General features: G+C 71.8%; 47 protein-coding genes (1 of these 47 running past the window's edge). 16 read left to right on the top strand and 31 right to left on the bottom strand.

The window, feature by feature from the left end:
* Nucleotides 1–745: the 5' portion of a stage II sporulation protein M gene (locus AMK22_RS34285; RefSeq protein ID WP_073791371.1), read on the bottom strand. 263 nt of this gene lie to the left of the window's left edge; 745 of the gene's 1008 nt are visible here — the first part of the coding sequence; its start codon is at nucleotides 743–745; its stop codon lies off the left edge, out of view.
* Between the two features lie 120 nt (nucleotides 746–865).
* Between AMK22_RS34285 and AMK22_RS34280 the strand changes: the two genes are divergently transcribed.
* On the top strand, nucleotides 866–1915 hold the full coding sequence (locus AMK22_RS34280) for an RDD family protein (protein ID WP_073791370.1): 1050 nt from the start codon (nucleotides 866–868) through the stop codon (nucleotides 1913–1915).
* 58 nt (nucleotides 1916–1973) lie between these two features.
* On the opposite strand, the gene AMK22_RS34275 is transcribed toward AMK22_RS34280, so the two are convergent.
* The 8 genes from AMK22_RS34275 to AMK22_RS34240 all read right to left on the bottom strand — a co-directional run bounded on the left by AMK22_RS34275 (nucleotide 1974) and on the right by AMK22_RS34240 (nucleotide 11150).
* Entirely contained in the window at nucleotides 1974–2585 is a 612-nt protein-coding gene (locus AMK22_RS34275) for a hypothetical protein (RefSeq protein WP_073791368.1), read from the bottom strand.
* A 240-nt stretch (nucleotides 2586–2825) separates the two neighbouring features.
* On the bottom strand, nucleotides 2826–4283 hold the full coding sequence (gene ahcY / locus AMK22_RS34270; RefSeq protein ID WP_073791367.1) for an adenosylhomocysteinase: 1458 nt from the start codon (nucleotides 4281–4283) through the stop codon (nucleotides 2826–2828).
* A 583-nt stretch (nucleotides 4284–4866) separates the two neighbouring features.
* Nucleotides 4867–5889, bottom strand: a complete 1023-nt coding sequence (locus AMK22_RS34265; RefSeq protein WP_073791365.1) for a cation diffusion facilitator family transporter — start codon at nucleotides 5887–5889, stop codon at nucleotides 4867–4869.
* 95 nt (nucleotides 5890–5984) lie between these two features.
* On the bottom strand, nucleotides 5985–7163 hold the full coding sequence (gene manA / locus AMK22_RS34260; RefSeq protein WP_073791364.1) for a mannose-6-phosphate isomerase, class I: 1179 nt from the start codon (nucleotides 7161–7163) through the stop codon (nucleotides 5985–5987).
* A 299-nt stretch (nucleotides 7164–7462) separates the two neighbouring features.
* Nucleotides 7463–8599: an SIS domain-containing protein gene (locus AMK22_RS34255; protein ID WP_073791362.1), complete on the bottom strand. Its 1137-nt coding sequence runs from the start codon at nucleotides 8597–8599 to the stop codon at nucleotides 7463–7465.
* A 201-nt stretch (nucleotides 8600–8800) separates the two neighbouring features.
* Nucleotides 8801–8983 (bottom strand): Trm112 family protein, encoded by a 183-nt coding sequence (locus AMK22_RS34250; RefSeq protein ID WP_073791360.1) that lies wholly within the window; start codon nucleotides 8981–8983, stop codon nucleotides 8801–8803.
* A 204-nt stretch (nucleotides 8984–9187) separates the two neighbouring features.
* On the bottom strand, nucleotides 9188–10573 hold the full coding sequence (locus AMK22_RS34245) for a phosphomannomutase/phosphoglucomutase (RefSeq protein ID WP_073791359.1): 1386 nt from the start codon (nucleotides 10571–10573) through the stop codon (nucleotides 9188–9190).
* Between the two features lie 199 nt (nucleotides 10574–10772).
* A complete protein-coding gene (locus tag AMK22_RS34240; protein WP_199883392.1) occupies nucleotides 10773–11150 on the bottom strand; it encodes a DUF3499 domain-containing protein in 378 nt (125 codons plus the stop codon).
* A gap of 321 nt (nucleotides 11151–11471) precedes the next feature.
* Between AMK22_RS34240 and AMK22_RS34235 the strand changes: the two genes are divergently transcribed.
* On the top strand, nucleotides 11472–11915 hold the full coding sequence (locus AMK22_RS34235; protein WP_073791377.1) for a metallopeptidase family protein: 444 nt from the start codon (nucleotides 11472–11474) through the stop codon (nucleotides 11913–11915).
* A 164-nt stretch (nucleotides 11916–12079) separates the two neighbouring features.
* Here the strand turns inward: AMK22_RS34235 and AMK22_RS34230 are convergent, their stop codons facing one another.
* From AMK22_RS34230 to AMK22_RS40400, 4 genes are all read right to left on the bottom strand, one after another.
* Entirely contained in the window at nucleotides 12080–13684 is a 1605-nt protein-coding gene (locus tag AMK22_RS34230) for a DUF5719 family protein (protein WP_073791357.1), read from the bottom strand.
* A complete protein-coding gene (locus AMK22_RS34225; RefSeq protein WP_073791356.1) occupies nucleotides 13681–17646 on the bottom strand; it encodes a glycosyltransferase in 3966 nt (1321 codons plus the stop codon). Before AMK22_RS34225 ends, AMK22_RS34230 begins: the two co-directional genes overlap by 4 nt.
* A 572-nt stretch (nucleotides 17647–18218) precedes the next feature.
* The gene (locus AMK22_RS34220; RefSeq protein ID WP_030927001.1) at nucleotides 18219–18482 is read right to left on the bottom strand and encodes a WhiB family transcriptional regulator; all 264 of its coding nucleotides are present in this window, start codon (nucleotides 18480–18482) and stop codon (nucleotides 18219–18221) included.
* 274 nt (nucleotides 18483–18756) lie between these two features.
* Nucleotides 18757–18963, bottom strand: coding sequence for a hypothetical protein (locus tag AMK22_RS40400; RefSeq protein WP_206780485.1), 207 nt, complete (start codon nucleotides 18961–18963; stop codon nucleotides 18757–18759).
* A 275-nt stretch (nucleotides 18964–19238) separates the two neighbouring features.
* On the opposite strand from AMK22_RS40400, the gene AMK22_RS34210 reads away from it, so the two are divergent.
* The 3 genes from AMK22_RS34210 to AMK22_RS34195 all read left to right on the top strand — a co-directional run bounded on the left by AMK22_RS34210 (nucleotide 19239) and on the right by AMK22_RS34195 (nucleotide 22360).
* Nucleotides 19239–19862, top strand: a complete 624-nt coding sequence (locus AMK22_RS34210) for a cysteine dioxygenase (RefSeq protein ID WP_079186563.1) — start codon at nucleotides 19239–19241, stop codon at nucleotides 19860–19862.
* A 123-nt stretch (nucleotides 19863–19985) separates the two neighbouring features.
* Nucleotides 19986–20942, top strand: coding sequence for a 2-phospho-L-lactate transferase (gene cofD / locus AMK22_RS34200; RefSeq protein ID WP_073791354.1), 957 nt, complete (start codon nucleotides 19986–19988; stop codon nucleotides 20940–20942).
* Nucleotides 20939–22360, top strand: coding sequence for a coenzyme F420-0:L-glutamate ligase (locus AMK22_RS34195; protein WP_079186562.1), 1422 nt, complete (start codon nucleotides 20939–20941; stop codon nucleotides 22358–22360). The genes cofD and AMK22_RS34195 overlap by 4 nt, the downstream gene beginning before the upstream one ends.
* A 172-nt stretch (nucleotides 22361–22532) precedes the next feature.
* On the opposite strand, the gene AMK22_RS34190 is transcribed toward AMK22_RS34195, so the two are convergent.
* The 3 genes from AMK22_RS34190 to AMK22_RS34180 form a co-directional block, all read right to left on the bottom strand.
* Nucleotides 22533–23531, bottom strand: a complete 999-nt coding sequence (locus tag AMK22_RS34190) for a DNA-3-methyladenine glycosylase family protein (RefSeq protein ID WP_073791352.1) — start codon at nucleotides 23529–23531, stop codon at nucleotides 22533–22535.
* A 298-nt stretch (nucleotides 23532–23829) separates the two neighbouring features.
* Complete coding sequence (locus tag AMK22_RS34185; protein WP_073791351.1) at nucleotides 23830–24921, bottom strand: nucleotidyltransferase family protein; 1092 nt, start codon at nucleotides 24919–24921, stop codon at nucleotides 23830–23832.
* Nucleotides 24922–25125: 204 nt separating this feature from the next.
* Entirely contained in the window at nucleotides 25126–26790 is a 1665-nt protein-coding gene (locus AMK22_RS34180) for a peptidoglycan recognition protein family protein (protein WP_073791349.1), read from the bottom strand.
* Between the two features lie 137 nt (nucleotides 26791–26927).
* Between AMK22_RS34180 and AMK22_RS34175 the strand changes: the two genes are divergently transcribed.
* From AMK22_RS34175 to AMK22_RS34160, 4 genes are all read left to right on the top strand, one after another.
* Nucleotides 26928–27680 carry a TIGR03089 family protein gene (locus AMK22_RS34175; RefSeq protein WP_073791348.1) on the top strand — a complete coding sequence of 251 codons (753 nt, stop codon included), beginning with the start codon at nucleotides 26928–26930 and terminating at the stop codon, nucleotides 27678–27680.
* A gap of 169 nt (nucleotides 27681–27849) precedes the next feature.
* On the top strand, nucleotides 27850–29154 hold the full coding sequence (locus AMK22_RS34170; protein ID WP_073791347.1) for an LCP family protein: 1305 nt from the start codon (nucleotides 27850–27852) through the stop codon (nucleotides 29152–29154).
* Nucleotides 29155–29377: 223 nt separating this feature from the next.
* Entirely contained in the window at nucleotides 29378–31222 is a 1845-nt protein-coding gene (locus AMK22_RS34165; RefSeq protein WP_073791346.1) for an LCP family protein, read from the top strand.
* A gap of 49 nt (nucleotides 31223–31271) precedes the next feature.
* Nucleotides 31272–32975: an LCP family protein gene (locus tag AMK22_RS34160; protein ID WP_073791345.1), complete on the top strand. Its 1704-nt coding sequence runs from the start codon at nucleotides 31272–31274 to the stop codon at nucleotides 32973–32975.
* Nucleotides 32976–33048: 73 nt separating this feature from the next.
* Here the strand turns inward: AMK22_RS34160 and AMK22_RS34155 are convergent, their stop codons facing one another.
* Nucleotides 33049–34062: a glycosyltransferase family 2 protein gene (locus AMK22_RS34155; RefSeq protein WP_073791344.1), complete on the bottom strand. Its 1014-nt coding sequence runs from the start codon at nucleotides 34060–34062 to the stop codon at nucleotides 33049–33051.
* Nucleotides 34063–34249: 187 nt separating this feature from the next.
* Here AMK22_RS34155 and AMK22_RS34150 point away from each other — a divergent pair, with 187 nt between their 5' ends.
* Nucleotides 34250–35719 (top strand): LCP family protein, encoded by a 1470-nt coding sequence (locus tag AMK22_RS34150; RefSeq protein ID WP_443333341.1) that lies wholly within the window; start codon nucleotides 34250–34252, stop codon nucleotides 35717–35719.
* A 192-nt stretch (nucleotides 35720–35911) separates the two neighbouring features.
* Here the strand turns inward: AMK22_RS34150 and AMK22_RS34145 are convergent, their stop codons facing one another.
* Nucleotides 35912–36460: an acyl-CoA thioesterase gene (locus AMK22_RS34145; RefSeq protein ID WP_073791342.1), complete on the bottom strand. Its 549-nt coding sequence runs from the start codon at nucleotides 36458–36460 to the stop codon at nucleotides 35912–35914.
* Between the two features lie 119 nt (nucleotides 36461–36579).
* Between AMK22_RS34145 and AMK22_RS34140 the strand changes: the two genes are divergently transcribed.
* Nucleotides 36580–37872, top strand: a complete 1293-nt coding sequence (locus AMK22_RS34140; protein ID WP_073791341.1) for an LCP family protein — start codon at nucleotides 36580–36582, stop codon at nucleotides 37870–37872.
* Nucleotides 37873–38035: 163 nt separating this feature from the next.
* On the opposite strand, the gene AMK22_RS34135 is transcribed toward AMK22_RS34140, so the two are convergent.
* On the bottom strand, nucleotides 38036–39046 hold the full coding sequence (locus AMK22_RS34135) for a DUF5954 family protein (protein WP_073791340.1): 1011 nt from the start codon (nucleotides 39044–39046) through the stop codon (nucleotides 38036–38038).
* A 245-nt stretch (nucleotides 39047–39291) separates the two neighbouring features.
* On the bottom strand, nucleotides 39292–40449 hold the full coding sequence (locus tag AMK22_RS34130) for an acyl-CoA dehydrogenase (RefSeq protein WP_073791339.1): 1158 nt from the start codon (nucleotides 40447–40449) through the stop codon (nucleotides 39292–39294).
* A gap of 224 nt (nucleotides 40450–40673) precedes the next feature.
* On the opposite strand from AMK22_RS34130, the gene AMK22_RS34125 reads away from it, so the two are divergent.
* Nucleotides 40674–42017 carry a UDP-glucose dehydrogenase family protein gene (locus tag AMK22_RS34125; protein ID WP_073791338.1) on the top strand — a complete coding sequence of 448 codons (1344 nt, stop codon included), beginning with the start codon at nucleotides 40674–40676 and terminating at the stop codon, nucleotides 42015–42017.
* A gap of 137 nt (nucleotides 42018–42154) precedes the next feature.
* On the opposite strand, the gene AMK22_RS34120 is transcribed toward AMK22_RS34125, so the two are convergent.
* Nucleotides 42155–42667, bottom strand: a complete 513-nt coding sequence (locus AMK22_RS34120; RefSeq protein WP_073791337.1) for a CGNR zinc finger domain-containing protein — start codon at nucleotides 42665–42667, stop codon at nucleotides 42155–42157.
* Between the two features lie 150 nt (nucleotides 42668–42817).
* Between AMK22_RS34120 and AMK22_RS34115 the strand changes: the two genes are divergently transcribed.
* Nucleotides 42818–43180, top strand: a complete 363-nt coding sequence (locus AMK22_RS34115; RefSeq protein ID WP_073791336.1) for a VOC family protein — start codon at nucleotides 42818–42820, stop codon at nucleotides 43178–43180.
* Nucleotides 43181–43310: 130 nt separating this feature from the next.
* On the opposite strand, the gene AMK22_RS34110 is transcribed toward AMK22_RS34115, so the two are convergent.
* The 3 genes from AMK22_RS34110 to AMK22_RS34100 all read right to left on the bottom strand — a co-directional run bounded on the left by AMK22_RS34110 (nucleotide 43311) and on the right by AMK22_RS34100 (nucleotide 46330).
* Nucleotides 43311–44501, bottom strand: a complete 1191-nt coding sequence (locus AMK22_RS34110) for a dipeptidase (protein ID WP_199883393.1) — start codon at nucleotides 44499–44501, stop codon at nucleotides 43311–43313.
* Nucleotides 44502–44654: 153 nt separating this feature from the next.
* Nucleotides 44655–45194, bottom strand: coding sequence for a 5-(carboxyamino)imidazole ribonucleotide mutase (gene purE / locus AMK22_RS34105; protein WP_073791334.1), 540 nt, complete (start codon nucleotides 45192–45194; stop codon nucleotides 44655–44657).
* Complete coding sequence (locus AMK22_RS34100) at nucleotides 45191–46330, bottom strand: 5-(carboxyamino)imidazole ribonucleotide synthase (RefSeq protein WP_073791333.1); 1140 nt, start codon at nucleotides 46328–46330, stop codon at nucleotides 45191–45193. The genes purE and AMK22_RS34100 overlap by 4 nt, the downstream gene beginning before the upstream one ends.
* 301 nt (nucleotides 46331–46631) lie before the next feature.
* Between AMK22_RS34100 and AMK22_RS34095 the strand changes: the two genes are divergently transcribed.
* Nucleotides 46632–47192, top strand: coding sequence for a GtrA family protein (locus AMK22_RS34095; protein WP_073791331.1), 561 nt, complete (start codon nucleotides 46632–46634; stop codon nucleotides 47190–47192).
* A gap of 174 nt (nucleotides 47193–47366) precedes the next feature.
* On the opposite strand, the gene AMK22_RS34090 is transcribed toward AMK22_RS34095, so the two are convergent.
* Both AMK22_RS34090 and AMK22_RS34085 read right to left on the bottom strand, forming a co-directional pair.
* Nucleotides 47367–48632: an ATP-binding protein gene (locus AMK22_RS34090; RefSeq protein ID WP_073791330.1), complete on the bottom strand. Its 1266-nt coding sequence runs from the start codon at nucleotides 48630–48632 to the stop codon at nucleotides 47367–47369.
* Nucleotides 48633–48708: 76 nt separating this feature from the next.
* A complete protein-coding gene (locus tag AMK22_RS34085) occupies nucleotides 48709–49386 on the bottom strand; it encodes a response regulator transcription factor (protein ID WP_073791328.1) in 678 nt (225 codons plus the stop codon).
* 489 nt (nucleotides 49387–49875) lie between these two features.
* Here AMK22_RS34085 and AMK22_RS34080 point away from each other — a divergent pair, with 489 nt between their 5' ends.
* Nucleotides 49876–51366, top strand: coding sequence for a peptide MFS transporter (locus tag AMK22_RS34080; protein WP_073791327.1), 1491 nt, complete (start codon nucleotides 49876–49878; stop codon nucleotides 51364–51366).
* Between the two features lie 231 nt (nucleotides 51367–51597).
* On the opposite strand, the gene AMK22_RS34075 is transcribed toward AMK22_RS34080, so the two are convergent.
* The 5 genes from AMK22_RS34075 to AMK22_RS34055 all read right to left on the bottom strand — a co-directional run bounded on the left by AMK22_RS34075 (nucleotide 51598) and on the right by AMK22_RS34055 (nucleotide 57162).
* Complete coding sequence (locus AMK22_RS34075) at nucleotides 51598–52959, bottom strand: hypothetical protein (protein ID WP_073791373.1); 1362 nt, start codon at nucleotides 52957–52959, stop codon at nucleotides 51598–51600.
* Between the two features lie 38 nt (nucleotides 52960–52997).
* Nucleotides 52998–54176: a hypothetical protein gene (locus AMK22_RS34070; protein ID WP_443333340.1), complete on the bottom strand. Its 1179-nt coding sequence runs from the start codon at nucleotides 54174–54176 to the stop codon at nucleotides 52998–53000.
* The gene (locus AMK22_RS34065; RefSeq protein WP_073791324.1) at nucleotides 54173–55291 is read right to left on the bottom strand and encodes a hypothetical protein; all 1119 of its coding nucleotides are present in this window, start codon (nucleotides 55289–55291) and stop codon (nucleotides 54173–54175) included. The genes AMK22_RS34070 and AMK22_RS34065 overlap by 4 nt, the downstream gene beginning before the upstream one ends.
* A 456-nt stretch (nucleotides 55292–55747) precedes the next feature.
* Nucleotides 55748–56434: a peptidase gene (locus tag AMK22_RS34060; protein ID WP_073791322.1), complete on the bottom strand. Its 687-nt coding sequence runs from the start codon at nucleotides 56432–56434 to the stop codon at nucleotides 55748–55750.
* Between the two features lie 212 nt (nucleotides 56435–56646).
* Entirely contained in the window at nucleotides 56647–57162 is a 516-nt protein-coding gene (locus tag AMK22_RS34055; RefSeq protein WP_073791321.1) for an ATP-binding protein, read from the bottom strand.
* Between the two features lie 262 nt (nucleotides 57163–57424).
* Between AMK22_RS34055 and AMK22_RS42530 the strand changes: the two genes are divergently transcribed.
* A partial coding sequence (locus AMK22_RS42530) for a DUF7455 domain-containing protein (RefSeq protein ID WP_443333339.1) occupies nucleotides 57425–57671 on the top strand: 247 nt, incomplete at its 3' end.

The following is a 57671-nucleotide window of genomic DNA, read 5'->3' as shown; positions in this document are numbered from 1 at the left end:
GGCTGCACGGGCCCGGGTCGATGACCGTCCAGCCGAGGCGGAGGCCGGTGCCCGCCGCGACGAAGACTGCGGTGAGTTCGAGGAGGCCGTGCGGGAGGATCAGCCCCAGGAAGACGTCCAGCCGGCCGGCCGACGACATCAGTCCGATGCCCACTCCGAGGTTGAGCACGTTGACGAAGAGGATCCAGATCACCGGGATACCCAGGAACGCGCCCAGGACCAGGCACATGGCGGCGGCTCTGGCGTTGTTCGTCCAGACCTGGGCCGCGAACGACGCCGCGGGGTGACTGGAGTAGTAGGTCTCGTACTCCCCGCCGGGGCTGGTCAGGCGGCGGAGCTCGTCCGGGGCCGCGATGGCCGCCTGGACCTCGGGGTGCGTACCGATCCACCATCCGATGATCACGGCCAGCAGCGTGGAGAGCACCGCCGTCGGTATCCACCAGTGCCGGGAGCGGTGGACCGCGGCTGGGAATCCGGCGGTCAGGAAGCGGGTGGCGTCGCGCCATGAGGCCCGGCGGGTGCCCGTCACCGTGGACCGGGCGCGGGCCACGAGCTGGGTGAGGCGCGCGACGAGCGCGGCGTCCGGGGCGCTGGACTGGACGAGGGAGAGGTGGGTTGCCGTGCGCTGGTACAGCTCGACGAGTTCGTCGGCCTCCTCGCCGGTGAGCCGGCGTCCGCGGCGCAGGAGGCGGTCCAGACGGTCCCACTCCGCACGATGGGCGTTCACGAAGACATCGAGGTCCATGGTCGGCTGCTGCTCCAGGCAAGGGTGCGTGCGGGTTCGTACCGCGGCGGCGCGTTGCGGGTCAGCTTGGCAGACTGAGAGCCCGAGGGGCAGGGAAGACCGGCGAGGGATGGGGCTGCGATGAGTCGACTGGTGACCGGGGACGCGGTCGTACTGGGGCTGCAGCCGGCGAGACTGCCGAGTCGGGCACTGGCTTTGGCCATCGATCTCGTCGTGTTGGGCGCGGCGTTCTTCTTGGTGTCGATCGGACTGGCCGTGGCAACGGCGACGCTGGACGAGGCGGCGTTCGCGGCGATATCCGTCGCCGCCTTCCTGCTGGTGCTGATCGGTGGGCCGATCGCGGTGGAGACGCTCAGCCGTGGTCGCTCGTTGGGGAAACTGGCGTGCGGGCTGCGGGTGGTCCGGGACGATGGGGGGCCGATTCGTTTTCGGCACGCGTTGATGCGTGGGGCCATGGGGTTCGTCGAGATCCTGCTGACATTCGGGGTCGTCGCCTGCATCGCCTCGTTGGTGTCGGAACGGGGGCGACGTCTGGGGGACGTGTTCGCGGGCACGCTCGTCGTGCGGGAGCGGGTACCGGCGGGGCGTGGGACTGCCGTGCCGCCTCCGCCGCCGTGGCTGGTCGGCCGATTCTCCGCGCTGGATCTGTCGGCCGTGCCGGACAGTCTGTGGCTGGCGATACGGCAGTACCTGACACGGATGCACCAGCTCGACGCACGGATCGGCCAGTCGATGGCGGAGCGGCTGGCCGGGGAGCTGTCGACGCGGACGGGCGTTCCCGTGCCCGCGGGGGTGCCCGCCGGGGCGTATCTGGCAGCGGTGGTGAACGAACGGCAGGCGCGGGACGCACGGCGGGTGATGACCGCCGCCGCACAGGGCGGGGCCGTACCCGGGACGGCCTGGGGTGGACCAGGCACATCGGACGGACCCGCTGCACCGGGTTCGACGAGCGCGGCGGTTGGTTCGGCCGGACATGCGGGGCGAGCGGCCGGGTATGCGGGGCAGGGGGGACATACGGGGAGCGCGGGATCGGTGAACGTGGCCGCACCGCAAGCGCGGACTGGGCCGATGTCGCCCGCGGGCGATGCGAAGGCGGGTGCTCCTGCGGTCCCGGTGGTGGAGAAGGGCGGGCCGGAATCCGCCCCGACAGGGTTCGCCCCACCCGCCTGACGTGGTGGGAGTGCCCCGATGTGCGGTGAACCCGTGCGAGGCGAGGTGTGCTCCGGCCCTACCGCGGTGAGGGCGGGGAGTCGAGGTCCTCGAGTTCGATGCCGGGGGCCGAGAGCACGACGTCACCCGCGATGTGAACGGTGTGCCGCTCGCCCGTGTCCAGGCCGCTGACCTGGTATTCGTCCACAACCAGGGGGCCATTGTCAGTGGCGTGCGCTTCACTGTTCACCAGGGCCCAGGACTGGTCGACGGTGCGGGGGGCGAGGACCGGATCCGTGAAGGCGACGAGGCGGACACGGGCCGCGGGGGAATCGAGGGTGAGGCGCAGCAGTCGCGATGTAGCGACGTAGAAAGCGGGGGACGTGCCGGTGAAGGAGTGGGCGCGCACATTGCCTTCCGTGGCATGAAGGCCGGTCGGGTCTGTACGGACCCAGGTGACGCCGTCCAGGGCGGCGCCGCGGACCTGCCAGCTCGCGGCATGGAGTTCGAGACGGATGGGGCGACCCAGCTCGTCGAGGGTCAGGTCGACAGAGCCGAGGTGGTCGCCGGAAGGGGCGGTGGTCCGGGAGACATAGCGCCAGCCGGAGGGGCCGGGGGCGCACTGGAAGTGTTCTTCGCCGAGGAGGGTGTGGTCGTGGAGATCGTGAAGCGAATATCGACCGCGGGGCATGGCGTCCTTCGGGGTTCCTCGGGCTGAGCCGCTGCGGTACGGGGCAGGCCCCCGACACGGGGGTGCGGGGGCCTGCGCTCGTAGCCGCTGCTGGGGCTGTTCCGTCTGTCGGCGGCCCGGGTCGTGGACGGCCGGGGCGCCGCGACGACCGCTCGGCCGGTCATCGGCGGCCGGTGGTATCGCGGCCGGCCGGTGACGGTGTGCGCGTACGCGGTCGCCGACCGGCCGGAGCGAGGCGGATCAGTAGCGGTAGTGGTCCGGCTTGTACGGGCCCTCGACCTGGACACCGATGTAGGCGGCCTGCTCGGGACGGAGCGTCGTCAGCTTGACGCCGAGCGCGTCGAGGTGAAGGCGGGCGACCTTCTCGTCGAGGTGCTTGGGCAGCACGTAGACGTCGGTCGGGTACTCCTCCGGCTTGGTGTACAGCTCGATCTGGGCCAGGGTCTGGTCCGCGAACGAGTTGGACATCACGAACGAGGGGTGGCCGGTGGCGTTGCCCAGGTTGAGCAGGCGGCCCTCGGACAGCACGATGAGGACCTTGCCGTCGGGGAACGTCCAGGTGTGGACCTGCGGCTTGACCTCGTCCTTGACGATGCCCGGGATCTTCGCGAGGCCGGCCATGTCGATCTCGTTGTCGAAGTGGCCGATGTTCCCGACGATGGCCTGGTGCTTCATCCTGGCCATGTCGGTGGCCATGATGATGTCCTTGTTGCCCGTGGTGGTGACGAAGATGTCGGCCTTGTCGACGACCTCGTCGAGGGTGGTCACCTGGTAGCCGTCCATCGCCGCCTGGAGGGCGCAGATCGGGTCGATCTCGGTGATGATCACGCGGGCGCCCTGGCCGCGCAGCGACTCCGCGCAGCCCTTGCCGACGTCGCCGTAGCCGCAGACGACCGCGGTCTTGCCGCCGATGAGGACGTCCGTGGCGCGGTTGATGCCGTCGATCAGGGAGTGGCGGCAGCCGTACTTGTTGTCGAACTTGGACTTGGTGACGGCGTCGTTGACGTTGATCGCCGGGAAGAGGAGGGTGCCGTCGCGGTGCATCTCGTAGAGCCGGTGCACACCGGTCGTGGTCTCCTCGGTGACGCCGCGGATCTCGGACGCCAGCTGGGTCCACTTCTGCGGGGACTCACCAAGGGTGCGGGTCAGCAGGGCGAGGATGTGGCCGTACTCCTCGCTGTCCGCCGTCGACGGGTCCGGGACCGCGCCGGCCTTCTCGAACTCGACGCCCTTGTGGACGAGGAGGGTGGCGTCACCACCGTCGTCGAGGATCATGTTCGGGCCGCCGGTGGGGGTGTTCGGCCAGGTCAGAGCCTGCTCCGTGCACCACCAGTACTCTTCGAGCGTCTCGCCCTTCCAGGCGAAGACCGGGACGCCCTGGGGGTCGTCCGGGGTGCCGTTCGGGCCGACGGCGATGGCTGCGGCGGCGTGGTCCTGGGTGGAGAAGATGTTGCAGGAGGCCCAGCGGACCTGGGCGCCGAGGGCGACCAGGGTCTCGATCAGCACGGCCGTCTGCACGGTCATGTGCAGCGAACCGGTGATGCGGGCGCCGGCCAGCGGCTGGGCGGCGGCGTACTCCTTGCGGATCGACATCAGGCCGGGCATCTCGTGCTCGGCGAGGGTGATCTCCTTGCGGCCGAACGCCGCGAGGGAGAGGTCGGCGACCTTGAAGTCCTGCTGGTTGGCGACCGTTGTCATAACGGGCTGCTCCTCGTGGTGTGGGTGTCGAGGTGGGCGGCTGGCTCTGCGGGCACGCGGGCACACGAATGCCCGGGCGTTCGCAGCGCAGTCCGTCGGAGGCCCTCTCTCCCTCGGCCGGCCCGTGTGCGCGGACCGATCGACCGCCATCAGCAGCGACGTCTGACACTGCCGTCGAATCTACACCGATCGCCCCGGGCGCTCCCAGCCCGCCCGAAACCGCGAGTGGCCGGAAGCGGGCCATGGACAAGGCCAGGCCGGAACCGGACAGGGAAGGGCCGAAAGAAACGGACGGGAAGGGACCGGGAACGACCGGGAAGGGCCGGACGGGGATCCGGGGGGGAGCGAGAAGAGGCCGGAGGCCGGAGAGGGGACGGAGCGGGGCAGAGCAGAGAGGGACGGGGACGGACCAGGGACGCGTACGGGGTGGATCGGAGGACGGGGCGGGCCCGCCTGCGCCTGCGGTAGGTACCGAGGCGAGGGCAGGCGGCTCGAAGACCGTGCGCCCCAAGACCGTGGATGCGGCCCGAGGACCCGTGGCGAGGGCCGGAGGGGCGGGACAGGGGATGGGCCGCTGGACGGGTCAGTGACCGGAATTCGCCGGGGCGTCCGGGGTCTTCCCGGAGGGCGTACCCGGGGTGGCCTCCGGTGCTCCGCCCGGGGTCTTGCCGGGGTTGGCGCCGGCCGCGGCGGCCGCCGCGCTGTAGATGTCCGGCTCCAGATAGATGACGCGGGCGATCGGGACGGCTTCGCGGATGCGCGCCTCGGCGGCGTTGATGGCGTTGGCGACCTCGGATGCGGTGTCGTCGTGCCGCACCGCGATCTTGGCGGCGACCAGCAGTTCCTCCGGGCCGAGGTGGAGCGTGCGCATGTGGATGACGCGGGTGACGGTGTCGCCGTCGACGACCGCCGCCTTGATCTTCTCGACCTGGTCGGCGCCGGCGGCCTCGCCGAGCAGCAGGGACTTGGTCTCGGCGGCGAGCACGATCGCGATGATGATCAACAGGGCGCCGATGCAGAGGGTGCCGATGCCGTCCCAGACGCCGTCGCCGGTCGCGAGCGCCATTCCGACACCGCCGAGGGCGAGCACCAGACCGATCAGCGCGCCGAAGTCCTCCAGGAGCACGACGGGGAGTTCGGGGGCCTTCGCCCGGCGGATGAACTCCCTCCACGACAGCGAGCCGCGGGTCTCGTTGGACTCCTTTATGGCGGTGCGGAAGGAGAAGCCCTCGGCGATGATCGCGAAGACGAGAACGCCCACCGGCCAGTACCAGGACTCGACCGCGTGCGGGTTCTTGATCTTCTCGTAGCCCTCGTACAGCGCGAACATGCCACCGACCGAGAACAGCACGATGGAGACGAGGAAGGCGTAGATGTAACGCTCGCGGCCGTAGCCGAAGGGGTGCTGGGGGGTCGCCTCGCGCCGGGCCTTCTTGCCGCCGAGCAGCAGCAGTCCCTGGTTCCCCGAGTCGGCGACCGAGTGGACGCTCTCCGCGAGCATCGACGACGAGCCGCTGAACAGGAACGCGACGAACTTGGCCACGGCGATCGCGAGGTTGGCGCCGAGTGCCGCCACGATCGCCTTGGTTCCGCCTGACGCACTCATGGGTGCCTGATGTCCCTTCGTCGGTTCTTCGGTGCCGCGGCCCTGGCGCCGCGGTACGGCCGGACATTGTTGCAGCCGCCGGTGCGGAAGGTTCGTCAGGCCACCACTGTGGCACGGAACAGAGTTCCCATACCGGATACTTCGGTCTTCTCCCCGGCGGGCACGAAGACCGAGGTGCCGGGGGTGAGGCCGATCGTGCCCGCCTTCGGGGCGCCCGCGGTGCACAGCAGGATCTGCGGGGTGCTCCGGGTCAGGTCGACGGGTTCGGCCCCGGGCGACAGGTCGAAGCGCGAGAGCCGGAATTCGTCCACGGGCGTCTCGTACAGTTCTTCGCCGGACGGGGACGCCTCGGGGCGCAGGATGCCCGGTTCGGTCGGCTCGAAGCGGACGACGCGCAGGAGTTCGGGCACGTCGATGTGCTTGGGCGTGAGTCCGCAGCGCAGCACGTTGTCCGAGTTCGCCATGATCTCGACGCCGAGGCCGTCGAGGTAGGCGTGCGGGACGCCGGCACCGAGGAACAGGGCCTCGCCGGGCTGGAGCTCCACGTAGTTCAGCAGCATCGCGGCGATGACGCCGGGGTCGCCGGGGAAGTGGTGGGCGATCCGGGCGTACGGGGCGAGGGCGCCGCCGAGGCGCTGCGCCGCAGCCGCTGCCTCGTTCACGGTCTCGGCCGTCTCCGCCGGGTCGGCGCCGAGGATCGCGGTGAGGACCTCGCGCAGGGCCGCTTCCTCGGGGTGGGCGCCGAGGAGGTCGGCGTACGGCTTGAGCGAGTCGACGCCGAGGGCCGCCATCGTCGCGGCGGCCTCGTCGGGCCTGCGGAAGCCGCACAGACCGGCGAAGGGGGTGAGCGCGCAGATCAGCTCGGGCTTGTGGCTGGCGTCCTTGTACGTGCGGTGGGGGGCGTCGATCGGGACGGAACGGCGTTCTTCGTCCGCGTAGCCGCGCCGGGCCTGGTCGAGGTCGGGATGGACCTGGAGGGAGAGCGGAGCACCCGCGGCGAGGAGCTTGAGGAGGAAGGGCAGGTGGGGGCCGAACTTGTCGACGGTGGCCCGGCCCAGTTCGCCCTCCGGGTCGGCGGCGATGACCTCGGCGAGGGACTGCTCGCGGCCCGCCGCGGCGCCGGTGGTGCGGGTGAGGCGGGAGGGGGCGCCGGGGTGGGTGCCCATCCACATCTCGGCCTGGGGTTCACCGGTGGGGGCGACGCCGAGCAGCTCCGGGATGGCGGTCGTGGAGCCCCAGGCGTACGGGCGGACGGTGTTGGAGAGCCGGTCCATGGTTCGTCCTCGTGCTCGTGGGATGCGTGGATCCCCGTGGGTGCGCGGATCAGCGGATCAGGGGTGTCTGGGGCAGTGTGATGTGCGGGGCGGCTCGGATGGTGTCGTGGTGGTGGCCGAGCGGTGTGCGGATGCTGTACGGGCGGGTGCGGTGATCGGGCAGGTGCGGTGGTCGGGCCCGGGGCCCACGCTCTCCGGGAAGCGCTTTCCAGGATGCCAGGGGTGCGGGTGGACCGTTCTCCGGGTCGGGGCGCGGAGGTCGTCCGGGGGAGGTGCCCGGGACGAGGGGCGCGGAGGGGTCAGGCGCGGGCGGACGACGCCAGCGCCAGGTAGACGGCGGCGAAGTCGGTGACCGCGAGGAGTTCGGCCAGGGCTTCGAGTGCGGTGCCGTCGTCCGGTTCGAGTTCGCTGATCGCCGTGTCGTGGCCGAGGGCCAGTTCGCGGGCGGCGGGGGCGGCGCTGAGACCGCCCGCCGGGCGGTCCCGGAGCAGGACGACGCGGGTGTGCAGGGGTTCCGGCTCCTCAACCCGGTCGCGGAAGAAGTCGTCGGGGTCGGCCCCGGCCGCGAAGGCGCCCGCCAGCAGCGCGCCGTGGGCGGGAAGGGCCTCGGGGAGTTCGGCGGCGAGGGCCGGACGGCCGGACAGTTCGGCGAGCACCGCGGCGAATCGGCGGCCCACCGGACCTGCCGTGTCCCCCTCGGTCCAGACGAGGGGGAGGCTGTCGGCGAGTTCGGCGGCGAGGGTCTTCGCCGGGTTGCTGTACGTGGCGATGGCCGGGCCGCAGCGTTCCGCGGTGCGGTCGAGGCGGTCGGCGACGCCCTGGAGCTCCTGGGCGGACGCGGTCACCAGGCCGACCCGGTCGAGCAGTGCGAGCAGCGGGGTGAACAGGGCCCAGAGCGTGCCCGGCCCGGCCGCCGACGTCTCCGCGTCGTACTCGCCGTAGGGGGCGGTGGCCATCGGTACGACGAGACCGCGCGCTCCGTCGATCGCCTCGCGCAGCGGTGACTGCCGTGGAGCGACCGCGACGACGCTGCAGCCGCGCCGGTACGCCTGTTCGGCGAGGAGGGAGAGGCCCGGCTCGGAACCGTCGGCCGTGACGATCAGCAGCAGGTCCACCGAGCCGGCCCAGCCGGGCAGCGCCCAGCGCAGGGCGCCCGCGGCGGGGGCGACCCCGGTGGGGTGGATGCGGGTGACGGGCGCGGAGGCGCCGGCGAGGGCGGTGATCAGGTCGGCGACGCCCGCCGCCGCGGTGCCGGAGCCCGCGAGGAGCACGGAACGGGGGCGGCCCTCCGGGTTCAGCCCGGCGATTCCGGCCTCGGCCGCGTGCCGGGCGGCGGTGCGGACCCGGGCTCCGGCCTCGGCGGCGCCGCGGAGCAGGCCCCGGCGGTCGGCCCGTGCCAGGGCGTCCGGGGCGTCGAGCAGCGACTCGTCGAGCATGGGGACGGTCCTCCGATCACCTGCTGATCACGATCACCTGCTGATCACCGTGCGGCCTCGGGCACGGATGCCACGAGGGCACGGATGCCGTGAAGGCACGGATGCCGTGAGGGCGCGGATGTCCTTCACTCGGCACGCGTACCGCTCACGCGGGCGCGTGCACCGCCGCAGGGCGGATGCCGCCGCCCGGGGCGGAACCCGTCACCGGGGGCGGCGGGCCTCGTCGACGAGGAGGACGGGGATGCCGTCCCGGACCGGGTAGGCCAGGCCGCAGTTCTCGCCGGTGCACACCAGCTCGGGGCTGTCGGCCGCCGACCGGTCGTCGAGCGGGGAGTGACAGGCCGGGCAGGCGAGGATCTCCAGAAGGCCGGCTTCGAGCGGCATGGGCGGGGTCCCTTCAGGCGTCTTCGGGCATTCGGTCAAGCGGTTCGCCCGCGCGCGCGGACCGGGCGACGTCAGCCTACCGCCGGGGTGCGGTGGGCGCGGCCCGGGTGGAGCGGCCCCGCGCGGTTCCGGCGGCCCCGCTCGCCGGGGCTCGACCGTCGGCGCCGCGCACGAGTGCGCGCGTCGGCGTCCCGGCCCCGGTCGTCAGTCGTCGGACGGGCCGGGGACGGCCCGGACGACGGCCAGCACCTCGTCCCGTACGGCGGTCATCGTCCGCCCGTCGCGGGCCTCGACGTTCAGGCGCAGCAGCGGTTCCGTGTTGGAGGCCCGCAGGTTGAACCACCAGTCCGGGCCCGTGACCGTCAGACCGTCCAGCTCGTCGGTCGTGACGCCGTCCCGGGGCGCGAAGGACGCGCGTACCGCCGCCGTACGGCCCGGCTGGTCGGCGACCGTGGAGTTGATCTCGCCGGAGCCGGTGTAGCGGTCGTACTGCGCGACCAGTTCGGACAGCGGCCCGGGTCGGCTCCCGAGCGCGGCCAGGACGTGCAGCGCGGCGAGCATGCCCGTGTCGGCGTTCCAGAAGTCGCGGAAGTAGTAGTGCGCGGAGTGCTCGCCGCCGAAGATCGCTCCGTGCGCGGCCATCTCCGCCTTGATGAAGGAGTGGCCCACGCGGGTGCGGACCGGGGTGCCGCCGTGTTCGCGGATCGCCTCGGGGACCGAGAGCGAGGTGATCAGGTTGTGGATGACGGTGCCCCGGCCGCCGTTGCGGTCGAGTTCCCGGGCGGCGACCAGGGCGGTGATCGCGGACGGTGAGACGCCCCTGCCGCGTTCGTCGACGACGAAGCAGCGGTCCGCGTCGCCGTCGAAGGCAAGGCCCAGATCGGCGTCCTCGGCCACGACGCGGGCCTGGAGGTCGACGAGGTTCTTCGGGTCGAGGGGGTTGGCCTCGTGGTTGGGGAACGTGCCGTCGAGCTCGAAGTACATCGGTACGAGGTCGACCGGGAGGCCGGCGAGGACGGTGGGCACCGTGTGGCCGCCCATGCCGTTGCCCGCGTCGACGACGACCTTCAGCGGGCGCATCGACGAGAGGTCGACGAGGGACAGCAGGTACGCGGCGTAGTCGGTCAGTGTCTCGCGTTCGGTGACGGTGCCGGGGGTGGCGACCGGTTCCGGCGCCCCGGCGTCGGACCACTTCTCGACCAGGGCGCGGATCTCGGCGAGGCCGGTGTCCTGGCCCACGGGTGCGGCGCCCGCCCGACAGAGCTTGATGCCGTTGTACCGGGCCGGATTGTGCGAGGCGGTGAACATGGCGCCGGGGAGGCCGAGGCTGCCGGAGGCGAAGTAGAGCTGGTCGGTCGAGCAGAGACCGATCAGGGTGACGTCCGCGCCGCGTGCCGCCGCGCCGCGGGCGAAGGCCGCCGAGAGGCCCGGCGACGAGGGCCGCATGTCGTGGCCGATCACGATCGCGTCCGCAGCGGTCACCTCGACGAACGCCGCCCCGAAGTATTCGGCCGACGATTCGTCCCACTGGTCGGGCACCACCCCGCGCACGTCGTACGCCTTCACGATCTGCGACAGGTCAGCAGCCACGGGCCGGTCCTCCTGAGTTCTCTGCGGTCCGCCCAAACTACCCGGCGCCCGTTCCAGCAGGTCCCGGGGGATCCGCCGCCTCAAAACGGCTCGGGTGCCACGGCTCCGCGAGGACCTTCCCGACGGCCATGGGGTCCAGGACCGACGGCCGGGCGGGGAGGGGCCGGCCGACAGGAGAACCGGCCGGGGTGAGGAGCGGTCAGGAGTCCGGGGAGCGGAGCACCCGCAGATGGCCGCGGCGCGCGACCTCCATCGGGTCGGCGGTCTGCGGGCCGCCGTTCCTGCCGTCACCGCCGCGGTCGTGCGGACGCGCCGCTTCCCGTACGGCATTGGCGAGCGCTTCGAGGTCGTCACCGCTGGGGCGCGGGGGGGCGGAGGGGTCGGAGAGACGGACGACTTCCCAGCCGCGTGGTGCGGTCAGCCGCTCACTGTGCTCGGCACAGAGGTCGTAGCAGTGGGGCTCGGCGTAGGTGGCGAGCGGGCCGAGGACCGCAGTCGAGTCGGCATAGACGTACGTCAGTGTCGCGACGGCAGGGCGGCCGCACGCGGTGCGCGAACAGCGACGTACAGGGCTCACGATGTTGGACGGTACCGCACTCTTGAGCGGGCTGCGACGACTCTCCCCCAGGTCACCCCACCGTGTCGCCCTGTGACCTCTGGCACAACTGTCTTTCGGACAACCTTCTGACCTGCGAGGGAACAGAGAAACGCAGGTCACGGCGGCAACGATTCCGGTCGCCGCTCGACACAAAAGCTGTCATTCAGCAGGAGAACACCGGTCGCGAGCCGGGCTTGAAACGGCCTGCTGTTTGGCCGGATTGTTCACGATTGGACAGGCCGACGCCCCGTCAGCAAGCGACGATCCGTACGCCCCGCCGGGGGTTACGCTGCGTCGGTGATGGACAGTCCCGTGCCTCCCCACCCGTCCGACCCCCGCCCACGCCGTCGTGACCGTCACGGCCGCGGCATGCGCGGGCCCCTGGCACCACCTCAGGTGCCGCTGTCGGTCAGCAGGGCGGAGAGCTTCCGCGATCTCGTGCAGGACTCCGTGGAGCGGCTGGAACGGCGCTGGCCGCAACTGGCCGATGTCGACTTCATGGTGCTGGACGTGCCCTCGGCCGATGCCTCGGAGGTGCGGGCGGAGACCGTACCTCTGGGGCGCGCGACGTCCGCGGAGAAGAACCGGCCCGCGCAGATCGTCGTCTACCGCCGGCCTGTCGAGATCCGCGCGAAGAGCCGTGACGAACGCGCTCTGCTGGTGCACGAGGTCGTCGTGGAGCAGGTCGCGGACTTGCTCGGGCTCTCGCCGGAGTCGGTGGATCCGCGGTACGGCCAGGAGTAGCGGAGCCGACGGGCACGGCGGGACCGGAGAGGGCGGAGGAGTCGGCGGGAACGGGACGGCGCGGCGGCCGGGCCGCCCCGCCGGGACACCCCGACCGCCGCGCCGCCGCGTCCGGTCGTCCAGCCACGTCCGGTCGCTCGCCGCGTCCGGTCGTCCAGCCGCGTTCAGTCGTCCAGGACCGACAGGTCCTGCACCGCGTCGGGCACCGCCACCGTTCCGCGATCGTCCGACAGGGTCTGCACGGTGAACATCTGGACGCCGTCCTGCGGGAGGCTGAGCGTGCGGGCGGCGTGGACCGGTCCGCCCGACTCCGTACGGACCGTCAGCGCGTAGCCGCCCTTGAGGCCCGACGGCACGGGCGGGGTGACCGCGAGGGTCGTACCGCCCTTGACCGTGTACGTCTTGACGACCTGTTCGCCGCCCTCGCTGCCCGCCGAGGCGATCACCTTCACGGTGCCGGTGGCGCCGGGCGCGGTGAGCGAGAGGGTCGACCCCTTGGCCCGGTTGTCCGCCGCCGTCGCCTGCGCGCCCACCGGACCGGTGGCCGGGATGTAGCCGGCCTCCCGGCCGTCGCCCTTGCCGCGGACCACGCGCAGCGCGGCCACCACCGGGGTGCCCTCGCCGCCCTTCGTCGGGCTCAGCAGCAGTGAGCCGGGTTCGCCCCTGGTGACGTCCTTCAGGTCGACGCCCGCCGTCATCCGCGACTTGACGTGCAGGCTCTCGTTCCCGACCGGTGAGATCGGGCCGCCCGGGCCGAGCAGTTGGATCTTCAGGTCGGCGTCGTCGTCGCCGGGCGCGAAGGCGACCAGACGGACGGATGTGGCGTCCGCCGGGATGCCGGGGAGCACCAGGGTGCCGTTCGGGGAGACGGAGGCGGCCAGCCAGTCGCTGCCGGTCGTATCGTCCGCGGTCCTCACGGCGGCGCCGACACGTCCGGTGCGGGTGGTGACGTGGGCGGTCACGTCCTCGACCGCCTCGCTGGTCAGCGTCGAGATCAGGACGCGGACGCCGGAACGGGCGGGCACCGTGATGCCCTCGCCGACGTCCGACTTGAGGCTGCCGTCCGGGCCGTACAGCTCGATGTCGGCGACGGCCGCGGTGTCGTCCGGGTTGGTGAGGTGGACGTAGTCCTCGCGGGACTTCGCGGTGCTCACGGCCGGGAACCAGAAGTCGGCGCCCGGCGAGGTGCAGCTGACACCGAGCAGGCCGCGGGCACCCGCCTCGACCACGGTGGTCTGCTGGGCGGCCCAGCCGGGGGCCAGGCGCCCGGTGGCGGTGCCCACCAGTGCGGGGGCGCCGGCCCCGGAGACCTCGGCGGTGACCGGCTTGCCGGGCTCCTTCAGGGAGAGGACGGGCTTCGTGGAGTCCGTCTTCCCGTCGCCCTTGCCGTCCTTGCCGCTCTTGCCGTCACCCTTGTCGTCCTTGCCGCCCTTGTCGTCCTTCTTCTTGTCCTCCTCCTTACCGCCGTCCCCCTTTCCGGTCCCGCCCGCGGTGCCGTCGGCCGTGGCCGCCGTGGACGGCGTCAGTTCGGCCGTACCGGCCCCGCCGCCTCCGCCGTCCGCGGCCGGGGTGTAGGCCGTGTACGTCGTCTCGGCGAGGTCCGAGCGGCCGGGCGCCGGGCAGAGCAGGCTGGACCGTTCGACCGGCAGCCGGGTGGCCGCCTTCGGTTCCGCCGCGCTCGTGTCGCCGGGCGCGGTCAGCACGGCGAATCCGGTGACGGCGGCGAGGGCTACGGTGCCCGCGATGAGGGACAGGCTGCTGGACTTCACTCGGACTCGCCTCGCGATGCGTTACCGGTCGGCCACGGGTTCTGGCCCGGGGCGGTGTTCTCGTCGGGGTTCTGCGGTTCGTACCCGCCCTGCCCGCCGTAGCCGGCCCGGCTGTCGTACGAGGCCGCCTGCGGGTCGTACTGCGGGACCTGCGGGTCGTACTGCTGGTGCTGCGGGTCGTACTGATGGTGCTGCGGGTCGTACTGATGGTGCTGCGGATGCTGATGGTGCTGCTGGGCGTAGCCGTACGGGTCGTAGGCGTTCGGGTCGTAGGTGTGCGTGTTGTAGGCGTTCGGGTCGTAGGCGTGCGGGTCGTGGGCGCCGTTCTGCGGGTACGGGTCAGCGGTGTGCTGGTCCTCCTGCGGCACGCCGTATCCGGCGTCCTGGTACGGGGCGTTCGGGTATGGCTGGTGGCCCGCGTCCTGGTACCGGCCCGCGTCCCACTCGCCGTACTGCTGCTGCGGAACGGCGTACGGGTCGCCTTCGACGCCGGGGACGAAGCCGTCCCGGGTCCCGTCGGTGTCCGGGGCGAAGCCGTCCGGTCCGTCCGCCCGGGGCCCGTAGGTCTCCTGACCGTCCGTCCGGCCGGGCTCGGGTCCCGTTCCCGGTTCGGTGTTCTGCTGGGCCGGGATGTACTCCCCCGCGGCGTCCTCCGCGCTCCCGCCCACGCTTCCGGCCGAGGCGGCCTCGGCCTCCGCACGGGCGGCGGCGCGGAGCCTGCGGGACCGGCGCCCCTCGCCCTCGGCCGGCTCCGCGGCCGCGGCCACGCCCTCCTCGGGCAGGTCGTCGTCGATCTCCCGGCGACGGCCCGGCAGCGCCATGACCACCAGCACCACGGCCAGCGCGCACTGGGCCCAGATCCAGGCGGTGTGGGTGAACGGCGCCTCGTACGTCAGGTCCAGACTGCCGCCCTCGGCCGGCAGTTCGAAGCCCTGGGCCCAGCCGTCGACGGTCTTCGGGGTCAGGGTGCGTCCGTCGAGCGTGGCACGCCAGTTCGGGTCGGCGGCGTCGGCGATCCGCAGCACGCGGCCGGGGCCGCCCGCCGGGATCTTCGTGTGCGCCTCGACGGGGAGGGAGCCCACCGGCAGCTGCTCGCCGTCGGCACCGGACGGGACGATCATGATGCGCGCGACCTGCCGGTCGACCCGCCACAGCGCGCTGCCGTCCAGCTGGCTGAGCCGGCTGAGACCGGGGGTCGTGTCGAGGACCCGGCTCATCTCCTTCGGGGCCCCGTCGCGGACCAGGACGTAACGGATCGCGAACCCGCTGAGCTGGCTGCCCTGGTCGGCGCCGGAGCCCGCGACGAGGTTGGCGACGACCTTGTCGAGGTGGCTGTTGCTGCCGCCCGCCTCGATCAGTTCGGCGTCGCCGAGCCGCGCGCCGGAGCCGCGCACCAGGGTGTACGAGACGGTGGCGGGCGAGGTGCCGCCGAGGACGAGGGTGCGCGGCTGGTCGCGGGTGGTGCTCTCCTCCGCGACGAACGCGGGCACCTGTACCGGGTCGCGGCGCTCCAGCGGGCCCGCGGCGCCGCCGATCATCCAGCCGGCGGCGGCCAGCACCGGAGCGAGGCCCGCGGCGAGGGCGATCAGCGCGGCGACGGGCTGGCGCCAGCCGAAGCTGAGTTCGGCGACGCGGACCCGGGCGCCGTCCGCCCCGACCACCGCGGCGGCGATCAGCGCGATCCCGTAGACGAGCGTGGCCGGGCCCGCCCAGGCGGAGCCGTTGGTGAGCGCGGCGAAGAACAGCGCCACCAGCGCCACCGCCCACGCGGTGCGCACCGCGAACTGCCGCTCCGCGCGCAGCAGCGCGGCCAGCGCGGCCAGCACGACGCCGAGCAGCAGCACGCCACCTGCGGCCTTGGGGCCGCCGGGGCTGATGCCGAGCAGGTCGAGCGCGGAGGCCGTGCCCGTACCGAGGTCGAGGCCCGCCTCCTTCAGGAAGCCGGACGGGTCGGCGAGGAGCGAGAGCGACCACGGCGCGAGGACCAGCATCGGCGTGCCGATCGCGGCGAGGAAGCGGAGGCCGTACGCGGCGATGTCCTGGCGGCGCAAGACCAGCACACCGATGCCGAGGACCACGGCCATCGGCCACACGACGGGGGTGAACGCCATCGCGACGGTGAGGAGCAGGGTGTACGTCCAGGTGGCGCGCCAGCTGCCGCGCGCGTCGCCGGTGGCGCGCATGCCGTGCGCGGAGACGGCGGCACGGGCGATCAGCGGGAGCAGGACGGCGAGTACGGCGGTGCCGAGGCGGCCGGTCGCGAGGGCGCCGGTCGCGGCGGGCAGGAAAGCGTACGCGACGCTCGCCCAGGCACGCAGCAGTCGGGACGGGAGCAGCGGGCGGGAGGCGAAGTACGCGGTGAGTCCGGCGAGCGGGACCGAACAGACCAGCAGCAGCGTGAGCGCGAAGCCGGTCGAGCCGAGGAACAGCGCGGACAGGGCCGAGATCACGGCGAGGTAGGGCGGTGCGGTCTGGGTGCCGCCGGTGCCGACCGGGTGCCAGCCGTCCGCGTACCGGCCCCACAGGTCGGAGACGTCGGCGGGCGCGGGCAGCAGGGCGCCGCCCGCGAGCACGCCGCCGCCGAGCAGTCCTCGGCAGGCGACGAGCGAGACGAGGAGGAGGACGGCGAAGAGCACCGGGCCGGGCTTGCGCCCGATCCGCTTCAGCCGCGCGAACTGTTCGATCTCCAGGAAGTCGGCGTCCTCGCCGCCGGGGCCGGACTCCACGGCGCCGCGCCGCGAGCCGCCCGAATCGGCGTCGGACCGGTTGCCGAGGTTCCCGGCGATCTGGTCGACGGTGGCCCGGACGGTGGCGCCGGGCGGCGGGAACAGACCGCGCAGTTCGGCCTGGTCGACGACGCCACCGGCGCGGGTGCGGCGGGCGGCGAGGATCCGTCCGGGGCGCAGCAGGGTGCCGACCAGCCCGGTGATCTCGTCGAGCGCCTGGCCGGGCACCTTGCCGACGAGGTAGGCGAGGGCCCGCAGGAGGCTGCCGACGACGAGCCGCAGCAGCACCCAGGGCAGCACCTTGCCGCGGGCGTTGGCCAGCATCGTGTAGGCGGCACCGGCCTTGTCGACGCGGTGCGGGGAGGCTACGGAGCGCCCCACGCAGTCGATGGGGCGGCGCTCACGGGCGGACGCCTCGGCGTGCCGGAGGACGGCGTCGGGGGCGACCAGGACCCGGTGTCCGGCGACGTGCGCGCGCCAGCACAGGTCGACGTCGTCGCGCATCAGCGGGAGCGCGCGGTCGAAACCGCCGAGCTCCTCCCAGACGTCACGGCGGATCAGCATCCCGGCGGTGGAGACGGAGAGCACGGTACGGACCTGGTCGTGCTGTCCCTGGTCCTGTTCGCGCCGGTCGAGGCCGGTCCAGCGGCGGCCGCTGTTGGCGATGGAGACGCCGACCTCGAGGAGCTGCTTGCGGTCGTACCAGCCGCGGAGCTTGGGGCCGACGATCGCGGCGTGCGGATCGTTGTCGACGACCCGCAGCAGCTCGGCGAGCGCGTCGGGCGCGGGCGCGCAGTCGTCGTGGAGCAGCCAGAGCCACTGCACGGGTTCGCCGTGCGGGAGCTCGGGGAGGTCGTAAGTGTCGTCGCGCCAGGTCTTGGTGACGGGGTCCCAGTTGCCGGGCCGCTTCAGGTACGGCAGGTCCTCGGGGGTGAGGACGCCGGCCGAACGGGCCGCCTCGTCGACGGCCGCGCCGAAACCGGTGCGCCGCGCGAGGTGCAGGACGCGGTCGGCGCCGAGCGCCTCGATGACCAGTCGGGCGGAGTCGTCGGCGCTTCCGGTGTCCGCGGCGACGGCGTTCTGTACGGGGCGTTCCTGCCCGAGCAGTCCGGCGAGCGCGTCGGGCAGCCAGCGCGCGCCGTCATGGGAGACGAGCACGGCGGTGACGACATGCCGGGGGAACTCGGGGGCGACGGCAGCCGCGTACGGCGCCGTCGTTTGGCTGTGCACGGACATCGAGGTACGGGCCCTCCGGCCGGGTCCGGGGGCGATTCCCCCGGGGGCTGCATCGGTGTACGCGCGCGCTCCGTCGGGGCGTTGGCGCGTCTCGGACGGGGCCCCAGACTAACGGTACGGCTCACCCGGTGGCGCCGAGCGCTCGGGCGGGGGCCGTGACGGCCGGTACCGGGGGACGCGGGAGCGGGCGGCGGGCTGCCTCGGGTGTCACGGTGGCGGCGGGGCGAGCCCCGGGCGACGCGCGAGCGGGCGGCCCGGCGGGGGCGGGTGCCACGAGAACGGGCAGCCGCACATGGTGATGGCCCGTCGTCCGCGTGCGGGTGGCGGGCGACGGGCCATGGTCGTGACGGCTCGTCCGGCTGTTCGGCCGTCGGCTACCGGTCGTCGGCCACCGGTTCCCGGTTGCCGGTCGTCCGTCGTCCGGCCCTCGCGGCATGCGGTTCCCGTGCGGGCTCCGCCCCACGCGGGGGCGCGGCGCTCCGACGCCATCGTTCCCTCGCCGATCTTCACCGATCCGCTCCGCCCGCCGGGTACGTACGCGACGGACCGGGCGGACGGTGGGCGCGATGGCGTCAGACGGCGGCCTTCTTCAGGCGGCGCCGCTCGCGCTCGGAGAGTCCGCCCCAGATACCGAAGCGTTCGTCGTTGGAGAGGGCGTACTCAAGGCATTCGGACCGCACTTCGCAGGCGAGACAGACCTTCTTGGCCTCGCGGGTGGATCCGCCCTTCTCGGGGAAGAAGGACTCGGGATCGGTCTGGGCGCACAGTGCGCGCTCCTGCCAGCCGAGTTCCTCGTCCGCGTCCTCGACCAGCAGTTGCTGGAACAGCTCGGTCATGTGCGCCCCTCGTCTGTCTCTTGCGTCCCCGTGATGCAGCCGTTGCTGATTACGGCCGAACGACACGAGTGAAATTACAAGTGTGTATCTCCAGGCCAGTCAAGCGAGGATCTGCTATTGGCTCCGGTATTCACTCTGCGGAACCAAGGGTATGCGGAAAGTGTGCAAATCAGCAAAAACCTGACATCTGACGTGGACCGCATCACACCCCCTCATCGAGAGAGACGAACGGGACCGCCTCCACGTTTCGGGCCGGCCGCCGAAGCGACCAAGATCACAGATAGATCACGAGGCCCCAACGACGTTTACCGGCGCGGTTGATGCGCCACATCTCCGCCACCATGACCGAATAAACCTTTCTGTACCCCAAAGCAGCCAGTTGGGGTGAACCATTACCTACAAAACGGACATCAAGTTGACAGGTGAGGGCGGCAGCCGGTCTCCTTGGTTCCATGCCAGCGACCGCAGCGACGTACGCCACCCACATCCGTGGGTTCCGTACGGCTGTCCAGGCCCGCTGTTGCTGTTCCAGCTGTCACAGCTGTTGATGCCGTAGGGCTCCGGCTCTGATCCAGCGCCTCCCGCTCCTCCCGCGAGGTTCCCGCCGCAGAGCGTCTTCGCAGAGCGCGTCCATCGAGAAGGCTCCTCAGCCGTCCGCAGAGGCTCCCTTCCGGCGCTCGCACGGTCTCCGGTGGCTCTCCCGCCCCTCCGCGACACCCGCACACGCACCCCACGCCGAGGAAACCGACCGCTTCCATGAACAGCGACAGCGACCTCCAGATCGCCGGCGACATCCTTGAGGTCCAGCACCTCCTCCAGCCCGCACGCGAGCACCCGTCCACCGTGGCCGAGTTCGCCGGGCTCGCCCGCCGCATCGCCTCCGACCGCACGCAGTGGGCGCCGCTCGTCCAGTACGACGCCACCACCCGCTGGTACCACCGGCTGCGCGCCGTTGCCCCGGTGACCGGCGTCTCCCGACCCGGAAAGTCCTCGGTCGGTTACGAGGTCTGGCTGCTGAGCTGGCTGCCCGGTCAGGGCAGCGGGCGCCACGACCACGGCCCGTCCTCCGGGCTGCTGACCGTCCTGGACGGCCGGCTGACCGAGCACACCGAGCGCGGCGCCCGCGCACTGGCCCCCGGAGCACAGCGCGTCTTCGCGCCCGGCTCCGTGCACGAGGTGATCAACGACTCCCTCGAACCGGCCGTCAGCCTGCACATCTACTACCCGGGCCTGACCGAGATGCCGATGCACACGGCGCACTGCACCCCGGTGACCGCGAACGCCTTGCCCGTGACCGCGAACGCCTTGCCCGTGGCCGCGAGCGCCGTACCCACGGCGGCGGACGCCGTACGCGCGGCCGTGGACGCCGCACGCGGCTGACGTCCGCCCCTCACCCGCGGACGACCACCCACTGCCCACTGCCCATCGCCCATCGCCCATCGCCCATCGCCCATCGCCCATCGCCCTGACAATGATCGGGCTTCGCCTGACAGACTGTCGGGCATGCGCATTGTGGTTCTGGCCGGCGGTATCGGTGGTGCTCGTTTCCTGCGCGGCCTCAAACGGGCCGCGCCCGACGCGGACATCACGGTGATCGGCAACACCGGCGACGACATCCATCTGTTCGGACTGAAGGTCTGCCCCGACCTCGACACCGTGATGTACACCCTCGGCGGCGGCATCAATGAGGAGCAGGGCTGGGGACGTGCGGACGAGAGCTTCCACGTCAAGGAGGAACTGGCGGCGTACGGGGTCGGGCCCGACTGGTTCGGCCTCGGCGACCGCGACTTCGCCACCCACATCGTCCGTACTCAGATGCTCGCCGCGGGCTATCCGCTGAGCGCCGTCACCGAGGCGCTCTGCGCGCGGTGGAAGCCGGGCGTCCGGCTGCTACCGATGTCCGACGACCGGGTGGAGACGCATGTGGCCGTCGATCTGGACGGCGAACGCAAGGCGATCCACTTCCAGGAGTACTGGGTGAGGCTGCGCGCCTCGGTCGAGGCGCAGGCGATCGTTCCGGTCGGCGCCGAGCAGGCCAAGCCGGCGCCGGGGGTGCTGGAAGCCCTCGCGGAGGCCGACGTCATCCTCTTCCCGCCGTCCAACCCCGTCGTGTCGGTGGGGACGATCCTGGCCGTGCCCGGGATCCGGGAGGCGATCGCCGAGGCCGGGGTGCCGGTCGTGGGCCTGTCCCCCATCGTCGGGGACGCGCCCGTGCGCGGGATGGCGGACAAGGTGCTCGCCGCGGTGGGCGTCGAGTCGACGGCGGCGGCCGTGGCCGAGCACTACGGCTCCGGGCTGCTCGACGGCTGGCTCGTCGACACGGTGGACGCCGGGGCGGTCGACACGGTGGAGGCGGCGGGCATCCGCTGCCGTTCCGTGCCGCTGATGATGACGAACGTCGACGCGGCGGCCGAGATGGCCCGGCAGGCTCTGGCGCTGGCCGAGGAGGTACGGACATGAGCGCCGCCGGGGCGGCCCGCGACCCGGCCTTCGGCGAGACGACCGGTGCGGGCTCCGGAGAAGCGGCCGATGCGCTCCCCGCGGAAGCGGCCGGTGCGGCCTTCGACGAGGCGCCCTCGTACCGGGTCCGGGCACTGCCCGGGATTCCCGAGGTGCGGGCCGGTGACGACCTGGCGAAGCTGATCGCCTCCACCGGTCCTGGGCTGGTCGACGGGGACGTCCTGCTGGTCACGTCGAAGATTGTCTCCAAGGCGGAGGGCCGGATCGTCGAGGCCGCCGACCGGGAGGCGGCGATCGACGCCGAGACGGTACGGGTGGTGGCGCGGCGCGGCGCGCTGCGGATCGTCGAGAACCGGCAGGGTCTCGTCATGGCGGCGGCCGGGGTCGACGCCTCGAACACCCCCGCCGGGACGGTGCTGTTGCTGCCCGAGGACCCGGACCGCTCGGCGCGCGCGATCCGGGACGGGCTGCGGGACGCCCTCGGCGTCGAGGTCGGGGTCGTCGTCACGGACACCTTCGGACGCCCCTGGCGCAGCGGGCTCACCGATGTCGCGATCGGGGCGGCCGGGGTCCGGGTGCTGGACGATCTGCGCGGCGGGACGGACACGTACGGCAATCCGCTCGGCGCGACCGTGGTCGCCACCGCCGACGAACTGGCCGCCGCCGGTGACCTGGTCAAGGGCAAGGCGTCGGGGCTGCCGGTCGCGGTGGTGCGCGGGCTCGGCCATGTCGTGGCCCCTGCGGACTCGCCGGACTCCGCGGGCGGGGCGCGGGCGCTGGTGCGCGACGCGGCCGACGACATGTTCCGTCTCGGCACCTCGGAGGCGGTGCGGGAGGCGTTGACCCTGCGGCGCACGGTGCGCGAGTTCGCCGACGAACCGGTGGACCCGGGCGCGGTGCGGCGGGCCGTGGCCGCGGCGGTGACGGCGCCCGCTCCGCATCACACGACGCCGTGGCGGTTCGTGCTGCTGGAGTCCGAGGAGTCGCGGACCCGACTGCTCGACGCGATGCGGGAGGCATGGATCGCGGACCTGCGCGGGGACGGGAAGAGCGAGGAGTCGATCGCTAAGCGGGTACGGCGGGGCGATGTGCTGCGCCGGGCGCCGTATCTGGCGGTGCCGTGCCTGGTGATGGACGGCTCCCACACCTACGGGGACGAGCGGCGGGACACCGCGGAGCGCGAGATGTTCGTGGTCGCCGCGGGGGCCGGGATCCAGAACTTCCTGGTGGCGCTGGCGGGCGAACGGCTCGGCTCGGCGTGGGTGTCCTCGACGATGTTCTGCCGTGACGTGGTGCGCGAGGTGCTGGACCTGCCGGAATCGTGGGATCCGCTGGGCGCGGTCGCGATCGGGCGGGCGGCGGTCGCGCCCACGGCACGGGACGCGCGGGATCCGGAGGCGTTCATCACGGTGCGGTGAGCCAGCGCGCCGGGCGAACGCGATGAGCGAGCCGCGGCGGACGAGCGTGATGGGCTGCACAGGGCTCGGTGTTCCGCCCGGCCCGGAGCCCTGCCGCACCGGCTCGGCGTTCTTGTCGTACGGCTCGGGGCTCGCGCGGGCGGTCCTCCGCCGTCTCCGGTCCCGCGCCGCTTCACAGGCGGGCGATGTCGCCCCGGGTCATGCGCGGGGCCCGGCGGGGCGGGACGCGGCCGGAGAGCAGGATGAGGCGGGTGGCCCGGTGCCGCTGGCCCTCGTAGGGGGCGAGCAGGGCCAGCATCTCCTCGTCGTCCGCGTGCCGGTTGTCCGCCAGGGCGTGGCCGACGATGCCCGGGAGGTGGAGGTCGCCGACCGTGACCGCGTCCGCCGCGCCGTTCGACCGCTGGAGGGTCTCGGCCGCGGTCCAGGGGCCGATGCCGGGCACGAGGCGCAGTCGGGCCGTGGCCTCCGGGAGGTCCATGCCGGCCGCCTCCTCCAGGCGGCGGGCCACCCGCACCGCGCGCAGGATCGTGGCCGAGCGCTTCGCGTCGACGCCCGCGCGGTGCCACTCCCAGGACGGGACCAGCGACCAGGTGCGGGGGTCCGGCATGACGTACAGACCGAGGGCGGCGAACGCGGCGTCGTCCGTCGGCCCGGGCGCCGGAGTGCCGTGGGCGCGGACCAGGTAGCGCCAGGCCCGGTACGCCTCGTCCGTGGTGACCTTCTGCTCCAGCACCGAGGGAATCAGGGACTCCAGGACCAGGCCGGTGCGCAGCAGACGAAGTCCGGGGCGCCGGTGCCGGGTCACGGCGAGCAGTCGGTGGTACGGACGGAAGGCGTCCGGGTCGTCCTCCGCGCCGAGCAGGGTCGGGAGGCGGTCCAGCAGCCAGGGCGCGCCCGGCCCCCAGGCCGCCGCCTCGATCCGGCCGCCCTGGTCGGAGAGGCGGAGGGTGCCGGGGCCCGTCGGCGTGCGGCCGGTCCGCCAGACCGTTCCGTCCCGGGTGATCCGGAAGGTGGGGTCGGCGGGGCCCCGGCGCAGCGGGCCGAGGACGAGACGCAGGTCGAGCGGGCCGGGCGGGGTCCAGTCGCGGGTCGGCGCGTCCTTCGCCGGCGCCGCCGCCTGGCGCACGACGGCTGCGCGAGGGGTGGTGCGGGGGGCGAATCGTCCTGCCACGGATGAGGTCCTCGGTCGTCGGGGTGCCTGTCGAGGGTAACGGCCCGAGGAGCGACAGGGAGCGGGCTCGCGCCTCTCTGCGGTTCCACCCGCAGCGCCGTCGTCGGTCGCCGATGCGCCGCGTCGCCCCTCCCCCGCCTCGCGATCGAAGCCGCACGACGACGCTCCCTGAGCCACTCCCTGTGGTCCCCAGGCCGTGGGCACGTCGTCCCCAGGCCGTGGGCACAGGGACGGGTGCCCGGCTGGGGGCAGCCATCCGCCCCTTCTTCTTCCTCTTCTTCCGTTTGCTCTGTTTCCGCTATTCGTCGGACGAGAAGCGCACCGCCGCGTCCGGCAGGACCGCCCCGCACCAGACGCGCATGCCGCCCAGCAGTTCGTTGTCGGCACCGACCCGCGCCCCGTCCCCGATCACCGCGTCGTCGACCACCGTCCGGCTGCCGATCCTGGCACCGGCTCCGACCAGCGAGTCCGTGATCACCGCTCCGGGTTCGATCACCGCTCCGGCCAGCACCGCGGACCCGGCTATCCGGGCTCCCTCGCCGATCAGGGCGCCCTCGCCGACCACCGTTCCGCCGGTGAGCTTGGCGTCGGCGGCCACGGAGGCGGTCGGCAGGACGAGCCGTTCGCCACAGCGCCCGGGAACGGCCGGGGAAGGGGCGCGGCCGAGCACCAGGTCGGCGGAGCCGCGCACGAAGGCGCGCGGGGTGCCGAGGTCCAGCCAGTAGGTGGAGTCGACCATGCCCTGGAGATGGGCGCCGGAGGCCAGCAGTCCGGGGAAGGTCTCGCGTTCGACGGAGACCGGGCGGCCGGCCGGGATGGTGTCGATGACCGAGCGGCGGAAGATGTACGCCCCGGCGTTGATCTGGTCGGTGACGATCTGCTCGGGCGTCTCGGGCTTCTCCAGGAACGCGGTGACCCTGCCGCTGCCGTCCGTCGGCACGAGCCCGAAGGCGCGCGGGTCCTCGACGCGGGTGAGGTGGAGCGAGACGTCCGCCCCCGAGGTGGTGTGCGTGGCGACCAGGGCCCGGATGTCGAGGCCGGTCAGGATGTCGCCGTTGAAGATGAGCACCGGTTCGTCGGGTCCCGAGGTGAGCCGGGACGCGACGTTGCGTATCGCGCCGCCGGTGCCCAGCGGTTCGCGTTCGGTGACGTACTCGATGTGGAGGCCGAACCTCGAACCGTCCCCGAAGTACGGCTCGAAGACCTCCGCCAGATACGAGGTGGCGAGCACGATGTGCTCGACCCCGGCGGCCCGGGCGCGTGCCAGCTGGTGCGTCAGGAAGGGGACGCCCGCTGCCGGGACCATGGGCTTGGGGGTGTGCACCGTGAGCGGGCGCAGCCGGGTGCCCTTGCCGCCCACCAGGAGGATCGCTTCTCTTGCCTGTGTCACAGCGCTGACTCTGCTTCCTGGTGGGGCCCTGCCTCGTTCGGCTGGCCAGTGTATGCAGACCGGTTCGTACGCATCCGGCTCCGGTCCGCCCCGGTCGTGCCCGGTCGGCCCGCGAGGTCCGCTGCGCCCTTTCGGCGGCGTCCCGTCCGGGCCCCGGAGACCGCCTGCGGCGCGTCCCCGGAAACCGTCCGGTGCCGCCCGGGGTCAGCGTCCCTGGAGACGCGCGGAACTGGTGCGGGCCGAGCCGAGCTTCTTGTAAAGACGCGCTCCGGGGCATTCGGTTGCGAAGCCGTCCCGGTGGCCCGAGATGACGTTGAGTCTGACCTTCTTGCCCTTCTTGAACTTGTTGCCGCCACCCGAGACGAGCGTGGTCCGGCCGCTCGGATCGGCGCCGAACAGGCCGAGCTTCCACGCGGTGAGCTTGGCGACGGCGTTCACCGCGGCGGCGGACGGGTTTGCGTTGCTGAAGGTGCCGAGCACCGCGATGCCCATGCTGTTGCTGTTGAAACCGAGTGTGTGCGCTCCCAGGACCGCCTTCGTCACGCCGCCCGCCCGCCCTTCGTAGATGTTGCCGCACTTGTCGACGGCGAAGTTGTAGCCGAAGTCCCGCCAGCCGTTGCTCTTGACGTGGTACCGGTAGATGCCGCGCAGGACCGCGGGCGCCTGGGAACACGTGTAGCTGTTGCCCGTGGCGCTGTGGTGGATGAACGCGGCCTTGACGGTCTTGGTGTACACGAAGGCGCGTTCCCTGAGCTTCTCGTCGGCACCCCAGCCCTTGCGGGTGATGATGCGCGGGCGGGGGCCGATGTACGGCTGGGCGCCGGGCGCGCGCCCGGTCTCCGCCTCGCTCCGTGCCTCGGTCTCCGCCTTGTCGAGGGCGGGGAGCACGGTCCCGCCGAGCGAAGCGGCGTGGAGCGGGGTACGGCCGTCCCCGGAACTCCAGATGCCCCATGCGTCCCGGGCTGCCTCGACTGCCTCGGCACCCGTGGCGGCCTGGGCACCGGCCGCCGCCGCGACGGACTCCGTGAGGTCCGCGAGACCCGCGAAGTCCGTGCCGTCCGCGTCCTCGGCGCTCCCGGTCGCGCCGACGGCCCCTGTGGTGCCGGTGCTTCCGGTGGTCCCGGTGTCTTCGGTGCTCCGGCCGGTCTCGGCCGGGACCCGCCGCGCTTCCCGGCCGGGGTCGACGAGTTCGAGGCGCAGACCGGTGGGCAGGGACGCGGCTGAACCGGCCCGGTCCTGGGAGCCCCGGGGGTCACGAGCACCGTGCGAGTCATGAGAATCGTCGGACTCATGGGAGTCGTGGGAGTCACGAGCGCCCTGCGATTCATGAGTGCCATGGGCATCATGAGTGCCGTGCCGATGGGAGTCCGGGCCCCCTGGACGTACGCGCACCGCGACACCGTCCGAGTCGCCGACCCAGAGCGGGGCGGTGGAGCCGCGGACACCGCCGGACCCGCGCTCGGTGCTCCCGGGGTCGGCTGCGTGCTCGGCGTTGTGCGTCTCCAGGTCCTGCCAGTCGGACCAGCGGCCGGTGCCGCGGGCGCGGGTACGGACCTGGACGGTCCCGTGCAGTTCGGTGTCCGGGTCGTCCCATACGACGCCGACCAGCGAGAACGGGCGGACCGTGCGCTCGGTGAGCCCCTGTCCGGCGGCCCCGGCGGCCCGAGTGGGGTCGTCGGTGGCCGGGCCGGAGGGGTCCGCCAGGGGCACCATCGCCAGGGACTGCGTCGACCCCGGCACGCCAAAGGGCCCGGCGGACTCGGCGGGGGCGGAGTCGGTGTCGGGAGCGGCGCCCGCGGGCCCGGCCGAGGACAGCACGAGCACCGCCGCACAGGTGACGCCGATCGCGGATGCAAGAAAGGCACGCATGCAAACAATCTTGGGCATAATCTGACAACTCCGTCCACCGGTGCACTCCCCCGCACTTGACGGCTCGTCTGCCGAACCGGTGCTCCCGCTCCCCGTCCGCCCGCCCCGGCGCTCTGCGGCCGCGTACCCTTGCGCGGATGAACGCCACCGACCGCACCCCCGCCGACCTGCTGCGTTCCGCGCTCGCCACGGACCCGGCCCGTCCCTTGGTCACCTTCTACGACGACGCCACCGGAGAACGGGTGGAACTGTCGGTGGCCACCTTCGCCAATTGGGTGGCCAAGACCGCCAATCTGCTGCAGGGCGACCTCGCCGCCGAGCCCGGTGACCGGCTCGCCCTGCTGCTGCCCGCGCACTGGCAGTCGGCGGTGTGGCTGCTCGCCTGCTCCTCGGTCGGCGTCATCGCCGACGTACAGGGCGACCCGGCCGACGCCGACCTCGTCGTCAGCGGCCCGGACGCGCTGGAGGCCGCGCGCGCCTGCTCCGGCGAGCGGGTCGCGTTGGCGCTGCGCCCGCTGGGCGGCAGGTTCCCGCAGGCCCCCGAGGGGTTCGCGGACTACGCGGTCGAGGTGCCGGGCCAGGGCGACCGGTTCGCCCCGTTCGCCCCCGTGGACCCGGACGCCCCCGCGCTTGCGGTGGGCGGCGCCGAGCTGACGGCGGCGCAGTTGGTGGCGCGGGCCCGCGAGGACGCCGCCGGGCTCGGCCTGACCGCGGGGTCGCGGCTGCTGACCGGGCGCCCGTACGACAGCTGGGAGGGACTGAGCGCGGGGCTGTTCGCACCGCTGGCCGCGGGTGGCTCCGTGGTCCTGTGCCGCCACCTGGAGCAGTTGGGTGAGGACGGCCTGGCGAAGCGCGTCGAAAGCGAGCGGGTCACCAACACCGTGGTATGACAAGAGCCCTGATAGTCACTCATCCGGCCCATACCGGGCCGAGTTTTCAGGACTGCTCGTCAACTCCAGTACATGATCGGCGATACCGGCCACCCGGGACACAACCAAGCGTGAGGTTCAGCCGTCTACTCCTGCAACCGGCGGCCCAGCGCGCCGCCGATCGTGAAGGATGGACGCAGACGTGAGCGAAAGCGCCGACCCGCCGGGCGACTCCGACGGCCCGGGGGCGGGCTCGAAGGACGTCCCGGCCGCCGGCCGGGACGCCGACGGCCCCGGCGCGGACGGCGGCGGGCCGGTGGCAAACCCCGACGCGCCGCGCGGACGCCACTGGCCGCGCTGGACCGCGCTCGGCGCCTCGCTCGTCGTCCTGGCCGCCGCGGGCGTCGGCTCGTGGCTGTACCGGAAGCTCGACGCCAACATCAAGACGGACACCTCGGCCGCCGCCGAGCTGCGTGTGTACGAGCGGGAGCGGCCCGCCACCGTGGTGCGCGACGCGGAGAACATCCTGCTCATCGGCTCCGACACCCGGGCCGGCGACAACCGCGCGTACGGCCGTGACGACGGCGGCAGCCAGCGCTCGGACACCACGATCCTGCTCCATCTGGCCGCGGACCGGGAGAGCGTCACCGCGATCTCCCTGCCGCGCGACCTGATGGTGGAGATCCCGGTCTGTCACAGACCCGGCGGCGCGGCCACGAAGAAGCAGTTCGCCCAGTTCAACTGGGCCTACCAGTTCGGCGGCACCGCCTGCACGATCCGCACGGTCGAGAAGCTGACCGGCATCCGGATCGACCACCAGATGGTCGTCGACTTCAACGGGTTCAAGGACATGGTCGACGCCGTCGGCGGGGTCGAGGTGTGCCTGAAGAAGCCGGTCGACGACCCCGACGCGCGGCTGAAGCTCCCCGCCGGACGCCAGAAGCTCGACGGCGAGCAGGCGCTGGGGTACGTACGGGCCCGCAAGTCCATCGGCGACGGCAGCGACACCGAGCGGATGGACCGCCAGCAGCAGTTCCTGGGCGCGCTGGTGAACAAGATGCAGAGCGACGGCGTCCTGCTCAATCCGACCCGCCTGTACCCGGTGCTGGACGCGGCCACGAAGTCGCTGACCACGGACCCGGGACTGGACAGCCTCAGTGACCTGTACGACCTGGTGCGCGAACTGCGCGACGTACCGACCGACAAGGTGCAGTTCCTGACCGTGCCCCGGCGGCCGTACGGACCCGACCCGAACCGGGACGAACTCGTCCAGCCCGATGCAAAACAGCTCTTCGGCCGGCTGCGCGCGGACGCCCCGGTCACGGTGGTCCCCGCGGACCGGATCGAGCGTGACGACCGGAAGAACCTCAACGGTGACAACGGGAAGAACAGCGGGAAAAACAATGCCTCTGCCGATACTCCGGGCGCCGCGAGCCCGAACCCCACCCCCACCTATTCGGGCAACAACGCGGCGGTGGACCCGTGTCGGCGGTAAAGCAATTCTCAAGCAGGAGCCGGTGATCGGCGTGTAATGACCAGAATGACCAGTTGTAAGGACCGTGGAATTTGTCACGCACGTCGCTCAACGCCGAACTGGGCCGATAGTGTGACGCGATCCGGTGCTTCCGGCCGTCAGGCCGCGCACTTCTGGAGCGAAAGATCGGGCGCCTGACCGGGGCAGGCGCCTCGCGTGGCACCGACGGAGGACTCAAACAACCGTGGATGCGCAAAGCCGTGGGCGGGCGGATGAATTCGACCCCGCAGACCAGTGGGTACTCAACCCGAACACCGGCGATTACGAACTGCGACTGAACAATTCCGGAGGGGATTCGGCCGCCGCTTCCCAGGCGCCGGGTCCACGCGTTCCCCGTCGCAGAGAAGCAGAAGACGTTCGTGACACCGGCGGCCCTCGCGGGGAATCGGCGCGCGGCGGCGAGCGCGGGGAATCGGTCCGTGACGAGGATCGGCGCCGGGGCGCGGGCCGCGACGAGCAGGGGTCCGGCACCTCCCCGCTCGGCGAGGTGCCCGAGCAACGCGGTCGCCGTTCGGCGGGCGGCGCGCGTGGCAAGGGGGGTTCCGGCCAAGCCGAGACGGCGGGCCGGCGCAGCCGCAAGGCGCCCAAGGCGCGCCGCAAGAAGGCCCTGCTGTGGACGGGCGGCACGATGGCGTTCGTGCTGGTCGGCCTGTCGGTGGGCGGGTACGCGCTGTACCAGCACTTCAACGGCAACCTGAACACGGTCGACGTGGGCTCGGCGGGCAACAAGAACGTCTTCGACAACGACGCCCCGGTCAACATTCTGATCATCGGGACCGACAAGCGCACCGGCAAGGGCAACGAGGGCTACGGCGACAAGGGCAGCGTGGGCCACGCCGACACCAACATCCTCTTCCACGTCTCCGAGGACCGCTCCAACGCGACGGCGCTCAGCATCCCGCGCGACATGATCACCAACATCCCGGAGTGCAGCACCAAGCAGCCGGACGGCTCGGAGAAGACCATTCCGGGGACGGCGGGCGTCCGCTTCAACGAGAGCCTCGGCCAGGAGGGCCGCGACCCGGGCTGCACCATGCGCACGGTCGAGGAGATCACCGGCCTGAAGGTCGACCACTTCATGATGGTCGACTTCAACGCGGTCAAGGAGTTGTCCACCGCGGTCGGCGGCGTCCAGGTCTGCCTGGCCAAACCGGTCAAGGACAAGGACTCGCACCTGGACCTGTCGGCCGGTGAGCACCGCATCCAGGGCGAGGACGCCCTCGCGTTCGTACGGACCCGGCACAGCTTCGGCAACAAGAGCGACCTGGACCGGATCCAGGTCCAGCAGCAGTTCATCAGCTCGATGATCCGTCAGATGCAGTCGGACGACACCCTGACCAGCCCGACCAAGCTGTTCAAGCTGGCGAACGCGGTGATCAATGCGCTCACCGTCGACTCCGGCATCGGCTCGGTGACGAAGCTGACGCAACTGGCCCAGGAACTCGGCAAGGTCGACACCAAGAACATCACCTTCGTGACGGTGCCGGTGCTGGACAACCCGGCCGAGAAGGTCCCGGTCACCGTCGTGCTGAACGAGGGCAAGGCAGGCCCGCTGTTCGCCATGATGCGCGAGGACACCTCGCTCACCGAGGTGAACGCGCAGAAGAAGAAGGCGAAGAGCAAGCAGGACGCGCTCCTCAAGGGGCCCAGGGCGAACGCGGCCGACGTACGCGTCGACGTGTACAACGGCGGCGACATCGGCGGCGCCGCGCAGGAGACCGTCGTCTGGTTGCAGAACAACAAGGGCGTGCTCAAGTCCACCAACAAGGCCAACGCCCCGGCGAAGACCGCGAAGACGACGCTGGAGTACGCGCCGAACCAGGCGGACCAGGCCCGTGCCCTCGCCGACATGATGGGCCTGCCCTCCTCCGCGATGAAGCAGGGCACCACGGACGCCGAGGGGCTTCAGGCGATGGTCCTGACCCTGGGCGCCGATTTCAAGGGCGCGGGCATTCCCATAGCGGCACCGGCGAAGGCGCCGGAAGGTGTCCAGCAGGCCAACGCCGCCAAGGCAGAATGCGCCAAGTGACACCGGGTCACCGCGCCACACCACGAGTCTGAACAGCAGGGGGGTCCCGGTGGGACGGAGCAGCACACCCGGTGGGGAGACGCGACCACGCGTCCGCAACGCGGGCCAACTCGGCTGGGACGACGGCCTCTACGAGGACGCGCCGGAGGAGCCGGAGCAAGGGCCGGGCCAGGGCCCCGGCGCCCGGAAGCCCGCGCCCGAGGGCGCCGGTCACCGGGGCGGCGGCGGGGCGAAGCGGCACGGCGGCAAGGGCAAGGGCCGGAACAAGAAGGGCAAGCGCCGGATACTGCGCTGGAGCGCCACGGTGCTCGCGGTGCTCATACTCGGCGGCGCGGGCGCCGGATACTTCTACTACGAGCACCTCAACGGGAACCTCAAGAAGGAGGACCTGACGCTCGGCGACAAGAAGATGGCCGACCACAAGGCCAACGCCGCCGGGCAGACCCCGTTGAACATCCTGCTCATCGGCTCGGACGCGCGGGACTCCAAGAAGAACCAGAACCTCGGCGGGGCCAAGGACACCTTCGGGGCGCCGCCCCTCGCCGACGTACAGATGCTGGTCCATCTCTCCGCGGACCGCAGCAACATGTCGGTGATCAGCATGCCGCGCGACACGCTGCTGAAGATCCCGAAGTGCACCGACCCGAAGTCGGGACGCGTCTACCCGGCGTCCGCGGGCCTGGAGATGACCAACGAGACGCTCAGCCGCGGTGGCCCCGGGTGCACGGTGGCCGCCTGGTACGAGCTCACCGGCATCACCATCGACCACTTCATGATGATCGACTTCGCGGGTGTGGTCTCGATGGCCGACGCGATAGGCGGCGTCCCGGTCTGCGTCAAGGGCAACGTCTACTCCCACACGAGCACCGGCAAGGGCTCCGGGCTGCGGCTGGAGAAGGGCACCACCAAGATCAAAGGGAAGCAGGCCCTCCAGTGGCTGCGCACCCGCTACGGCTTCGAGGACGGCACGGACCTCGGCCGCACCCACGCCCAGCACATGTACATGAACTCGATGGTCCGTGAGCTGCGCAAGGGCACCAAGCTCACCGACCCCGGCAAGCTGATGGGCCTCGCCGACGCGGCGACCGATGCGCTGACGGTCGACAAGGGCCTCGACACGGTCAAGAAGCTGTACGACCTCGCGGAGGAGTTCAAGAAGGCTCCCACCGACCGCATCACCATGACGACGATGCCGAACGTGTACGGCACGGGCGTGAACAAGGAACGGGTGCTCCCGAAGCCTGGCGACGCCGACCAGCTCTTCCAGATGGTCCGCGACGACGTCCCGCTGGACGGCAAGGCGTCCAAGCGCAAGGCCCCGGTCGCCAAGGAGCCCACGACGCCCGTTGCCGAGATCCCGGTCACCGTCCGCAACGGGACGCGCACCGACACCCAGTACCCGGCCACGGGCCGCGCCTCGGCGGTCCAGAAGCTGCTGACGGACAAGGGCTTCACCTCGACCACCGTCGACTCGCAGAACACGCAGGCCGCGGCCCGTACCGGGGTGCTCTTCCCCAGCGTGGACATGGAGGGCAACGCCCAGGCCGTCGCCAAGGCGCTCGGTATCCCACTGGCCTCGGTGAAGCGATCGACCGATGTCACGGGCATCACGCTGACCGTGGGGGCCGACTGGCGCGAGGACAAGGACTACGTCGCGCCCGCCGCGAAGGAGAAGACCCCGGAGAGCGCCCGCGCCCTGAACGGTAAGGACGAGGGGGCCTGCATGGACATCCAGCCGGGCTTCGGCTGGTAGCGGAAGAAGACCGTCGGGGCTTTGTGCCCTCCGGCCAGCCGGAGGGCACAAAGCCCCGACGACATGTGCGGCGCTACGCGGCGACGGCAGGGCGGCGGCTGGCGATGACCTTCTTCGCCAGCGAACGCGGGCTGGTCAGGAAGCCGTACCCCCACGACATGTGCATGGTCGCCAGCGCCACCGGGATCCGGACCCGCGCCTTCAGCGGCAGCCCCTTGCCCGCCGGAACGGACCCGGCGACGATCGCGGCGACGTACCCGGCGGGAACGACGAAGGCCCACGGGGTGACGGCCGCACCGGCCACGATGCCCGCGGCGATCGCGCATACGGCGGTGGGCGGCGCCAGGTAGCGCAGGTTGATCGAGCCGGAGTGGTAGCGGGCGACGACGTGCCGCCAGCGGCCGTAGTCCTTGTACTGCTTGGCGAGCGCCCGGACCGAGGGCCGGGGCCGGTACTGCACCTTCAGCTCGGGCGAGAACCAGATCAGGCCGCCCGACTCGCGGATGCGGAAGTTCAGCTCCCAGTCCTGGGCGCGGATGAACTCCACGTTGTAGCCGCCCGCCTTCTCCAGCGCCTCGCGGCGGAAGACCCCGAGGTACACGGTCTCGGCCGGGCCGGCCTGGCCCCCGGTGTGGAAGGCCGCGTTGCCGACGCCGATCCTCGACGTCATGGCCGCGGCGACCGCGTCCTCCCAGGCGTTCTCGCCCTCGGCGTGCATGATGCCGCCGACGTTCTGCGCGCCCGTCTCCTCCAGCAGCCGGACGGCCGTCGCGATGTAGTTCGGCGACAGCATCCCGTGACCGTCGACCCGTACGACCACAGGGTGGCTGGACGCCTCGATCGCGGCGTTCAGAGCGGCCGGGGTGCGGCCGGACGGGTTCGGGACGGTGTGGACCCGGGGGTCCTCGCGCACCAGCTCCGCAGCGATCTCGTCCGTCCGGTCGGTGGAGGGCCCCAGCGCGATCACCACCTCCATCTCACCGGCGTACTCCTGCTCCAGGATGTGCCGGACGGAGTTCCTGAGATGACGTTCCTCATTGAGCACCGGCATGATCACGGAGACGGCGGGGTGCTGCGCGGCAGACATGGTGGTCCTCGGGTGGGCGGGTGGTCCTCGGGGGCGCGAGGGGTTCGCACCCCACCAGGCAACGGTATTCGGCCGCCACGTTACCGCTAATGGGGGACACGGACGCGCGCCACCGGGTCGCTTCGCGGGCAGTCGATCATATGGGCCTACTGTGCGAACGGTCCCCTCGCACCGCGGAGGTCCCCCCGTGCCCACGCCGCACCCCTCCCCCCGCCGTTCCCCGCGCCCCCGCGCCGTCCCGCCGTCACGCAGGCCGAGAGGACGGGCCGGGCGACCGCACTGGGGCATGCGGATGGTGACCGGTCTCTCGGTCCTGGTCCTCGGCGCGGGAGGCATCGGCCACGCGGTGGTGACCGGTCTGGAGACCGGGATCGACCGGATCGACCCGTTCAAGGACATGAAGAACCGGCCCCGGGCCGGGTACGGCACGAACCTGCTGCTGGTCGGCACCGACGGCCGTGACCGGATCACCCCGGAACAGAAGGAGAAGTACCGGCTGGGCGGCGCCCCGTGCAACTGCACGGACACCCTGATGCTGGTCCACCTCTCGGCGGACAAGAAGCGCGCGAGCGTGGTCTCGCTGCCCCGCGACAGCTACGCCGAGGTCCCCGAGCACAAGGACCTCACCACGGGACAGACCCACTCCCCGCACCCGGTGAGACTGAACGCCGCCTACGCCGAGGGCGGCCCCGGGCTGACCGTGCGGACCGTGGAGCACATGACGGGCGTCAAGATCGACCACTATCTGGAGGTCGACTTCATCAGCTTCATGAAGACCGTGGACACCCTGGGCGGGGTGCGGATCTGCACGCCCCGGCCGCTGAAGGACTCGTACACCGGTCTCGACCTCGCGGCGGGCACCCACGACCTCGACGGCGGACAGGCGCTCCAGTTCGTACGGTCCCGCCATGTCGACGGCGCCTCCGACCTGGGCCGGATGCAGCGCCAGCAGAAGTTCCTCGCCTCGCTGATCGAGCGGACGACCAGCAGCGGCGTGCTGCTGAACCCGGTGAGGTTCCGCGACGCCGCCTCGACGATGCTGAACTCGGTCCGGGCCGACGAGGGGTTCGGTACGGAACAGATGCTGGAGCTCGGCAGCGCGATGCGCGGCTTCTCCCCCGCCTCGTCCGAGTTCGCCTCCGTGCCGCTGGAGAACGTCGCCCATCCGGTCAAGGGGATCGGCTCCACGGTGAAGTGGGACGAGCGGAAGGCGGACAAGCTGTTCCAGGCCCTGCGCGACGACAAGCCGCTCGCCCCCGAGCGCCCGGACGCGCCCCGGACGAAGGCCGTGACGGTCGACGTCGCGCCGGAGCGGATCCGGGTCCAGGTCTACAACGGGACGACGAAGGACGGGCTCGGCAGAACGGTCGACGACGCGCTGCACGCCACCGGTTTCGACACCTCGCGCACCCCGCTGAACGCGGACTCGCGCGACCTGCGGCGCACCCTGATCACCTACGACCCGCGCTGGGACCGGTCCGCGAAGTCCCTGGCCGAAGCCCTGCCGGGGGCCGAACTGCGGGAGGTGACCGGGCAGGGCCCCATGCTGAAGGTGACGGCGGGCGCGGACTTCGACGCGGTGCGACCGGTGCGGGCCGAAAAGACGGAACAGGGGGAGTTCGGCACGGTCACGGGCGACCAGGTGACCTGCCCGTGACGTCCTCGGCCGGCCGGCACCGGGGCCGGTACGAGAACGCCCCGGGGGACCGACGCCGACCGGGGCGGGTCGAGTACGCCGGGAGCCGAGGACGCCCGGGGGCCCCGCCGGCAGGAGGCCGGACCGCCGATGACCCGGCCGGCAGGATGCCCGCCGTCGACGGCTCAGTCGGGACGCCCGCCCGTCGACGGCTCAGTCGTCGATGCCGTCCGCGGCGCGCTTCTCGCGCAGTTCCTTGATCGCGCGACGCCGTGCCAGACGGTGGGTGCGCCGGATCTGCGCCTCCTGGTAGCGCCTCCTGTCCCGCTCGGTCTCCGGTATGACCGGCGGCACGGGGCGCGGCCTGCCGTCCGCGTCCACCGCGGCGAACACCAGGTACGCGCTGCCGACCTGCTGGGCGGGGGTGGATTCGTTCCACCGCTCGGCCATGACCCGGACGCCGACCTCCATCGAGGAACGGCCCGTCCAGTTCACCTGGGCACGGACGTGAACGAGGTCACCCACGCGAACCGGCTCCAGAAAGACCATCTCGTCCATCGACGCCGTCACCGCGGGTCCGCCGGAGTGCCGTCCGGCCACGGCGCCCGCCGCGTCGTCGACCAGCTTCATGATCACGCCACCGTGCACCGTGCCCAGCAGGTTGGTGTCGCTGCCGGTCATGATGTGGCTGAGGGTGGTCCGGGATGCGGCGGTCGACTTGCCGGGAATGTCGCCCTCCGGACGCGGGGACTGATCTGTCATACCGTCCACCTTATGCGGGGCCTTCCGGCCGACGGCAATGCATCAGCTTCGCAACAGCACCGATGCGATTTTCCGTACACCCTGTAAGAGGAGCGCACACGGCCTGCACACTGGACCACATGAGTGATTGGCCCGAGGGCTGGACCGACGACAATCGCGGCGGTGACCGCGGCAACCGCTACGGGCAGGGAAGCGGAAGCGACCGGCCCGAAGGCGCCCGTGTGATGCGCCACGTCCAGCGGCACCCCGCCGCGCCGCAGCAGCGCCCGGCCCCGCCCCGGCCCCGCCAGGCACCGCCGCAGTACGCCGACAACACGGGGTACGACAGCGGTTACAACACGGGCCAGGTCTACGGCGGCGGCCGGGGCGGCGGCGGGAGCAACGGCCCCGGTGGCGGCCGGGGCGACGGCGGACAGCCCTACGGACGCCCGGCGCCCGACTGGGGCCGCCGCATCAAGGTGGGCGCGCTGTCACTGGTCGTCGTGGTGCTCGCGGTCTCCATAGGCACGTACTTCTGGGCCGACTCCAAGCTCAACCGCGAGGTGGACCTCGCCAAGGTCATCGAGCGGCCGAAGGAGGGCGACGGCACCAACTACCTGATCGTCGGCTCCGACAGCCGCGCGGGCATGACGGACGAGGACAAGAAGCGCCTCCACACCGGCTCCGCCGAGGGCAAGCGGACCGACTCGATGATGATCCTGCACGACGGGTCCAACGGGCCGACACTGATCTCGCTGCCGCGCGACTCGAACGTCGAGATCCCCTCGTACAAGGGCTCCGACTCCGGCAAGCTCTATCCGGCCCGCGGCCGTTTCACCAAGCTGAACGCCGCGTACGCCGAGGACGGCCCCGAACTCCTCGTCCGCACCGTCGAGTTCAACACCGGCCTGCACATCGACCACTACGTCGAGATCGGCTTCGGCGGCTTCGCCAACATCGTGGACGCGATCGGCGGCGTGGAACTGGACATCCCCAAGGCGTTCAAGGACAAGAAGTCCGGCGCCGACTTCAAGGCGGGCAAGCAGACGCTGAACGGCGAGCAGTCGCTGGCCTTCGTCCGCACCCGGTACGCGTTCGCCGAGTCGGACCTGGCCCGTACGAAGAACCAGCAGAAGTTCCTCGCGGCGCTCGCCAGCCAGACGGCCACGCCCTCCACGATCCTCAACCCGTTCAAGCTGTACCCGACGATGAGCGCCGGCCTGGACACCCTGATCGTGGACGAGGACATGTCGATCTGGTCCCTGGGGCAGATGTTCTTCGCCATGAAGGGCGTCACGGGCGGCGACGGCACGTCGATGAACATGCCGATCTCCGGCTCCACAGGCGGCAACCTGGTCTGGGACAAGGCCAAGGTCAAGCAGCTCGTGGACCAGCTCAACAACGACGAGAAGGTCACCGTCTCCGAGAAGTGAGAGGGCGGGGAGCCGCCGGGGCCGGGCGAACGGTCACGGCCGAGCGGCACCCCGGGACCACCGGGCGGTACGCGAACGGGCCCCGCCGGCACACCGGTTCACCGGTTCGCCGCCGGGGCCCGGCCGTCTTCCCGCCCGGGCCGGGTCACCCCCGGCCCGGGGCCTACTTCGAGTAGTCGATGTTGCCGGACTCATCCATGTAGGGATGGATCTGGGTGGGCTCCTGGATGTCGATGTCCGAACGCCGGGGCCCCTCCGGCCCCGCGGGACCGATCCGCATCATCCGCTCGATCCGGACGATCTGGAAGCAACGCCCGCGCACGTTCAGCTCATTGGGCCGCACCTGCCGCATGAACGCCTCCGCGGCCCGCGCGTACGCGGCGGTCTCCTGCTCGTCCGACTCCTCGATCAGCGGCCGGACTTCCTTGAGGTAGTGGGCGAAGGAGCGCCGCGCGTCCTGCGGCGTCGGGTGCTGGCCCGACGCCATCGACCAGGAATGATCCTTCTTCTCCATCACCCGGAAGGCGACCGGCAGCAGCACCAGCCCCGGATGGGTCCGCAGCGCCCGCTGCGAATCGGCCAGCACATCGGGCGGGAAGCGGTCCGAGGTGTACTGGTACGGCAACAGCCCCATCCGGTCCATCCCCTCCTTCAGCCCCACCGCCGCCGCGTGGTCGACGACGAAGCCCTTGGTGGTGGAGGGGGTGCGCGCCTGGAAGTCCCAGCCCTCGCAGTCCACGTCCGTGGGCCTGGGCGGCTCCAGACGCCCGCCGCCGATCCTGGCGAACTCGTCGGCACGCACGACGCGGTAACGCGTGTCGCCTGCGGTCAGTTCGTTCACCGGCTCGGTCTCCAGCCGCGCCACCGCGTCCAGCAGCAGCCGCCGCTCACGAGGGTCGTCCGTCTCGTCCTTGGCCTTGAACCAGAGATAGGAGTTCAGCTCGTCACGGGCGTCCTGCGGGTAGCCGGTGTCCATGTCCGTCAGCAGCCGCCACCGCGGCCGCTCGCCGCGACGCTGCTCGGCGACACCGAAAAGCGGCCCGCGGACCACGATCTTCGCGTACTCCCGGGACGCGGCGAAGGCATCCGCCTCGGTGACCAGGGACACCGGATCGTCGCGGTGCTCCACGTTGATGACGAGGTGCTCCGGATGCTCCTGATAGTGATCAACCATGCACTCAGTGTGCCGAGTTCACCGTCGCGGGGTGGGCGAAACAGAAGAACCGACCACCCGGATCCGCCGCCCGCACCCGAGGCCCGGCGGAGGACTCCCCACCCTCCCGGGCGCGCCCCGGCCGCGCCGCCGTCGCCGTCGCCGCGGGGCCGACGCCCCACGGAGGCGCCGGAGGGTGCGTGGTCCGCGGACGGCAACAGCCCCCGGCCTCACGCCGGGGGCTGCCGTGACCTGCGAGAATCCTGCTACGGCAGGTTCCGCGCCATCACGATCCGCTGGACCTGGTTCGTGCCCTCATAAATCTGCGTGATCTTCGCGTCGCGCATCATCCGCTCCACCGGGTAGTCCCGCGTGTAGCCGTAGCCGCCGAGGAGCTGGACCGCGTCCGTGGTGACCTCCATGGCGACGTCGGAGGCGAAGCACTTGGCCGCGGCGCCGAAGAAGGTGAGGTCGCCGTCGACGCGCTCGGACTTGGCGGCGGCCGAGTAGGTGAGCTGGCGGGCCGCCTCCAGCTTCATGGCCATGTCGGCGAGCATGAACTGGACGCCCTGGAAGTCGGCGATCGGCTTGCCGAACTGCTTGCGCTCCTGGACGTAGCCCTTGGCGTAGTCGAGGGCGCCCTGGGCGATGCCGAGGGCCTGGGCCGCGATGGTGATGCGGGTGTGGTCCAGGGTCTTCATCGCGGTGGCGAAGCCCGTGCCCTCCTCGCCGATCATGCGGTCGGCGGGGATACGGACGTTGTCGAAGTAGACCTCGCGGGTCGGGGAGCCCTTGATGCCGAGCTTCTTCTCCGGGGCGCCGAAGGAGACACCCTCGTCCGACTTCTCGACGACGAAGGCGGAGATGCCCTTGGAGCGCTTGGTCGGGTCGGTGACGGCCATGACCGTGTAGTACTCGGAGACGCCCGCGTTGGTGATCCAGCGCTTCACGCCGTTGAGCACCCAGGAGTCGCCGTCGCGCACGGCGCGGGTCTTCATGCCGGCCGCGTCGGAGCCCGCGTCGGGCTCGGAGAGGCAGTACGAGAACATCGCGTCGCCCTTGGCGAGCGGGCCCAGGTACTTCTTCTTCAGGTCCTCGGATCCGGAGAGGATCACCGGGAGCGAGCCCAGCTTGTTCACGGCCGGGATGAGGGAGGAGGAGGCACAGGCACGGGCCACCTCCTCGATCACGATGACCGTGGCGAGGGCGTCGGCGCCCGCGCCGCCGTACTCCTCCGGTACGTGCACGGCGTGCAGGTCCGCGCCGGTCAGGGCGTCCAGGGCCTCCTGCGGGAAGCGCGCCTCCTCGTCGACCGCCGCCGCGTGCGGGGCGATCTTCGCCTCGGCGAGCGCACGCACCGTCTCGCGGAGCATCTCGTGCTCCTCGGCCGGACGGTACAGGTCGAAATCGGTCGAACCCGCCAAAGCGCTCACTCCCCAAAGAAGCTAACTACCGTTAAGTAACCCAATTTTAGAGCGAGCCGCCCGCCTCGGCCTATGCAATGCGTGCGTGAGCTTGGCGACAGGGGTCCCGAGACCTGCGCGGATGGCCGGAATCGGGGCCCGCGGGGGCGCGACTATGCTCGTTCACCGCACGTTCCACCGCATGTTTCGACCGCACGTCTGCCCGCACCTCCCAGGAGCACCGCATGGCCCTCAGGATCACTGTGATCGGCACCGGATATCTCGGCGCCACCCACGCCGCGGCCATGGCGGAGCTGGGCTTCGAGGTCCTCGGCCTCGACGTCGTGCCCGAGAAGATCGAGATGCTGGGCGCCGGCCGGGTCCCGATGTACGAGCCGGGTCTGGAGGAGCTGCTCCGCAAGCACGTCGCGGGCATCGAGGGGTCCACGGGACGGCTGCGGTTCACCACCTCGTGGCAGGACGTGGCGGAGTTCGGCGATGTGCACTTCGTGTGTGTGAACACTCCGCAGAAGCACGGCGAGTACGCCTGCGACATGAGCTACGTGGACAGCGCCTTCGAGTCGCTGGCCCCGCATCTGACCCGGCCCGCCCTGGTCGTCGGCAAGTCGACCGTGCCCGTGGGCTCGGCCGCCCGGCTGGCGGCCCGGCTGGCGGAGCTGGCCCCGGCGGGCGCGGACGCCGAACTGGCCTGGAACCCGGAGTTCCTGCGTGAGGGCTTCGCCGTGCAGGACACCCTGCACCCGGACCGGATCGTCGTGGGCGTGGCGAGCGAGCGGTCCGAGAAGCTGCTGCGCGAGGTCTACACGGTGCCGCTCGCCGAGGGCTCGCCGTTCGTCGTGACGGACTTCCCGACCGCGGAGCTCGTGAAGACCGCGGCCAACTCCTTCCTGGCCACGAAGATCTCGTTCATCAATGCCATGGCGGAGGTCTGCGAGGCCGCCGACGGCGACGTGAAGAAGCTGGCCGAGGCGATCGGGCACGACGAGCGGATCGGGTCCAAGTTCCTGCGGGCCGGGATCGGGTTCGGCGGCGGCTGCCTGCCCAAGGACATCCGCGCGTTCATGGCGCGCGCCGGTGAGCTGGGCGCGGACCAGGCGCTGACCTTCCTGCGCGAGGTCGACTCGATCAACATGCGCCGCCGCGGTCACATGGTGGAGCTGGCCCGGGAGGCCGTGGGCGGCGACTCCTTCCTCGGCAAGCGGGTGGCGGTGCTGGGCGCGACGTTCAAGCCGGACTCGGACGACGTGCGGGACTCGCCGGCGCTGAACGTGGCCGGGCAGATCCACCTCCAGGGCGGCCAGGTCACGGTCTTCGACCCGAAGGGCATGGAGAACGCCCGGCGGCTCTTCCCCACCCTCGGTTACGCGGACTCGGCGCTGGACGCGGTGCGCGGCGCGGACGTGGTGCTGCACCTGACGGAGTGGCGGGAGTTCCGCGAGCTGGACCCGGCGGCGCTCGGGGAGGTCGCGTCGCGCCGGATCATCCTGGACGGCCGCAACGCGCTCGACGGCGAGCTGTGGCGCGGCGCGGACTGGACCTACCGGGCGATGGGACGCCCGACGGCCTGACCGCCGGGCCGTACGGCTTCTCCCCGTACGGCTTCTCCCCTTCACGGCCACGGCCTCTCCCCCGCACGGCCCCCGTGCCGCACGACGCCCGGCCGCCGCCGGACGGCGGTGTCCGGGCCGCCGGAGCGGGCCGGGGCTCAGCCCTGTCTGGCGCGGTAGGCGCGCATCTTGGCGCGAGCGCCGCACACCGACATGGAGCACCAGCGCCGCCGCCCCGCCGGGCTGCGGTCGTAGTACGCCCACCGGCAGTCATCGGCCTCGCACGCCTTGAGCCGGGCCCAGGTGCCGTCGGCCGCCGCCTCCGCGATGGCCCGCGCGACCCGGGCGGTCAGCCCGGCCGGTTCCTCGACGGGCCGCAGCGCCGCCGTGCCCGCCGCGTCCACCGTCACACGCAGGGGCGCGGCGGCGAGGAGGTGGTCGAGTTCGGGGACTTCCGCGTCCTCGGCCGGACGATGGCCCGCATGGGCGAGACAGGCGGCGCGAAGCGCCTCGCGCAGGGCGCGGACGTCCGGGACGTCCGCTTCCACGAGGCCGAAGGCGGCGCGCCCTTCCGCCGTGTCGAGCGTGTCCGCACCGGTCTCGGTGTCCAGCGTGTTGACCAGGGCCTCGATCAGCGCGAGTCCGCCGGGCGCGGCGTTCTTCGCGCTCATGGTGCGGAATCCTTCGCTTTCATGGTTGCGACGTTACCTCCGTTGGGGCAGCATGCAGTAACGGTTACTGGTTGAGCCGCTCTAGCGGTAACGACCGATGGTGACCAGCCGCTTTCAGCGGTGCCGAACCGCTTACGAGGAGGAAGTGTCATGGCTGTCGCCACTCTGGGTGCCGTCGTTCTGGACTGCCCCGACCCCGTCGCACTCGCGGGCTTCTACGCCGGGCTGCTCGGCGGAACGGTCGAGGACGACGGCGACGGCTGGGTGGAGCTGACCGGGGCCGGGGGCACGCTGCTCGCGTTCCAGGCGGCACCGGGTCACGTGCCGCCGCAGTGGCCGGGCGAGGACGGGGCGCAGCAGTTCCACCTGGACCTGACCGTGCCGGATCTGGACGCGGCGGAGCGTGAGGTGCTCGCCCTGGGCGCGACCGCGCTGGACGCGGAGGACCGGAATCGGAGCTTCCGCGTTTACGCGGATCCCGTGGGGCACCCGTTCTGTCTGTGCAGGGGCTGACCGTCCGCACGGCGCATGGCCCGCGCGATGTGCACGGGCCGAGGCCCGTGGCCTGAACGACGGCCCGTGGCCTGAACGACGAAGTGCGGGGCGCCCCCAGGGGCGCCCCGCACTCGACGGTTCCGGCCGTTCAGCCGGCCTGGGCCGGTGTGTCCAGCTGCTCGATGGTCGCGTGCGACGGGCCCCGGCGGGCGCTCAGGTCACGCGCCACGGCCTCGGCGTCGCGCAGGACCCGCACCGCGTTGCGCCAGGTGAGCTTAGCGAGGTCGGCGGCGGACCAGCCGCGGCCGAGCAGTTGGGCGATCAGGTTCGGGTAGCCGGAGACGTCCTGGAGGCCGTCCGGGAGGAAGGCCGTGCCGTCGTAGTCGCCGCCGATGCCGATGTGGTCGATCCCGGCGACCTCGCGCATGTGGTCGAGGTGGTCGGCGATGGTCGCCGTGGTAGCCACCGGGCGCGGGTTGGCCGCCTCGAACGCGGCGTGGAGCTCCATGGCCCGCGCACTGGTGTCGAGGTGGTGCAGACCGTGGGCGCGCAGGTTCGCGTCCGCGGCCTCGGTCCAGGCGACGGCCTCCGGCAGGACGAACTTCGGCACGAAGGTGGCCATGGCGATGCCGCCGTTGGCCGGGAGCCGTTCGAGCACGTCGTCGGGGATGTTGCGCGGGTGGTCGCAGATCGCGCGCGAGGAGGAGTGCGAGAACATCACCGGCGCCACGGAGGTGTCGAGCGCGTCGCGCATGGTCGTGGCCGCCACGTGCGAGAGATCGACGAGCATGCCGGTGCGGTTCATCTCCCGTACGACCTCGTGGCCGAACGGCGAGAGACCGCCGACGCCCGGTTCGTCGGTCGCCGAGTCCGCCCACGCGATGTTGTCGTTGTGGGTGAGCGTCATGTACCGGACGCCGAGCGCGTACAGCCCTCGCAGGGTGCCCAGCGAGTTGTTGATGGAGTGGCCGCCCTCCGCGCCCATCAGGGAGGCGATACGGCCCTCGGTCCGGGCCGCCTCCATGTCGTCGGCGGTCAGGGCGCGCCGCAGGTCGGCGGGGTGGCGGGCCAGCAGCTCGGCGACGACGTCGATCTGTTCGAGGGTGGCGCTGACGGCCTCGTCGCCCGCCATGTCGGACTGTACGTAGACCGACCAGAACTGGGCGCCGACGCCCCCGGCGCGCAGCCGGGGGATGTCGGTGTGCAGGTGGGCGGACTGGTCGGTGGCGATGTCCCGGGCATCCAGGTCGTAACGGACCTGCTCGCGCAGCGCCCACGGCAGGTCGTTGTGTCCGTCGACGACGGGGTGCTCGGCGAGGAGTTCCCTCGCCCGTTCCAGCTGCCGTTCGTCGGACCGGTGCTCCGCCACGATCTGCTCCTCCACAATCAGCTCCTCCCCGAGCCGCCGCTCCACGAGCCGCCGCTCCTTGGCACTCTGCTGTTCCTCTGTGCTCTGCTGTTCCTCCACGCCCTGCCACCGCTCCGCGGCAGGCTACTTCCCGAAGCCGAAGGAGTCGGAGCCCTCGACCTTGGCGCGCAGCCGCTTGCCCTTCTCCGTCGCCTGGTCGTTCAGCTCCTGCTGGAACTCGCGCATGCGGGCCAGCAGGTCGGCGTCGTGGGCGGCGAGGATGCGCGCGGCGAGCAGGCCCGCGTTGCGCGCGCCGCCGATGGAAACGGTCGCGACGGGGACACCGGCGGGCATCTGGACGATGGAGAGCAGGCTGTCCATGCCGTCCAGGTACTTCAGCGGGACCGGCACCCCGATCACCGGCAGCGGGGTGACGGAGGCGAGCATCCCGGGCAGGTGGGCGGCGCCGCCCGCGCCCGCGATGATCGCTTTGAGACCCCGGTCGGCCGCCTCCTCGCCGTACGCGACCATCTCGCGCGGCATGCGGTGGGCGGAGACGACGTCGACCTCGTAGGGGATCTCGAACTCGTCGAGCGCCTTGGCCGCGGCCTCCATGACGGGCCAGTCGGAGTCCGAGCCCATGACGATGCCGACGACCGGCGCGGCGGTGGCGGGAGGGGTCATTCGGTGATCGTTCCTCGCAGGTAGTCGGCCGCGTGCCGGGCGCGCTCGCGCACGTCCGCCAGGTCGTCGCCGTAGGTGTTGACGTGTCCGACCTTGCGGCCGGGCTTCACGTCCTTGCCGTACATGTGGATCTTGAGCTGCGGGTCACGGGCCATGCAGTGCAGGTAGCCCTGGTACATGTCCGGGTAGTCGCCGCCGAGGACGTTGCACATGACCGTCCAGGGGGCGCGGGGGCGCGGGTCTCCGAGCGGCAGGTCGAGGACGGCCCGCACGTGGTTGGCGAACTGCGAGGTGATCGCACCGTCCTGGGTCCAGTGGCCGGAGTTGTGCGGGCGCATCGCGAGCTCGTTGACGAGGATGCGGCCGTCACGCGTCTCGAAGAGTTCGACGGCCAGATGACCGACGACGCCGAGTTCGGCGGCGATCCGGAGCGCGAGCTGCTGGGCCTCGCCGGCCAGCCGCTCGTCCAGCTCGGGCGCCGGGGCGATGACCGTGTCGCAGACGCCGTCGACCTGGATCGACTCGACGACCGGGTAGGCGACGGCCTGGCCGTGCGGCGAGCGGACGATGCCGGCCGCCAGCTCCCGTACGAAGTCGACCTTCTCCTCGGCGAGGACCGGGACCCCGGCCCGGAAGGGCTCGGCCGCGTCCGCCTCGGAGCGGACCACCCAGACGCCCTTGCCGTCGTAGCCGCCGCGCACGGTCTTGAGGACGACGGGGAAGCCTCCGACCTCGGCCGCGAACGCCGCGGCGTCCGCCGGGTCCGTCACGATGCGGTGGCGGGGGCAGGGCGCGCCGATCGCGTCGAGCTTCGCGCGCATCACCCCCTTGTCCTGGGCGTGCACCAGCGCGTCGGGGCCCGGACGCACGGGTATGCCGTCCGCCTCCAGGGCCCGCAGGTGTTCGGTCGGTACGTGCTCGTGATCGAAGGTGATCACGTCACAGCCGCGCGCGAAGGCACGCAGCGTGTCCAGGTCGCGATAGTCGCCGACGACGACTTCGTTCACCACCTGGGCCGCCGAGTCCTGGGGGGTGTCGCTGAGGAGCTTGAACTTGATGCCGAGGGGGATGCCCGCCTCGTGGGTCATACGGGCGAGCTGACCGCCGCCGACCATGCCGACTACCGGGAACGTCACCCGTCCAGGGTATCCGGCGCCCCGGCGGTCGCCCGACGACGGCCTCCGCGCGCCCTGCGGGCCGGGGCGCGCCGCTCCCCCATCGGACTCGTCCCCACCCGTCCGATGTGTTCGTCCCCACACCCGTTCCCGTGCTCGGCACCGTCCGTCCGCCCGCCCGTCGTCGTTCCTCTCCCTGCCCGTCACCGCCCGTCCCCGTGCCCGTCCGGCCACTTCTGTCCGGACATCCCCGGGCGCCCCGCGAAAGGGGTCGCTAGCATGACCGGGTTGACGTAACCGACAGACAGGCTGAGCGATCACCATGAGCGAACGGGGCGCACTGCGAACCCGGCTGGATCAACTGGCCCGGGAAGTCGCCAAGTTCGGCACGGTCGGCGCGCTCGGCCTGGTGGTCAACATCGCGGTGTCGAACCTGCTCTGGCGCACCACGGACCTCCAGGTGGTGCGGGCCGGGCTGCTGGCCACGTTCATCGCCATCCTCTTCAACTACGTGGGCTTCCGCTACTGGACGTACCGCGACCGCGACAAGACCGGCCGGACCCGGGAACTGACGCTGTTCCTGCTGTTCAGCGGCGTGGGCGCGGTCATCGAGAACGGCGTGCTGTACGTGGCGACGTACGGCTTCGGCTGGGACACCCCGCTCCAGAGCAATGTCTTCAAGATCCTCGGCATCGGCATCGCGACGCTGTTCCGCTTCTGGTCCTACCGGACGTGGGTCTTCAAGGCGCTCCCCGCGCCGGAGCCCGCCGAGCCCGCCGAGCCCGCGCCGGCGGAGGAGGAGGAGGTCCTGGAGGGTTTCCTGAAGCAGGAACGACGCAGCGAGCGGGCGTCGCGCGTCGAGGCGGAATCAGCACGCCGCTGACGTCACGGAGCCGGCAGGCCGCCGACGTCTCGGAGCCGGTACGCCACCGGCCTCTTCCTACGTCGCCGACCTCTGCGTACGGCTCGGCCCCCTTTGTATGGTTCAGCCCCGTCGTACGGCTCGGCCCCTTTGTATGGTTCAGCCCCGTCGTACGGTTCAGCCCCGCCATGGGGTTCAGCGCACCGGGCGTTCCGGCTCCTGCCGTTTCAGGGCCACCCGGCTGAGGAACAGCGCGAAGACCGGCGGCTGCTGCTGGAGCAGCTCGAGCCGGCCCCCGTCCGCCTCCGCGAGGTCCCGTGCCACGGCGAGGCCGATCCCGGTGGAGTTGCGGCCGCTGATCGTCCGCTCGAAGATCCGGGCGCCCAGGTCGGGCGATACGCCCGGACCCTCGTCCGTGACCTCGATGACCACCTGGTTGCCGGTGACGCGGGTGCGCAGCGCGACCGTGCCACCGCCGTGCATCAGCGAGTTCTCGATCAGCGCGGCCAGCACCTGGGCGACCGCGCCGGGGGTGCCGACGGCCCGCAGCCCCTGCTTCCCGGACCGGACGATGGCCCGGCCCTCGCCCCGGTAGGCCGGGCGCCACTCCTCGATCTGCTGCTTGACGACCTCGTCGAGGTCGAAGACGACGGCGGAGCCGGTACGCGGGTCGCGGGCGTTGGTCAGCAGCCGTTCCACCACGTCGGTGAGCCGCTCGACCTGGGTGAGGGCGATGTTCGCCTCCTCCTTCACCGTCTCCGGGTCGTCGGTGACGGAGATCTCCTCGATCCGCATGGAGAGCGCGGTCAGCGGCGTGCGGAGCTGGTGCGAGGCGTCCGCCGCCAGCCGGCGTTCCGCCGTCAGCATCCGGGCGATCCGCTCGGCCGAGGCGTCCAGGACGTCGGCGACCCGGTCCAGCTCCGGCACCCCGTACCGCTTGTGGCGCGGGCGCGGGTCGCCGGAGCCCAGGCGCTCGGCGGTCTCCGCGAGGTCGGTCAGCGGCGAGGCCAGCCTGTTGGCCTGGCGTACGGCGAGGAGCACGGCCGACACGATGGCCAGCAGCGCCACCGCCGCGATGATCACCAGGGTGCGGCCGACCTCACGGGTGACGGCGGAACCGGACTCCTCGACGACGACGCGCTCGCCGTGCGCCCCCTCGGCCTTGCCGCTGATCACGCTGCCCGCCGGGCGGGTGCCCACTTCGATCGGGGCACGGCCGGGGATGTCGACCAGTGCGTAGCGGTTGCCGGAGAGCTGCTGGCTCAGCAGCTCGGGGTTGATCCGTTCGGCCCCCAGTATCCGGCTCTCGACGACGCTGATCAGCCGCAGCGCCTCGGAGTCGACGCTCTCCTGGGCGCTGTTGCTGATGGTGCGGCTCTCGACGATGACGAGGGAGACGCCGAAGACGGCGATCACCACGAGCACCACGGCGAGTGTGGAGTTGATCAGTCTTCGGCGCATGGGGGCCTCTGTGGTTCGGCTCGTCGTGGATCGGCTGGTCGCGGGTCGGCTCCTCCCGCGTCAGCCCCGCCCCGCGTCAGCTCTTCTCGAAGCGGAAGCCGACGCCCCGTACGGTCGCGATGTAACGGGGGTTGGCCGCGTCGTCGCCGAGCTTCTTGCGGAGCCAGGAGATGTGCATGTCGAGGGTCTTGGTCGACGACCACCAGGTGGTGTCCCAGACCTCGCGCATCAGCTGGTCGCGGGTGACGACCCGGCCGGCGTCGCGGACCAGGACCCGCAACAGGTCGAACTCCTTGGCCGTGAGCTGGAGTTCCTCGTCGCCCATCCACGCCCGGTGCGACTCGACGTCGATCCGGACGCCGTGGGTGGCGGGCTGCGGCGCGGGCTCGGCCGCGCCGCGGCGCAGCAGGGCCCGGACGCGGGCGAGCAGTTCGGCCAGCCGGAAGGGCTTGGTCACGTAGTCGTCGGCGCCGGCGTCCAGTCCGACGACGGTGTCCACCTCGTCGGCGCGGGCGGTCAGCACCAGGATCGGCACGGTGTGGCCCTCGGCACGGAGTCTGCGGGCGACTTCGAGGCCGTCCATCCCGGGCAGGCCCAGGTCGAGCACGACCAGGTCGATCCCGCCCTGGAGACCGGCGTCGAATGCGGTCGGACCGTCCTCACGGACCTCGACCTCGTAACCCTCCCGACGCAGAGCGCGGGCCAGTGGCTCCGAGATGGATGCGTCGTCCTCGGCGAGCAGTACACGGGTCATGCAGTGATGGTAGTCCGCGCGGGACAGGTGTCGGGAGGTGATCGAAAGGCCCTGCGGGCCGGTCCGGAAAGCGAGCGCGAACCTTCGAATATGAGAGCGTAGTCCCGCCTTCACCTGTGATCCATATCTCAAGTCCGTTCATTTCGGACTCTGTCGTGGCGTATGGTTGCTCGACGCCTGTTGCACGACTCAAGGACCCTTGGGCAGCTTTTAGCGCCTAGGGTCTCTTTTGTTCTGCCGGCTGGTACCCCGCCAGTCGTGACTTCAGTGAATGACCTGTGGCCGGGCCCGGAGCGACACATGCGCACCGGGCATGGATCCCGATGCGGTCGGTCCCCGTCCCCGTCAGTCGGCTCCTCGGTGAGTCCGGCACGGGACGAATCCCTGTCAGGCGTGGGGTGGGACTCTCGGCCGGGTCGGTGCCGGCCTCCCCCCACCGGGCGCGTCACGCTCACGAGGCGTCGCGTCCCGAGCACGCAAGGATCGACCATGGCGTCCAGCCTGACGAAGGACCCGGCCAGTACTTCTGGATCCGAGAAGACCTTCTTCGGCCACCCCCGCGGCCTGGCCACTCTCTTCATGACCGAGATGTGGGAGCGCTTCAGCTTCTACGGCATGCGGGCCCTGCTTCCGCTGTATCTGGTCTCCGGCTCCGGCCTGGACATGAACGTGACCACGGCCACCGCGATCTACTCCATCTACATGGCGATGGTGTATCTGCTCGCCATGCCCGGAGGCTGGTTCGGCGACCGGGTCTGGGGTCCGCGCAGGACGGTGACCGTCGCGGCCTCGATCATCATGGTGGGACATCTCACCCTGGCCCTGCCGGGTTCCGGTTCGTTCTTCGCCGGTCTGGCGCTGGTGGCGCTCGGCTCCGGTCTGCTGAAGGCCAACATCTCGACGATGGTCGGCCACCTCTACGACGGCCCCGACGACCCGCGCCGCGACGGCGGCTTCACCGTCTTCTACATGGGCATCAACCTCGGTGCCTTCGCCGCGCCGCTGGTCATCGGCACGATCGGCGAGAAGGTGAACTGGCACCTCGGGTTCGCCCTCGCCGCGGTCGGCATGTCGCTGGGCCTGATCCAGTTCCTCATCGGTACGCGCCACCTGAACCCCCGCAGCAGCGTCGTGCCGGAGCCGCTGTCGGCCGCGGAGCGGGCTTCGACGCTGCGCAAGGGCCTGCTGTGGCTGGTCGCCGCCGTCGTCTTCTACGGCGTGCTGGTCGCCACCGATGTGTACACGCTGAACTGGGCGCTCGTCCCGATCACCGTCGCCGGTCTGATCATCCCGGTCGCCGTGCTGGTGCGGATCAAGCGCGACCGGGATCTGACGAAGACCGAGCAGTCGAAGATGTCCGGGTACATCTGGTTCTTCGTCGCCGCGGCCGTGTTCTGGATGATCTACGACCAGGGCGGTTCCACCCTCTCGCTCTTCGGTGAGTCGTCCACGACCAACAGCGTGCTGGGGCTGCACTTCCCGACATCCTGGTACCAGACGATCAACCCCGTCATCATCATGGCGCTGGCCCCGGTCGTCGCCTGGATATGGCTGGCGCTGAACCGGCGGGGCAAGGAGCCGAGCACGGTCGTCAAGTTCGGCTCGGGTCTCTTCCTGGTCGGTGTCTCCTTCCTCGTCTTCATGCTGCCGCTGACCATGACGTCGGACGGCGACAAGGTCAGCCCGATGTGGCTGGTGTCGATCTACTTCCTGCAGACCGTCGGTGAGCTCTGCCTCTCCCCGGTCGGCCTGTCGGTCACCACGAAGATGGCCCCGGCGAAGTACGGCAGCCAGATGATGGGTGTCTGGTTCCTCGCCGTCACCGCGGGCGACTGCACCACCAGCCTGCTGTCCCTGGCGGGCGTCAACCTGAACAAGACCGGCATGGTGGGTCTGGAGGCGACTCTCGCGCTCGTCGCGGGAATCTCCATCTGGATGTACCGCAAGAAGGTCTCGCAGCTCATGGGCGACGTGCGCTGACGCCGCGACCACGGGTCGTCGGAGGGTGAGCACCGTCCGACGACCGCACGGCTCCACGACGAGGGCCGTCGCACCGCTGATGCCGGTGCGACGGCCCTCGCGTCGTACGCCGCCGTGATGCGCGCACGACGTACGACGTACGGCACGGTCATGTCCGCCCGCCGGAGCGTCACGGCCGACGGGCCGGGTCATGTCCGGCGCGCGGTCACACCCCGTGCCGTGCGGGGCGGCTCACCTGGTGCCGCGCAGCCTGCGCCACGGGGTGAAGGTGAACACGGCGCCGCCCAGCAGGATCGCCGTCCCCGCGACCAGACCGAGTGCCCGCAGCGTGCCCTGGTCCTCGGCCCCGGTGGCCGCCAGCCCGCCGCCGGAACCCGCGGCGCCGGACGTGGTGCCGGCGGAACTCCCGGACCCCGAGGAGCCCGAGGTGGCCGAGCCGGAGACCCCGCCCTCCTGAGCCGTGGTGTCGAGTTCCAGCGACGGGGTCGCCGTCCCCTTGACCTTGCACGGGATGCTGATCTTCGAGGCTCCCAGGGTGACGTCGATGGTCAGGGTGCCAGGGGCGAGCGTGGCCTTCCCGGTGGCGCCCGGCTTGTACGTACCGGTCATGTTCGGCAGGTCGACCGGCTTCCCCTGCTCCAGCGGTTCGGCGTTGGCGGGTCCCGTGACCTTCACCGAACCCTTGTCCGCGCCCGCGACGACGACGTCCATCGAGGGCTTGAGCGCACCGGCGGGGAGCGCGGCCGGACTGTCCATCACGCCCTTGGCGGTCCTGACCGTCAGCGCATAGCCGCCGCCGTTCTTCCTGGCGTCGATCGTCACCTTGGAGGAGATGGCGGCGGGTCCGGGGGACGTACAGGCGAACTGGACGGCGACCTCCTTGCCGGGGAAGTCCGTCTGTCCGCCGCCGCCCCCGGAGCCCGAGGTGGAGCCGCCCGCGGTGGACGTCCCGGCGGAGGTGCCGGAGGACGTCCCGGACGAGGTCGTGCCGCCCGCCGTGGTGGATCCGGAGGTGGAACCACTCGTCGTACCGGTCGTCGTGCCACCGGTGGTCCCGCTCGTCGTGCCGCCGGCCGTGGTGCCCGAGCCGCCGTCCGTGACCTTGATGGTCGCGCCCGGCCGCACCGTCTCCTCGGGAGTGCACTTGGTGTCCGTGGAGAGCGGCTTGGAGACGTTGATGTCGTACGCGTCCGGGGTCAGCGTGATCTCACCGGCCTTCTCCAGCTTCAGCGTGCCCTTCATGTCGGGCAGGATCATGGCGCTGTTCTTCGGGATCGGCGGGTTCTGACGCGGCCCCTCCATGTTCAGGGTGCCGGTGGCCGCGCCGCCCACCTTGACGGTGCCGGTCGGTTTGACCGTGCCCTTGTCCAGGTCGAGTATGTCGGGGTTCTTGGAGGCGGCCTGGACCGTCTTCCACACCACCTCGACGGTGTCCCCGACCTTGGCCTCCGCGGGCGCCGTCAGTTGCACCACGGTGGTGCCCTGCACGGGCGGCAGGCCGGAGATGGCCGGGGGTATGCACTCCGTCCGGTACGAGATGTCGGCGGCCCGGGCCGGACTCGCGGCCATCAGCATGCCCGCGCCGCCGAGCATCATCGCGACTCCCGCCGCGACCGTTCTCCGTTGCGTACTCACGAATGTCCCTTCGTCGTCGATGTGTTGTCTGACGGTGCGGAATCCGGTGCGAACCACGGCAGCGCCGCCGTGGTGGTGGGCGAGGGCCCGGAGGCGGATGCGTGCTCCGCCGCGGATCCGGGCTCGGATGCGGGCCCGTCCGCGGAGTTCGGCCCGGGACCCGGCACACGCCGCGGCCCTCGTGCACCCGTGGCCGGGCCGGTCGTACGCGCCGGGCGGCGGCGCCGGGAGCGGGCCGGGGCGCGCGAGGGGCGGGGCCGTACCTTGTCGACGACCGCCATGCCGATCCGGAACACGGCGGCCGGCACCACGACGCACAGCAGGACCCAGAAGAGGGTGACGCCCCAGGGGCGGCCGACCCCCCACGGCTGCTCCGCCAGCACCTTGCCGCCGTACTCCAGCGAGATCTGGTAGTCGCCGTGGGCACCCGCCGCCAGTTCGACCGGCAGCTCGATCCGCGCCTTGCGGCCGGGCCCGACGGTGCCGCGCCACTCCCGTTCCTCCCACTGGGGGGCGAACACGCCGTGCGCGGTGCCGATCCGGAAGACCGGGTCCTCGACCGGGGCGGTGCCGAGGTTGCCCACGGTGAAGACCAGGCGCCGGACGGGCGGTGCGCCGAACCACGTGAGGATTCCGCTGTCGCCCTCCAGCCGGGTGGCCGCCAGCACCGCGAGCCTGCCGCCGGTCTCCTTCGGCAGCGCGGCGACCGGGTGCCCGGCCACGACGAACACGGCGTCGGCGGCGGCCTGTCCACCGGTCACGGTGGCGACGTGCACCACGCACGGACAGGGCACGGGCGGCTCGGCCACCGGCAGCTTCTTGGTGAAGCCGCCGTCGGTCCCGGTGGTGACGGCACGGCCCTCGGCGTTGGCACAGGAGTTGGTGCCGCCGATCACGCCGCGTTCCGGTGCGGACCGGCCGCAGATCAGCATCATCAGCAGTGCGCCGGGACGCCATCCGCTGCCCTTGACGGTGATGTCCCCGCCCTTGCCCGCCTGCCGCTCGGAGAGGGTGACCGCGGGTTTCGCCTCCGCGCTGCCGCCCGCCCCGGTCGCCGCGGAAGCCGTGGGGAGCACCAGCAGGACGGGAAGCAGCGCGAGGAGCACCACGGCACCCCACCGGTGCCCGCCCCTCCCGTGATCCCCAGGTGTCGCCGGTCCGGCCCGTCCGGTCACGATTCCCCTCCCGTTCCCGTCTTCGTCAATCGGCGTGTGTCACAAGCCCGTCGGCCGCCCGGAGGCCGTGCGGGCGAACCGTCCTCGTACGGGGCCGGGGCCGGTGCGCCTCCGCGCTGCCGCCCGCCCCACGGACGCCGGTGCCCGCGTCGCCGCCGGTACGCGTACACCGCCGCGGCCGCGGCGGCCGGCAGCGGCAGCGCCGCGCCCGTCAGCGGTGCCCAGGAGACGAAGCGGGCGCGCGCCGAGGCCTCGTCGTACGCGCCGCCGGCCGCCGTGACGCGCAGCCGTACCGTCACCGAGTCGAGGGCCGGGGTGTCTGGCCACGGTTCGGTGAGCGTGACGCGCCGTCCGGGCGGCAGCTCCAGCGGCAGCGTGCGGGTGCCGCGCCGCAGCAGCGGCCCGAACACCCCGTCGGCGCTCATGGTGATCCGCGGGACCAGCAGGGTGTTGCCGCGGTTGACCAGCGTGTAGTGGACGGCCTTCCCGGACACGATGACGTCCTCGACGGTGAGCGCCGCCAACGTCGGGCCGCCGACGCGCAGTCGCACCCGTACGCCCACCGAACGGCCCCCGCTCTCCGCGACGATCGCACCGGAGCGGTCACCGGGCGCCGAGCCCGTCGGCAACGTGACGGAGAACGGCACCTCGGCGCGGGTACGGGCGGGCACGACCACCTTCGCGGTGGCGGTCCGCAGCCAGGCGCCCACGCCGACGCCCGCGCCGTTCCCGGCCCTGCCTCCGGACCCGGTCCCGGGCCCGCTTCCGGCGGTGGGCTTGCCGCCGTCGCGTGCCGTACGGCCGCCGTCCCCGGCGCGGTACGTGTCGACGCCGCGCAGCCGTACGGTGACCGGGGCCGTGCCGGGGTTGGTGACGGAGAGCCGGTCCTGGAGGACGGCTCCGGGCGGCCCTTCCAGGTAGAAGTACGACCTGCCCGCGCTCTTCCCGGTGCCGCCCGCCCCGGACCCGCCCGCCACGGGCCGCGCCGTCCAGGCGGCGGCGCCCGTCGGCGCGGCCGGTGTGCGCGGTTCCGCACCGGCCGCCGGGACCGTGGCGAGGGTGAACAGCATTACGGCGAGGGCGAGTCGGGCGGCGTGGCCGGTCGACGACGGCATGGCGGCTCCCTGGTGCGCGAAGGGCTGTCCCGTCATCCGTGGCGGATCAGCGCGAGCGGCGTCGGATGTGGTGCGTCGCAAGGCGGAGGAGCGCCCGCATACGGGATGCATGCGGGCCTTTCGACAACGCAACGCGGCGAGGTGCCGCAGCTGTCGTCGGGCGCCCGCCACGGATGACGGGACGGCCCTCAAGGGCGACTGGCTCGACCGGGCGAGGCGCTGGTGCCTTCCCGGCCACGTCTGCCGGTCACGGCACTAGTGCCGTGACCGGCAAGGTTTGCCCGGAAGGAGCGGCGTCCGGTGCGTGCGATCGCAAGGCGGCCGAAAGCCCTCGGATGGGGTCTCCCCTGCTCGAACGAAGTCGAGAGCTTGGGGAAGGGCTACGTGGGCTCTCGGCCAACGCCACGAGCGTGCGTGCCGGACGGTGCGACGGGGCAAACGTTGCCGGGAGCGGCACTAGCGGCCGACGGCTCCCTGCCCGCGCCGGGTCAGCCAGAGCGCCCCGGCCGCACCGGTCAGCAGCACGGTGCCGCCGAGCATGCCGAGCGCCGTCGCCGAGTCGAGCGGCCCGGTCTTCGGCAACTGGCCACCGTTGTCGGGGGTGTTCCCCGTGTTTCCCGTGCTTCCCGTGTTTCCCGCGGCCGTCACATCGAGCCGGAGCGAGGGCCCCGGGCTGTTGGAAGGTGTGCAGGTCGTGGTCGTACCGAGCGCCTTGATGGTGAGCACACCGGCGGTGAAGTCGACCTTGCCGCTCTTCCTCGGGGTGTACGTGCCCGACAAGTCGCCGATCTTGATGGGGGAGTTGGCGGGGATGGCCGCGGCGTTCGGCGGCCCGGAGACCTGGACCTCTCCCTGGTCGGCACCGCTCACCTTGATCACCGCGCTGGGGTTCATCGCGCCCTTGCCGAGTTCGACGGGGCTGGACGAGACACCCTTCTGGAAGGACATCGTGAGCCGGTAACCGCCGCCGCTCCTGACGCTCTTGATGTCGATGGGAGACACGGCCCCCTTGTCACCGATCGGGGTCTTGCACCGGTAGTCGACGTCGACGACCGTGGCGTGGGCGGCGGGTGCGGCCATCAGCACCACCGTGCCCGCCAGCGCGGACGCCAGCGCGAGAGCTGTTCGCTTCTGGTAGGACACCTTGTCTTCCCCTCATGCCGGAAGTCGCCGCGCGTCGTCTCCGACTCGACGCAAGTTACTGACGACACATCAGATTGGCGCTCAAGGTACGCCGGGGGCCTTGTGGAGGGAAGACAAAGAGCGCGCCGATCCGGCGCGCTCTCGTAGTGCGGATGCGGGGCCCGTGCCCCGGGGAGACCTGACGCCCCGGCGGCTTTTGCCCCGTCACGGCTTCAGGCGGGGGCGGCCAGTTCCGCCCAGACGGTCTTGCCGGGCCGCCCCGGCACCCGCAGCACGCCCCAGTCCAGGCAGAGCCGCTGAACGATGAACATGCCGTGCCCACCCGGCCGTCCGGCCCGGTGCGGAGTGCGCGGCGCGGGCTGTCCGGCGCCCGCGTCGACGACCTCCACCCGCAGCACCTTCGCCGCGCAGGCGATACGGATCTCCTCCGGGCCCTCCGCGTGCAGGCAGGCGTTGGTGACGAGCTCGGAGACGACCAGCAGGACGTCCTCGGCGGCGGCCCGTCCGTCCGCGCTCGACGCGGGCAGCCAGCCCCATTCGTGGAGCGTCTGGCGGGCGAAGTCACGAGCCGTCGGCACGACACCGGCCACCCCCCGCAGCGACAACGTGCGCCACTGCTGTCCGGCCGGATCGGAGGAAGCCACTCCGGCGTCCGCGTCCGCGTCCACGCCGGCGCCCTCCGGCTCGCGGCCGAGGTCGCCCGGCGGATGCTGCCGGGTGGTGCTCATCAGCGCTTCACCTCACCGATTCACCATGTCGCCATCGAACAGTTACAAGTACCGAGCACGAGCGGTCGCAGCACGTACGGATACAGAGAGATACAGCACGTAGAAATACAGCACCTACGGCCGCAGCACCTACACGTATGCCATGCGCGAGGCCATATACCGCTTCGCCAGGGGTCTTCTGCCCGGCCGAATCGCGACAACACCCATTTCGTCCACGCGGACCGCGTGACACGGGCAACACCTGAATCCCCCCGGAGTCCCCATGGCACGCATCACACCACGCGCACTGTGGACAGGCACACCGCGGAACGGCACGCCGTGGAACACGACACCGCGGAACAGGAGGCCGCGGAGCGACACATCACGGAACGACACCCGGCGGAAGGACGTGTCGGGAAACACACGCCGCCGACGGCCCCGCCCCGCGGTCACTTGCCCAGGGCCGCATCCAGGGAGCGCAGCAGACCGCTGTGACCGCTGCGGCGCCCAGGCATATCTGCGCGTCGTCC

This window comes from Streptomyces sp. CB01580, from assembly GCF_001905795.1.
Taxonomy (GTDB): domain Bacteria; phylum Actinomycetota; class Actinomycetes; order Streptomycetales; family Streptomycetaceae; genus Streptomyces.
This window is presented reverse-complemented; position numbering and strand designations above follow the sequence as displayed.

Bases quoted from the DNA above. Each gene is read 5' to 3' on its own strand.
- AMK22_RS34220 (WP_030927001.1), bottom strand. From the start codon at position 18,482: ATGACCGAGCTGTTCCAGCAACTGCTGGTCGAGGACGCGGACGAGGAA.
- AMK22_RS34125 (WP_073791338.1), top strand. From the start codon at position 40,674: ATGGCCCTCAGGATCACTGTGATCGGCACCGGATATCTCGGCGCCACC.
- AMK22_RS34180 (WP_073791349.1), bottom strand. From the start codon at position 26,790: ATGCGTGCCTTTCTTGCATCCGCGATCGGCGTCACCTGTGCGGCGGTG.
- AMK22_RS34225 (WP_073791356.1), bottom strand. From the start codon at position 17,646: ATGTCCGTGCACAGCCAAACGACGGCGCCGTACGCGGCTGCCGTCGCC.
- AMK22_RS34250 (WP_073791360.1), bottom strand. From the start codon at position 8,983: ATGCCGCTCGAAGCCGGCCTTCTGGAGATCCTCGCCTGCCCGGCCTGT.
- AMK22_RS34095 (WP_073791331.1), top strand. From the start codon at position 46,632: ATGAGCGAACGGGGCGCACTGCGAACCCGGCTGGATCAACTGGCCCGG.
- AMK22_RS34075 (WP_073791373.1), bottom strand. From the start codon at position 52,959: ATGCTCGGCGGCGCGGGCATGCTGATGGCCGCGAGTCCGGCCCGGGCC.
- AMK22_RS34090 (WP_073791330.1), bottom strand. From the start codon at position 48,632: ATGCGCCGAAGACTGATCAACTCCACACTCGCCGTGGTGCTCGTGGTG.
- AMK22_RS34055 (WP_073791321.1), bottom strand. From the start codon at position 57,162: ATGAGCACCACCCGGCAGCATCCGCCGGGCGACCTCGGCCGCGAGCCG.
- manA (WP_073791364.1), bottom strand. From the start codon at position 7,163: ATGGACCGGCTCTCCAACACCGTCCGCCCGTACGCCTGGGGCTCCACG.
- AMK22_RS34115 (WP_073791336.1), top strand. From the start codon at position 42,818: ATGGCTGTCGCCACTCTGGGTGCCGTCGTTCTGGACTGCCCCGACCCC.
- AMK22_RS34195 (WP_079186562.1), top strand. From the start codon at position 20,939: ATGAGCGCCGCCGGGGCGGCCCGCGACCCGGCCTTCGGCGAGACGACC.
- AMK22_RS34280 (WP_073791370.1), top strand. From the start codon at position 866: ATGAGTCGACTGGTGACCGGGGACGCGGTCGTACTGGGGCTGCAGCCG.
- AMK22_RS34170 (WP_073791347.1), top strand. From the start codon at position 27,850: ATGGACGCAGACGTGAGCGAAAGCGCCGACCCGCCGGGCGACTCCGAC.
- cofD (WP_073791354.1), top strand. From the start codon at position 19,986: ATGCGCATTGTGGTTCTGGCCGGCGGTATCGGTGGTGCTCGTTTCCTG.
- AMK22_RS34140 (WP_073791341.1), top strand. From the start codon at position 36,580: ATGAGTGATTGGCCCGAGGGCTGGACCGACGACAATCGCGGCGGTGAC.
- AMK22_RS34210 (WP_079186563.1), top strand. From the start codon at position 19,239: ATGAACAGCGACAGCGACCTCCAGATCGCCGGCGACATCCTTGAGGTC.
- AMK22_RS34175 (WP_073791348.1), top strand. From the start codon at position 26,928: ATGAACGCCACCGACCGCACCCCCGCCGACCTGCTGCGTTCCGCGCTC.
- AMK22_RS34155 (WP_073791344.1), bottom strand. From the start codon at position 34,062: ATGTCTGCCGCGCAGCACCCCGCCGTCTCCGTGATCATGCCGGTGCTC.
- AMK22_RS34080 (WP_073791327.1), top strand. From the start codon at position 49,876: ATGGCGTCCAGCCTGACGAAGGACCCGGCCAGTACTTCTGGATCCGAG.
- AMK22_RS34275 (WP_073791368.1), bottom strand. From the start codon at position 2,585: ATGCCCCGCGGTCGATATTCGCTTCACGATCTCCACGACCACACCCTC.
- AMK22_RS34065 (WP_073791324.1), bottom strand. From the start codon at position 55,291: ATGCCGTCGTCGACCGGCCACGCCGCCCGACTCGCCCTCGCCGTAATG.
- AMK22_RS34235 (WP_073791377.1), top strand. From the start codon at position 11,472: ATGGACAGTCCCGTGCCTCCCCACCCGTCCGACCCCCGCCCACGCCGT.
- AMK22_RS34265 (WP_073791365.1), bottom strand. From the start codon at position 5,889: ATGAGTGCGTCAGGCGGAACCAAGGCGATCGTGGCGGCACTCGGCGCC.
- ahcY (WP_073791367.1), bottom strand. From the start codon at position 4,283: ATGACAACGGTCGCCAACCAGCAGGACTTCAAGGTCGCCGACCTCTCC.
- AMK22_RS34120 (WP_073791337.1), bottom strand. From the start codon at position 42,667: ATGAGCGCGAAGAACGCCGCGCCCGGCGGACTCGCGCTGATCGAGGCC.
- AMK22_RS34255 (WP_073791362.1), bottom strand. From the start codon at position 8,599: ATGCTCGACGAGTCGCTGCTCGACGCCCCGGACGCCCTGGCACGGGCC.
- AMK22_RS34135 (WP_073791340.1), bottom strand. From the start codon at position 39,046: ATGGTTGATCACTATCAGGAGCATCCGGAGCACCTCGTCATCAACGTG.
- AMK22_RS34145 (WP_073791342.1), bottom strand. From the start codon at position 36,460: ATGACAGATCAGTCCCCGCGTCCGGAGGGCGACATTCCCGGCAAGTCG.
- purE (WP_073791334.1), bottom strand. From the start codon at position 45,194: ATGACCCCTCCCGCCACCGCCGCGCCGGTCGTCGGCATCGTCATGGGC.
- AMK22_RS34085 (WP_073791328.1), bottom strand. From the start codon at position 49,386: ATGACCCGTGTACTGCTCGCCGAGGACGACGCATCCATCTCGGAGCCA.